This window comes from Staphylococcus pasteuri, assembly GCF_030547725.1.
Lineage (GTDB): Bacteria > Bacillota > Bacilli > Staphylococcales > Staphylococcaceae > Staphylococcus > Staphylococcus pasteuri.
In genome coordinates this window covers 173,015-230,685 of record NZ_JAUOQO010000005.1, presented here as the reverse complement: position 1 = coordinate 230,685, position 57,671 = coordinate 173,015, and the positions used below count along the sequence as shown (strand labels likewise).

Genomic DNA, 57,671 nt, shown 5'->3' with positions numbered 1-57,671 from the left:
GGAGCAAGCTAAAAAATTAGGATCAACACATATTGTTGTTGGTCGACCAATTACTCAAAGTGACAATCCAGTTGAAAGTTATCAAAAAATAAAAGAAAGTTGGTTAGGTTAAATGGCTAAAGAAATTGCAAAATCACTACTAGATATTGAAGCAGTATCATTATCACCAAATGATTTATTTACATGGAGTTCAGGTATTAAATCACCAATTTATTGCGATAACAGAGTAACATTAGGCTATCCAGAAGTACGAAATGCTATTAGAGATGGTTTAATCAAACTTATTAATGAAAAATTTGAAGACGTAGAAATTATTTCTGGTACTGCAACAGCAGGTATACCACATGCTGCGTATATTTCAGAAAAAATGGAGTTACCAATGAACTATGTTCGTTCGAAAAGTAAAAGCCATGGTAAACAAAATCAAATTGAAGGTGCCAAAAGTAAAGGCAAAAAAGTAGTGGTTGTTGAAGATTTAATTTCTACTGGTGGATCATCAGTAACAGCAGTAGATGCCCTTAAAGAAGCTGGCGCAGAAGTGTTAGGCGTTGTTGCCATATTTACTTATGGTCTAGCTAAAGCAGATGATACATTCAAACAAGCACAAATTCCTTTTTACACTTTAAGTAATTATAATGAATTGATTGAAGTAGCAAAAGAGCGTGGAGAAATTTCTGAAAATGACATTCAGACTTTAGTTGATTGGAGAGATAACTTATCATAAGATAGGTTTATAGGTGGGATGTAAAATGTTAAAGCAGAAACATGATAATCATCTGTACTCGTCATTAAAACACTGCAATGCATTTTTAAGTCGACGGGAAGATTTTAGAAATACAACTCAACTCGATGTCCAAGAAAATGAAAGTACAGTATCCAAATTTCAAAAAGAAATGAATTATAATGCTTTTGAACATACAAGTGATATTTTCAAAAAAGCAAAGGAAAACTTACGTACTAAAGGTGAATTGTAGTCCGAAATAATGATTTAAACTACATGATTATTAATTTAAAAGCAATGAATTAAAAAAACGGCGATTAGTCAATGTTTGTACTGAACCCTAAAGTTGTACTAAAAATCTAACTTTATAAGGGCACATCAGTTTAACAACACTCTAACGCCGTTTCTTTTTTATATTACTTTAACGAATAAATAATTTAGTTAATAGCCATCCAATTAGTAAAACAATTACTAATATCAATAGAGGAATAAGTAAATGTGTCATATTATGGCCTCCTTTTCACTTAATTTAATTTTAACCGTTCAAACATATAAGTCAAAATTAAAAAACTACATCTAACAAAAATATTATAAATAGCTAAAATCTTAAAAGTGGGTATAGTCAACAAAATTAAGACACGCATGTTAAACTATGGATAAGTATTGATAATAATTTAAACAACACTTATAGGGGGATTAAAATGGAAATACCAAAAATAACGACATTTTTAATGTTTAATGATCAAGCAGAAGAAGCAATTAATTTATATACAAGCTTATTTGAAGATAGTGAAATTATAACGATGGTTAAATATGATGAAGATGGACCTGGAACACCTGGAACTGTTCAACATTCGATATTCACACTAAATGGTCAAGTTTTTATGGCTATTGATGCAAACAATGGAGAAGAATTACCAATGAATCCTGCAATGTCACTTTATGTCACTGTTAAAGATACAATGGAAATGGAAAGACTTTTCAGTGGACTAAAAAAAGAAGGCGCTATTTTAATGCCTAAAACTGAAATGCCACCATATCGCGAATTTGCATGGGTACAAGATAAATTTGGTGTCAGTTTCCAACTTGCATTACCAGATAAGCACTAACAAAATATTTATATAATTAAAAAGGACTGGTTACGTGTCATATATTGTGCTGAAATCCATAAAGTTAGATTTTAAGTCTAACTTTTGGGGTGCACTTCATATATGCGTAATCAGTCCTCTTTATATTTAAATTAAGTTAAACTTTCAGATTTCATATGTTGAATATGATCATAATCTGGAGTTGCATATAAAGTTTTTTGCTTGTCATAAGTGACAAATCCTGGTTTTGCACCAGAAGGTTTATGGACATGTTTTATTTCGGTATAGTCAACAGGAATTTGACCTGAATTTCCAGCTTTAGAGAAGTAACCAGCGAGCATAGCCGCTTCTTTAATAGTTTCTTCTGAAGGTGAATCATTTAGAATAACAACATGCGAACCTGGGATGTCTTTCGTATGGAACCATATATGATTTTTCTGTGCTTTTTTATTAGTGAGATAATCATTTTGTTTATTATTTTTACCTACTAATATCGTATCTCCATCTGTTGAAAGATAAGATTGAAGCTGTATTTTAGCATTTTTCTTTTTCTTAACATTTTTACGCTGTTTCATAAATCCTTGATCTGCTAATTCGTCACGAATATCATCGATTTCATTTACCGTTATATGTTCTAATTGCTGTTCAATACCAGTGAAATAGTCAATGTTTTCTTTAGTTAACTGAATTTGACGTTGAAGTTCATGTTCACGCGTTTTCATACGATTGTATTGTCTATAATAATATTGTGCATTAACAGAAGGAGATTTCGTTGGATTCAAGGGAATTGTAATCTCTTCATTATTATAATAATTGAGTACTGTTACAGATTCGTCTCCTTGATTTATACGATAAATATTTGCTGTTATTAATTCCCCATACAATTGATAATTATCTTTATCTTTAGTTCCTTCATATTCATGCATGAGTTTGCTTAATTTGTTTTGATATTTATGAAGTTGTTGTTGGACAAAACGCACTAAATCATTAGCACGTTGTTTGACGCGCTCACGTTCTCCTCGTGCATCATAATAACGATCTAATAAATCATTTAAAGAGTCATAAGTTACTATATCATCATAAAATTGATTTAAAGTCATGAAGTAAAAATCTTCTTTACCAGATTGATGATTTTTATGAAATACAGGGGTAGGTGTTTCTAGTGTCTCAGCCATGACTTCATCATATGCTTCAGGTAAAGTCTCGGGCGTCATAAACTGACGACGATTAACGATTTCATTTGTAATTAACGGGCTAAAACCTTCGAAAGTATTTAACAGTTGTTTAGCAATTTTACCTGCATTGAAATCAATATGTTTTAATGCTTCAGAACCTGACACTTCATAAGGGTTTAACTTATGTTGAGTTGGAGGGGCTTCATATTGGAAACCAGGCATTACTGTACGATATTGGTTTGTATTAGGTGTAAGATGTTTAAATCCTTCGATGATTTTTCGATTTTCATCAACTAATATTAAATTACTATGTTTACCCATAATTTCTAATATAATCGTTCTATACATAGTATCGCCGATTTCATCTTTACTTTGTACATCAATTTCTACACGTCTATCATTACCAATTTGACGAATAGCTTTAATAATGCCACCTTCTAGATGTTTACGGAAGACACGAGCAAACATAGGTGGGTCGAATGGATTATCATATTTTTTATTCGTTAATTGCAACCTTGAAAAGCTTGGATGTATAGATAAAAGTAGTTGATGATTTTGACGGTTTTGGCGTACAACAATAATTATCGTATCATTTTCGGGTTGATTAACTTTATGGATGCGTCCTGTAACTAAATCTTGTAAGGAATCAACCATCTGTTTTGTAAATAGGCCATCATATGCCATTGATATCTGCCACCTTCTTATTATTCATTCTCATTATTGTAACATGCATCATTCGTACGGTCATGATTCTTGTTTAATTTAACTTATTATGAAAAATGTATAATGAGTCGCTAAAAGTATCTCTATACAATTTCAAGTGCAATATGATATCATATTTAAATAATAGAAGAATAGCTTAGAAAGGTCGTAAGGCATGGATAATGAAAAAGGATTGTTAATAGTTCTTTCAGGTCCTTCTGGTGTAGGTAAAGGAACTGTTAGAAAGAAAATATTTGAAGATCCCAATACTTCGTATAAGTATTCTATATCGATGACTACTCGTAGCATGCGCGAGGGTGAAATTGATGGTGTAGATTACTTCTTCAAAACAAAAGATGAATTTGAAGCATTAATTAAAGATGATCAATTTATTGAATATGCCGAGTATGTAGGTAATTACTATGGTACGCCTGTTCAATATGTTAGAGATACGATGGACCAAGGACATGATGTATTTCTAGAAATTGAAGTCGAAGGTGCAAAACAAGTTAGAAAGAAATTCCCTGAAGCATTATTTATTTTCTTAGCTCCACCAAGTCTAGATGATTTAAGAGATCGTTTAGTAGGTAGAGGGACAGAATCAGATGAGAAAATTCAAAGTCGTGTTAGCGAAGCACGAAAAGAAGTAGAAATGATGAATTTATATGATTATGTTGTGGTTAACGATGAAGTAGAGTTAGCCAAAAACAAAATTCAATCAATCGTCGAAGCTGAACACCTTAAACGTGAAAGAATAGAAGCTAAATATAGAAAAATGATACTGGAGGCAAAAAAATAATGTTAAATCCACCTTTAAACCAATTAACAGGTAAGATTACATCTAAATATCTTATCGCTACTACTGCTGCAAAAAGAGCTCGTGAATTAGATGAAAAACCAGAAACAGCTTTAGAAAGTAAATACATTTCAGCTAAACCTGTTGGTAAAGCACTAGAAGAAATTGCTGATGGTAAAGTTTCACCAGTTATTCCTAACGAATTTTTAGGATAATCACATTAAAATAAATGTACACACCTTTTTTGAGATATGTTATTACATGAGTTGTAATGAATATATCACTTATATAAGGTGTGTTTTTTTAATATCATTGATAATTTGTGTATAATTAATATAAATTTGAATAACATCTTGTTGAATAAACAAACGAGCAAAGTTCTAATCAGGGAAATAAATTGATTGAATTGAAAATGTATTTAAGGAGAACACAATAATGAAACATATTTTATTAGCGGTTACGGGCGGTATAGCTGCATATAAAGCTATAGATTTAACTAGTAAATTAACTCAAGCAGGTTATGAAGTACGTGTGATGTTATCAAATCATGCACAAGAATTTGTTACACCATTAGCCTTTCAATCTATTAGTAAAAATCCAGTTTATACAAATACTTTTAAAGAAGAAAATCCTCAAGAAATCCAACACGTTGCACTTGGCGATTGGGCAGATGTTATTATCGTAGCGCCAGCGACTGCAAATACAATTGCAAAGTTAAGTGTCGGTATTGCAGATGATATGATAACGTCAACTTTATTAGCAACAGAAACACAAACATTTATCGCTCCAGCTATGAATGTACACATGTACGAAAATAAACGAACACAACATAATATAGAGACTTTAAAATCTGATGGGTACCAATTTATAGAACCTGGGGACGGTTATTTAGCGTGCGGATATGTTGCTAAAGGACGTATGGAAGAACCTTTACAAATTGTGTCAGTCATTAATCAATACTTTAATCAACATGAGACACAAATTGAAAGTTCATTTAAAGGTAAAAATGCTCTTGTTACTGCAGGTCCTACAGTTGAAGTCATCGATCCAGTTAGATTTGTATCAAATCGTTCATCAGGAAAAATGGGATTCGCAATAGCAACTGCATTACAAAAACGTGGTGCTAATGTCACGCTAGTTAGTGGGCCAACCCAATTAGATGATCCTAAAGGTGTGAATGTTATTCGAGTTGAAAGTGCAAAAGAGATGTTTGAAGAAACATTACAATACTATGATACTCAAGATATCGTTATTAAAGCCGCAGCTGTATCTGATTACACTCCATCTGAAGTGTTAGATCATAAAATGAAAAAGCAAGATGGCGATTTAACTGTAAAATTTAAACGTACTCAGGATATTCTTAAGTATCTTGGTGAACATAAACAGGATCAGTATTTAGTTGGTTTTGCTGCAGAAACTCAAAATATTGAACAATATGCTCAAGATAAATTAAAAAGAAAAAATGCGGATGTGATTATTTCCAATAATGTTGGTGATAAATCAATTGGTTTTAATTCAGATGAAAATGAATTAACGATGCATTTTAAAAACCAAGATATGGTCAATATAAAGAAAGGCAAAAAAGTTGAAATTGCTAACGAAATTTTAGATGAATTAGAAACTAGGTGGCAATAATGATAGCAAAGGTTATTGTAGATATACCTTCTAAAAGTGTTGATTTTAAATTTGACTATATTATACCTGAACGATTGCAATCATTCGTTCAAATAGGGGTACGTGTGATAGTACCGTTTGGACCAAGAACAATTCAAGGGTATGTTATGAGTATTCAAGATCAACCTGACGAAGACATTGACTTCAGTAAACTTAAAGAAATCAAAGAGATTCAAGACATCAAACCAGAATTAACACCTGAATTAATTGAACTTAGTGAGTGGCTTAGTCATTATCATTTAACAAAACGTATTTCAGTTTTAGAAGTCATGTTGCCTAATGCAATTAAAGCTAAATATCAAAAAGCGTTCGAAATTGTAAAGGGTAATGACATATCAGAATCTATTTTAAAAAGATTTAATAAAGATGGATATTATTTTTATAAAGATGCACAAAAAAATAACGATTTAGGATATTTAGATGATTTATTAAAGCAACATGTCATTAAAGAAACTACTATCTTATCGCAAAATATTAAAAAGAAAACACAACGTGCTGTTAAAGTAACGGATATAGGTAATCCAGACGAAATTTTAAATAAATTAGAAAAATCAATTAAGCAATATGATTTATATGCTTACTTGTTAGATGAAAGACACCGAGATGTGTTTATCAAAGAATTAGATGAAATGGGATTCTCTAAATCAAGTTTAGATACATTAATTAAAAAAGGTTATTTAGAAAAGTATGACGCTGAAGTTGAAAGAGATCCTTTTGCAAATCGTATTTTTGAGAAAGAAAATAATCGTCAATTAACGAATGATCAACAAAATGCTTTCGATGCGATTAAAGCAAAAATAGATGCAAATGAAGAGAGAACATTTTTATTACATGGTGTCACAGGATCGGGGAAAACAGAAGTATACTTACAAACTATTGAAACAGCATTAAATCAAGGTAAACAAGCTATGATGCTCGTACCCGAAATTGCTTTAACACCACAAATGGTATTACGGGTTAAACGCCGATTTGGTGATGATGTTGCGGTGTTACATTCAGGTCTTTCAAATGGTGAAAGATATGATGAATGGCAAAAGATACGTGATGGTCGTGCACAAGTCAGTGTAGGTGCTCGCTCAAGTATATTTGCTCCATTTAAAAATTTAGGTCTAATTATTATAGACGAAGAACATGAATCTACATATAAGCAAGAAGATTATCCAAGATATCATGCGCGAGATATAGCACAATGGCGTAGTCGTTATCATCATTGTCCAGTCATACTAGGAAGTGCAACTCCAAGTTTGGAAACATATGCACGTGCAGAAAAAGACGTTTATCAATTATTAACATTACCTAATCGTGTTAATAATCAAGCGCTGCCTGCTATTAATATTGTGGATATGCGTGAGGAACTTGCAGAAGGGAACCGTTCAATGTTTTCTTCTACACTTAGACAAGCCATTCAACATTGTTTAGACCATAATGAACAAATCGTACTATTTTTAAATAGAAGAGGATATGCTTCATTTATGCTTTGCCGTGATTGTGGTCACGTACCACAGTGTCCAAACTGTGATATTTCATTAACGTATCACAAAACAACTGATCAATTGAAATGTCACTATTGTGGTTATCAAGAAACGCCACCTAATAAATGTCCTAATTGTGAAAGTGAACATATTAGACAAGTAGGGACTGGTACACAAAGAGTTGAAGAATTACTCCAGCAAGAATTCGAAGATGCAAAAATCATTCGTATGGACGTAGATACAACATCACGTAAAGGTGCTCATGAAAAATTACTTAATGATTTTGAAAATGGTAAAGGAGATATTCTTTTAGGCACACAAATGATAGCTAAAGGATTAGATTATCCTAATATCACATTAGTAGGTGTTCTAAATGCAGATACAATGTTAAATTTACCTGATTTTAGAGCTAGCGAACGCACATATCAACTATTAACACAAGTAGCTGGACGAGCAGGACGTCATGAAAAAGAAGGGCAAGTAATTATTCAAACATATAATCCTGAACATTACGCAATTGAAGATGTTAAGAAAAATGATTATTTAACTTTTTATCAACAAGAAATGAGTTATCGCAAATTAGGTAAGTATCCTCCTTATTACTTTTTAATTAATTTTACAATTTCACATAAAGAAATGAAAAAAGTAATGGAAGCTTCTAAACATATTCATAAAATATTGTTACAACATCTAACTGATCAAGCCCTTGTCCTCGGTCCTTCTCCTGCGGCTTTATCAAGAATTAACAACGAGTACCGCTTCCAAATTCTAGTTAAATATAAAAGAGAACCAGAATTGCACAAAGCATTAACATATTTAGATGATTATTATCATGACAAGTATGTTAAAGATAAATTAGCATTAAAAATAGATATCAACCCACAAATGATGATGTAGACATAAAAAAGCCATTGAGTATCATGACAACAAACACAGTTGTCAGCGCTCAATGGCTTAAAAATTTAATTTAATTACATTAATACATTACCATTTTCATCAGCTGGTCTGAATAATGTTAAGATAGCACTAATAATAGCTAAAATATGAGGTATTGCTGTCCAACAGAATAAAATGTGTAGAATGCCTTGCATATTTTTACCAGCATAGAATTTATGAATTCCAAAGCTACCTAAAAATACAGCTAATAAAATATAAATCACTTTGTTTACTTCCATTATTAATTCACCTCTTTTTTTACAATTTAAATTAATTGTCTTTATTAATCTTCCCTTTTTTTAAACATAGTACTCATTTATATTTTATAAAATATGGTATTAAAGTCAAAGAGATCGTTCTCATTCTTTAGTCTGAATAAGGGAGGTCGCAATTTTATACTATATAAGTTATAATGGTTTGATGAATTTTAATGAGGAGCGTTAAATATGTCAGTAAAAAAATTAGTTAAAGCGGAGCATCCAATATTTAACCAACCGGCACATCAAGTAGAACAATACGATAATCAATTAAAGCAAACACTAACAGATGTTGAAGATACTTTATATGCCTTGGAAGGATCTGCATTAAGCGCAAATCAAATCGGTATTAACCAACAAGTTGCCATCGTTGATATGGAAATGGAAGGCTTATTACAACTTATCAATCCTAAAATTATTAAACAATCAACTGAAACGATTACTGATTTAGAAGGATCAGTAAGTTTACCCGATGTATATGGCGAAGTTGAACGCAGTAAAATGATTGTTGTTGAAAGTAATGACGTTAACGGAAATTCAGTAGAATTAACAGCGTACGATGATGTAGCGAGAATGATTTTACATATGATTGATCAATTAAATGGCATATTTTTCACAGAAAAGGCTAAACGTATATTAAGTGATAGTGAAATGGAGGCATATTTCGAAAATGAGTAAAATAATTTTTATGGGAACACCAGATTTCTCAACTAAAGTATTAGAAATGCTTATTGCAGAGCATGAAGTTATTGCAGTAGTAACTCAACCAGACAGACCAGTAGGTAGAAAACGCGTTATGACACCACCGCCTGTAAAAAAAGTAGCGGTAGAACATAATATTCCAGTATATCAACCCGAAAAAATAAAAGGATCTGAGGAATTACAAACATTATTAAACATGGATTCAGACCTTATCGTAACGGCTGCATTTGGCCAAATTTTACCAGAACAATTATTAAATACACCTAAACTAGGGGCAATTAACGTACATGCTTCATTGTTACCTAAATATCGAGGTGGTGCACCAATACATCAAGCGATTATAGATGGTGAAAAAGAAACAGGTATAACGATTATGTATATGGTGAAAAAACTAGATGCAGGGAATATTATCTCACAACGAGCTATCGACATTGAACAAGATGATAATGTGGGTTCAATGCATGATAAATTAAGTTTTTTAGGTGCTGATTTATTAAAAGAAACATTACCTTCAATTTTAAATGGTACTAATGACAGTGTAGAACAAGATGATAGTCAAGCTTCATTTGCTTCAAATATTAGTCGTGAAGATGAAAAAATCGATTGGAATCGTAGTGCACAAGAGATACACAATCATATAAGAGGTCTATCACCATGGCCAGTTGCCTATACTATTATGGATGACAAAAATTTAAAAATTTATGGTGCACATATCGTATCAGATAAAAAAGGTGAACCAGGCACTATTGTAGATACGACTAAGAAAGCAATTATAGTTGCAACTGCCTCAGATGAATGTATTGCTTTAACTGATATTCAATTAGCCGGTAAAAAACGTATGCAAGTAGCAAATTATTTAAGTGGTGTTCAAGAATCACTAGTTGGGAAGAAATTAGTATGACAAATTCGATAAGAGGTCTCGCTTTTGAGACAATACAAGCAATATTAGATGAAGGTGCCTATAGTAACTTAGAAATTAATGAAGTACTATCAACATATGAAATTAGTGATTTAGATAAAGGATTATTCACTGAACTTGTATACGGTACAGTAAAACGTAAATATACTTTAGATTTTTATTTGAAACCATTTTTAAAAACAAAAATCAAAGGTTGGGTACGTGAATTACTTTGGATGAGTATTTATCAATATGTATACTTAGATAAAGTACCTGATCACGCAATCATTAATGAAGCGGTGGAAATTGCCAAAGAAGAAGGCGGTTATTATACCGGAAATGTGGTTAACGGTATACTACGTACAATTATGAGAAGTGAATTACCAGATATAAATGATATCCAAGATGATAAAAAAAGAATTGCTATTCAATATAGTTTACCTAAGTGGTTAGTTGACCATTGGGTAACACATTACGGCTTGGAACAAACAGAGACAATTGCACAATCATTTTTAGAACCAGTAGCTACTACTGTAAGAGCTAATATAACAAGAGGCTCGATTGATAACATTATAAGTGCGTTAGAAAAAGAAGAGTATACAGTAAAGAAAGATGACGTTTTACCTTTCTGTCTTCACATTTCTGGAAAACCAATTGTGAACTCAAGAGCTTTTAAAGATGGTTTAGTATCAATTCAAGATAAAAGTTCCATGTTTGTAGCGCATATCATGGATTTAGATAGAAATGATTCTGTATTAGATGCATGTAGTGCACCTGGGGGGAAAGCGTGTCACATTGCTGAAATATTATCTCCAGAAGGGCATGTTGATGCGACAGATATACATGATCATAAAATAAAACTCATTGATTTCAATATAAGAAAATTAAGACTTAAAAATATTAAAGCCTTTCAACACGATGCAACAGAACCCTATGAAAATCAATATGACAAAATTTTAGTGGATGCTCCATGTAGCGGTTTCGGTGTATTACGACATAAACCTGAAATTAAATATAGTCAGTCGAAAAATACAATTCAATCACTAGTTGAATTACAATTACAAATATTGGAGAATGTAAAACATAACTTAAAACCTGGAGGTTCAATTGTTTATTCAACATGTACAATAGAACAAATGGAAAATGAAAATGTAGTGTATACATTCTTAAAACAAAATGATGATTTTGAATTTGAACCATTCCAACACCCAACAACTGGTGAAATGGTTAAAACATTACAAGTCTTCCCCCAAGACTATCATTCAGATGGATTCTTTATCGCTAGAATTAAAAGAAAGGAAAGTTAATATGATTACTGAAAAAAAGAAAAAGAAAAATAAATTCCTTCCTGATTTTGAGAAGCAGTCTATTTACTCTTTAAGATACGATGAAATGCAAGACTGGTTAATTGAACACGGTCAACAGAAATTTAGAGCAAAACAAATTTTTGAATGGTTATATCAAAAACGTGTTGATAGCATTGATGAAATGACAAATCTTTCAAAAGATTTACGTCAACTATTAAAAGACAACTTTGCAATGACAACGTTAACGACTGTTGTTAAACAAGAAAGTAGAGACGGCACAATCAAATTCTTGTTCGAATTACAAGATGGCTATACAATTGAAACTGTATTAATGCGACATGAATATGGAAATTCAGTTTGCGTAACAACACAAGTTGGTTGCCGTATTGGTTGTACATTTTGTGCTTCAACATTAGGCGGATTAAAACGTAATTTAGAAGCAGGAGAGATTGTATCTCAAGTATTAACAGTACAAAAAGCACTAGACGAAACAGATGAACGTGTATCGCAAATTGTTATTATGGGTATTGGCGAACCATTCGAAAATTATGATGAAATGATGGACTTTTTACGTATTGTAAATGACGATAATAGTTTAAATATCGGTGCAAGACATATCACAGTATCTACTTCAGGAATTATTCCAAGAATTTATGACTTTGCTGATGAAGATATCCAAATTAATTTTGCAGTAAGTTTACATGGTGCAAAAGATGAAATTCGTTCAAGATTAATGCCTATAAACCGTGCCTATAATGTTGAAAAATTAATGGAAGCTATTGAATACTATCAAGAAAAAACAAATCGTCGTATTACATTTGAATATGGTTTGTTTGGCGGTGTAAATGATCAATTAGAACATGCTAGAGATTTAGCTCATCTTATTAAAGGATTAAATTGTCACGTCAATTTAATTCCAGTTAACCATGTTCCAGAAAGAAACTATGTCAAAATACCTAAAGATGATATTTTTAAATTTGAAAAAGAGTTAAAACGATTAGGTATCAATGCTACAATAAGACGTGAACAAGGATCAGATATTGATGCAGCATGTGGTCAATTAAGAGCGAAGGAACGACAAGTAGAAACGAGGTAAGAGCAATGCTAAATGCACAATTTTTCACTGATACTGGACAACATAGAGATAAGAACGAGGACGCAGGCGGTATATTTTATAACCAAACTAGTCAACAAATGTTAGTGTTGTGTGACGGTATGGGTGGTCATAGAGCTGGTGAAATTGCAAGTCAGTTTGTTACTTATGAACTACAAAAACGCTTTGAAGCGGAAAATTTAATCGAAGAACATCAAGCTGAAGAATGGTTGAGTACGAACATTAAAGCAATTAATTTTGATCTTTATAATTATGCTCAAGAAAACCCTGATTACCATGGTATGGGTACGACTTGTGTTTGTGCATTAGTATTCGATAAAGTAGTTGTTATTGCTAATGTTGGTGATTCTCGAGCTTACGTTATAAATAGTAGGCAAATTGATCAAATTACTAGTGACCATTCTTTTGTGAATCATTTAGTAATGACAGGTCAAATTACAGAAGAAGAGGCATACCATCATCCTCAAAGAAATATCATTACTAAAGTAATGGGAACAGATAAACGTGTGTCTCCAGATTTATTTATTAAGCGCTTAAACTTTTATGATTATTTATTACTTAATTCTGACGGACTAACAGATTATGTTAGAAATTATGAGATTCAAGAAGAATTAAAACAAGAAGCTTCTTTAGAAGATCATGGTGAGAGCCTTATGCGTTTAGCATTCGCCCACGAATCTAGAGATAATATAAGTTTTATATTATCTGCTATCGAGGGTGATAGAGTATGATAAATAAACTGATTAATGAGCGCTATAAAGTCATTGATAAGCTTGGTGGCGGTGGAATGAGCATTGTTTATCTAGCTGAAGATTTAATTCTGAAGCGTAAGGTTGCAATTAAAGCTATTTCAATCCCACCAAGGGAGAAAGAAGAGACATTACGTCGCTTTGAAAGAGAAGTTCATAATTCATCACAATTATCACATAAAAATATTGTTACCATTTTTGATGTCGCTGAAGAAGATGATTGTTACTTTTTAGTAATGGAGTATATTGAAGGGCCCACACTTGCTGAGTATATTGAGAACCATGGACCCTTAAGTTTAGAAACTGCAGTACAATTTACTCAACAAATTCTAGAAGGCATTAAACATGCACATGACAATAGAATCGTACATAGAGATATAAAACCACAAAATATTCTCATTGATAAAAATAAAACCTTGAAAATTTTTGATTTTGGTATAGCAAAAGCGATAAGTGAAACATCCTTAACTCAAACGAATCATGTACTTGGGACTGTGCAATATTTATCACCTGAACAAGCTAAAGGTGAATCTACCGATGAAGGTACTGATATATATTCTATAGGTATTGTGTTGTTTGAAATGTTAGTAGGAGAACCACCATTTAACGGTGAAACAGCTGTAAGTATTGCCATCAAACATATACAAGATTCCATTCCTAACATAACAACAGATAAACGCGAAGAAGTGCCACAAGCTTTAAGCAACGTTGTACTTAAAGCGACTGAGAAGGATAGAGCTAATAGATATACTACTATTCAACAAATGCGTGATGATTTAAGTAGTGCTCTACACGAAAATCGTTCTAACGAAGAAAGATATGCTTTAGATCAAACTAAGACTAAAACAATGTCTTTTTCTAAAGAAGAAATTTCCAGAAAGATTGACGACACACCAAAAGAGAAAAGTATTGGTCAAACAATGCAAATTCCAATAATGGATCACCAAGACAATCAACAACATCAAAATAGAGATACACATTTATATGAACCGCCACGCAAAAAAAGTTCTAAGAAAAAGAAATTTTTATACGCATTTATCTTTGCGTTATTACTTATCGGTCTTATTTCTTTTGTAAGTATGGCAGTGTTTGGCGATAAATTTGAAGAAATGCCAGATATCACTGGTAAAACACAATCCCAAGCTGAAACAATGTTGAAAAATCATAATCTAAAACTTGGTGACGTTTCAAAAGATTACAGTGATAAATATCCTGAAAATCAAATCATTAAATCTAAACCAGCTAAAGGTGAGCGCGTTGAGCGTGGAGATAAAATTGATATTGTAGTATCAAAAGGACCTGAAATGGTTAAAATGCCAAGTGTAATTGGTTTATCAAAAGATGACGCGCTCGATAAACTGCGTGAAGTAGGTCTTAAAGATGTAGGGGTTGAACAAACATATAGTTCAAGTACACCTAAAGGTTATATTGCTAATCAAAGTGTGTCAGCAAATAAAAAAGTGAAATTAAATGACAATAATATCAAAATTTATGAATCTTTAGGAGTTAGACAAGTATATGTAAGTGATTATGAAAACAAATCATATGATACTGCTAAGAAAGAATTAGAATTAAAAGGATTCAAATTAAAAGTTTCAAAATCCTATAGCGACAGTGTGAAAAAGAATGATATTATTTCACAATCACCAAAAGGTAAATCAGTAGATGAAGGCTCAACAATAACATTAGTTGTCTCTAAAGGCGAAGAATCCGACGATGATAAATCAGATGATGATTCAGATAAAGATGTTAAGAATTACAATGAATCAGTGAAAGTACCTTATTCTGGTAAAAAGGGAAAAAGCCAAAAAGTAGAAGTTTATGTTAGAGATAAAGATAATAGTGGTTCTAGCGCAGTTCAATCATTTGAAATTAAAGATGACAAATCAATTAATATTCCTATGAAAATTGAAAAAGGTAAAACTGCTGGTTACACTGTAAGAGTAGATAACAAAATTGTTGCAGATAAAGATGTGGATTATGATGACTAAATAATAATTCATTAAAATATGAAGTGCTATACGATGAGTCAATTACGAGACTCATCGTATTTTTTATAGTTATAAAGATATATAATTATTAATGAGTTTGATATACTATTATCAGTAAAATAATTATGAGAGGTGTCCTTTTGAAGACAGGTCGAATTGTAAAATTGATAAGCGGCGTTTATCAAGTAGATGTTAACGGTACACGCTATAATACGAAACCACGTGGCTTATTTAGAAAGAAGAAATTTTCACCCATTGTTGGAGATATTGTAGATTTTGATGTGCAAAATGAAACAGAAGGTTATATTCAACATGTTCATGAAAGAGATAATGAATTAAAAAGGCCACCTGTCAGTAATATTGATACATTAGTTATTGTAATGAGTGCTGTTGAGCCACAATTTTCAACGCAACTATTAGATAGATTTTTAGTGATTGCTCATTCATATGGGTTAAACACAAGAATCTTAGTCACTAAAAAAGATATGGCTGACGATAATCAAATTGAAAAAATTAATAATTATCTATCTATTTATGAAGAAATAGGTTATTCAACTCAATTTGTTAGTATTCATGATAACCAAACGACATTAGTTGAAGAATGGGGGAGAGGTTTAATTGTTTTAAGTGGACAGTCTGGAGTTGGGAAATCGACTTTCTTAAACCATTTTAAACCTGAACTTGAGCTTGAAACTAATGATATTTCAAAATCTCTTAATCGAGGTAAACATACTACTAGACATGTAGAACTACATGAAACGGTGAGTGGTTTTATCGCAGATACGCCAGGTTTTAGTGCACTTGACTTTGATCATATTGACAAAGATGAGATTAAAAACTACTTTATCGAAATTGCACAATACGGTGAGCAATGTAAATTCCGTAATTGTAATCATCTTAAAGAACCAAAATGTAATGTCAAAGAAGAATTAGATAAAGGAAACATCGCACAATTTAGATATGAACATTATTTACAATTATTTAATGAAATTTCAGAGAGAAAGGTTCGATATTAAATGACTAAAGTATTACCTTCACTACTATCAGTTGATTTTTTAAACTTAAAAGATGAAATAATAAAATTAGAAGATGCACAAGTTGATGGATTACACTTTGATGTTATGGATGGTCAATTTGTACCTAATATTTCTATTGGAATTCCAATTCTAGATGCAGTTCGTAAACAAACAGATTTACCGATAGATGTCCATTTAATGATTGAAAATCCTGAACAATATATTGAATTATTCGCAGACCATGGTGCAGATCTCATTTCTGTTCATTTAGAAGCTACTGCCCATATTCATAGAGCGCTAGAACAAATAAAGAACAAAGGTAAAAAAGCAGGCGTTGTCATTAATCCAGGAACACCAGTTAGTCAGCTACTACCTATTATCAATGTAGTAGATTATGTATTAATTATGACAGTTAACCCTGGTTTTGGTGGTCAATCATTTATTGAAGAATGTGTTGATAAAATACTAGAATTAAATACGTTAAAAAATGAAAAGCAACTTACATTTGATATTGAAGTTGATGGCGGTATCAATGCAGAAACAGCTGAAATTTGTGTGAAAAATGGAGCTACAATGTTAGTAACTGGCTCATATTTCTTTAAACAAAGTGATTATAAAGAAGTTACACAAAAACTAAAGGGCTGATGATTATGGAAATCAATTTAATGTGCTCTGATAGAAATCTTCCAAATGATTTATTTGATCAACACCGTGAAGATATTTGGGGCGGCATAGATAGAGGTGCCTTAATTCTCTTAAAGCATCAAATTATTCCTGAATTTTCGGTTGGTGATTTTGATTCAGTAAACGATGAAGAACGTCACATTTTATCCCAACAATTAAATATACATCCAGTGAAAGCAGAAAAGGATGATACTGATTTAGGCCTCGGTGTAGCACAAGCAGTCGCCGAAGGGTATAAAGAGATTAATATTTATGGCGCGACTGGTGGTCGTTTAGATCATTTTATGGGTGTTATTCAATTACTCTTAAAACCTGAATATATTAATAAAGGGGTCAAGTTTAAGATTATTGATACTCAAAATGAAATTACATTACTGACACCTGGTTGTTATACAGTAGATTTTAATTCAAATTATCCTTATATTTCATTTATACCTATGAGTGGTGAACCAGTTATTTCTTTAACTGGATTTAAATATGAATTACAACAAGAAAAATTAGAAGTGGGATCTACGTTAACAATTTCAAATGAAGTTAAACATGAGCGAGGCAATATTGAAATTAGTCATGGACATGTTTTACAAATGAGAAGCAAAGACAAAGATTACTAATAGAATAATAGGAAAGAGAAAGATATAATTATTTGGAAATAGTACCCTCTTATTTTATTACTTGTAAATATGATTGCATAAAAAAAGAACTTAAAGGAAGCTCCTTTAAGTTCTTTTAAAATAAATCCTCCACATAAGGACTATTTATAAGTGCATTATATTTATTAAACTCTAGTAACTTTACCAGATTTTAAAGCACGTGCAGAAACCCAAACTTTTTTAGGTTTTCCGTCAACAAGAATTCTAACTTTTTGAAGGTTAGCGTTCCATCTGCGTTTGTTCGCATTTAAAGCGTGTGAACGATTATTACCAGTCGAAGCTTTACGACCTGTTACGTAACATTGTTTACCCATGAAAGTACCTCCTTTAATAAATATAAATACACGTCACTACTTATATACTTTATTAAGATATCATAACTTAACGAAATTGGCAATAATTAGTTCTGCAAATTAAAATTTAATGGCGCAAACTGTTGATATTTTATGATATAATTGTAAGCTGTGGAGTAATATAGTATGATACTGTAAAGAAATATGAAATTTAAACATTAAAAATTCAAATGATTTACTAATATTAATTATTAAAATTTAGCAATGAGATTGCTTAATTATATGAGAATCGCAACATATAACTTTATTTTTCAGGAGGAATATTAATATGACATTAGAAATTTCAAATGATTACGGTAAAATTGATATTTCGAATGAAGTCATCGCCTCTGTTGTAGGCGGTAAAGCTGTTGAATGTTACGGCATAGTTGGTATGTCATCTAGACAACAAGTTAGAGATGGAATTGCTGAAATTTTAGGGCATGACAATTACGCACGCGGTATCAAAGTACGCGAAGAAAACGGAAATGTTGATATAGATATGTATATTATAGTAAGTTATGGTGTGAAAATTTCAGAAGTGGCTAACAATGTTCAGTCAACTGTTAAATATACATTAGAGTCAACACTTAATGTTAAAGTGAATTCAGTTAATATCTTTGTACAAGGTGTTAGATTAAACCAAACGGGCAAAAAGATTTAGGAGGACAACGTGAAATGATTAGCAAAATCAATGGTAAATTGTTTGCCGATATGATAATACAAGGGGCACAAAATTTATCTAATAATGCAGATTTAGTGGATTCGCTTAATGTATATCCAGTACCAGATGGAGATACAGGGACTAATATGAATCTTACAATCACTTCTGGTCGTGAAGAAGTTGAAAATAATTTATCACAAAACATTGGAGAACTAGGTAAAACATTCTCTAAAGGATTATTAATGGGTGCTAGAGGTAATTCTGGTGTTATTTTATCTCAATTATTTAGAGGATTCTGTAAAAATATCGAAACAGAAGCCGAAATTACTGCTCAACAATTAGCTGCTAGTTTGCAGGCTGGTGTTGAAACTGCGTATAAAGCTGTTATGAAACCAGTTGAAGGAACAATTTTAACGGTCGCTAAAGACGCAGCTCAAGCAGCAGTGGATAAAGCTGAAACATCAAATGATTGTATTGAAGTTATGGAATCAACTATTGAAGCAGCTGAAAAATCATTAAATAACACCCCTAATTTACTTGCCGTATTGAAAGAAGTCGGCGTTGTCGATAGTGGTGGTAAAGGTCTATTATCTGTATATGAAGGATTTTTAAAAGGATTAAATGGTGAAACTATAGAAGCATCTAAACCAAAACTAGATACTGATACTTTAGTAAATGATGAACACGATTTCCATGGTGTTATCAATACTGAAGATATTGTCTATGGTTATTGTACTGAAATGATGGTTCGTTTTGGTAAAGATAAGAAACCTTTTAAAGAAGAAGAATTCCGTCAAGATATGAGCGAATTTGGAGATTCCTTATTAGTAATTAATGACGATGAAATTGTTAAAGTTCACGTTCATACGGAATATCCAGGTCAAGTATTTAATTACGGACAACAATATGGTGAATTAATCAAACTTAAAGTTGAAAACATGAGAGAGCAACATCGTGAAGTGATTAGAAAAGAAGCAAACAATCATAAACACGAAACACCTCAAACAGTTGAAACAGCAATTATTACTATATCTATGGGTGACGGCATCTCAGAATTATTTAAATCGATGGGTGCAACTCATATCATTAGTGGTGGTCAAACAATGAACCCATCTACGGAAGATATTGTCAAAGTAATTGAACAGTCTGAATGTAAACGTGCTATTATTTTACCAAATAATAAAAATATCTTAATGGCCAGTGAACAAGCAGCTGAAATAGTTGATGCAGAAGCAGTAGTAATCCCTACAAAATCTGTACCACAAGGTATTGCAGCATTATTCCAGTTTGATGCAGATTCTTCATTAGAAGATAATAAAAGCCATATGGTCAATGCATTAGATGTTGTTAAATCAGGTTCTGTAACATTTGCTGTTAGAGATACAAAAATTGATGGCGTTGAAATCAAAAAAGATGAGTTTATGGGTCTTGCTGAAGATAAAATTATAACTTGTGACGCTGATCAATATACAGCTACTAAGCAATTGTTAGAAGCTATGTTAAGTGAAGATAGTGAAATTTTAACTATTATAGCTGGAGAAGATAGTAAGCAACAAATTACGGATCAATTAACTGAATGGGTTGAGTCTACTTATCCTGATGTTGAAATTGAAAACCATAATGGACAACAACCAATATATCAATATTTATTCGCGGTTGAATAAGAGTAATATAGGTAAACTATAAATGATAACGAGATTGAAGTTTTATGCAGAGATAGCTGTATACTTCATTCTCGTTTTATTTTTATATTTAGTAATAAATGATAATAATAAAGTCTAACATAAATATATTATGTAAACTTTAGTTTCGTAATGCGTTTCTATCAACGTTAAGCTGTGTAAATGGTAGAATGGGTTTAATAATCAAAACTCGTTTAATAGAGTAATTTAAATTAAGGTGATCGAATATGGCGAAAGTCAATTTAATAGAAAGTCCGTATCCTTTAAATCAAATAAAAGGCATTGGACCTAAACGTTTGGCTGTGTTACAAGAATTAAATATTAATACTGTGGAAGACCTCGTACTTTATTTACCTACACGTTACGAAGATAATACTGTTATAGATTTAAATGAAGCCGAAGATCAAAGTACAGTGACAGTTCAAGGGGAAGTCTATTCATCTCCAACTGTAGCATTCTTTGGAAGAAATAAGTCTAAATTAACGGTACATATTATGGTCAATCAGATTGCTGTTAAATGCGTCTTTTTTAATCAACCTTATTTAAAAAAGAAAATCGAATTAAATGGTATCGTAACTGTAAAAGGAAAATGGAATCGAGCTAAACAAGAAATTAATGGCAATCGAATGTTCTTTAATCAGCAAGATAATTCGAATGATACGCAACTAGAGCCGGTTTACCGTATTAAAGAAGGCATTAAACAAAAGCAACTTCGAGATAATATTCGTCAATCACTAGATGATGTGGTCATTCATGAATGGTTATCAGATGAATTAAGAACAAAATATAAATTAGAAACATTAGATTACACACTTAAAACGTTACATCATCCAAAAAGTAAACATGATTTGTTAAGAGCACGACGGACATATGCTTTTACAGAATTATTTATGTTTGAATTGCGTATGCAATGGTTGAATAGATTGGAAAAGACCTCAGATGATGCTATCGAAATAAAATATGATATTCAAAAAGTGAAATCTTTTATAGACTCACTTCCTTTTGAACTTACAGATGCTCAAAAAAGTAGTGTGAATGAAATCTTTAGAGATTTAAAAGCACCAATACGTATGCATAGATTATTACAAGGCGATGTAGGATCAGGTAAAACTGTCGTAGCAGCTATATGTATGTATGCTTTAAAAACGGCTGGATATCAATCAGCATTAATGGTACCAACAGAAATATTAGCTGAACAACATGCTGAAAGTTTAATTGATTTATTCGGAGAAACTATGAACGTAGCCTTGTTAACTGGATCTGTAAAAGGAAAAAAACGTCGTATTTTGCTTGAACAACTTGAAAATGGAACAATTGATTGTCTTATAGGTACTCATGCTTTAATACAAGATGATGTAACATTTGAAAATGTTGGTTTAGTTATAACAGATGAACAGCATCGTTTCGGTGTAAATCAACGACAACGTTTAAGAGAAAAAGGTGCTATGACAAATGTATTATTTATGACTGCAACCCCAATTCCAAGAACTTTAGCTATATCAGTATTTGGTGAAATGGACGTTTCATCTATTAAACAATTACCAAAAGGAAGAAAGCCGATTATCACGAGTTGGGCCAAGCATGAACAATATGAACAAGTATTAACTCAAATGACAAGCGAACTTAAAAAAGGAAGACAAGCATATGTGATATGTCCGCTTATAGAAAGCTCAGAACATTTAGAAGATGTACAAAATGTAGTTGAGTTATATGAATCATTACAACAATACTATGGGCAAAATAAAGTAGGGTTATTACATGGTAAATTGACTAATGAGGAAAAAGATGAAGTAATGCATCGATTCAGTCAACATGAGATTGATATTTTAGTTTCTACTACTGTTGTTGAAGTTGGTGTAAATGTACCTAACGCAACATTTATGATGATTTATGATGCAGATCGTTTCGGTTTATCTACACTACATCAATTACGAGGAAGAGTTGGTAGAAGTGAGCATCAAAGTTATTGTGTACTTATAGCTTCACCTAAAACAGAAACAGGTATTGAAAGAATGACTATCATGACACAAACAACGGATGGATTTGAATTAAGTGAACGCGATTTAGAAATGAGAGGTCCAGGAGATTTCTTTGGCGTTAAGCAAAGTGGATTGCCTGACTTCTTAGTTGCAAATATAGTAGAAGATTATAGAATGTTAGAAGTTGCTAGAGATGAAGCTGGTGAATTAATTCAATCAGGAGAATTTTTCAATTCAAATTATGATCATTTAAGACATTTCATTGAAGATAATTTATTAGATATGAGCTTTGATTAATTGTTGGAGTACTATTAAGACGCCATTTTCAATAATCTAAAAACTATTTTAAATATCTATTATAGTTTATTGTTGAGGGATTGAAATAGAAAGTGTTATGATATGTGAGGAATGTTTAAGACTTGGTACTAAAATGAGGGGTGAGATAGTGAAATTAAAGAAAAACGAGCGTAGACAAGCTATTCAACAAGCGATAGATAATAACCCCTTTATTACTGATAATGAACTTTGTGAAATGTTCCAAGTGAGTATACAAACAATTCGACTAGACCGTACACATCTTAATATTCCAGAATTAAGAAAACGTGTTAAGTTAGTGGCAGAACACAATTATGATCAAATTAAATCAATGGAAGCTAATGAAGTTATAGGTGATTTAGTACAGTTGAAACCGAATCATACTGCTACATCAATGATTGAAATTACAACAGATTCAGTTTTTTCGAAATCATCAATAGCTAGAGGTCATATTTTATTTGCACAAGCAAATTCACTGTGTGTAGCACTTATACATAACCCAACAGTTTTAACTCAAGAAAGTAATATTAAATTTCTGGATAAAGTTAAATTAAATGATACAGTGAAAGCTGAAGCAAAAGTAATAAAACAAACAGATAAACATTATTTTATAGAAGTAAACTCTTATGTAAAAGATAATCTAGTATTTAAAGGTAATTTTAAAATGTTCTATATAAGTGAGGATGAATTTAATGGTTAAAATTGCAGTAGACATGATGGGTGGAGACGACGCACCAGGAATCGTATTAGAAGCCGTAAAAAAAGCTGTAGATAATTTTAAAGATTTAGAAATTATTTTATTTGGTGATAAAGACCAATATACTTTAAATCATGGACGTATAGATTTTAGACATTGTTCTGAAAAAATCGAAATGGAAGATGAACCAGTTAGAGCAATTAAACGTAAAAAAGACAGTTCAATGGTTAAAATGGCTGAAGCAGTAAAATCTGGAGAGGCAGATGGTTGTGTATCAGCAGGAAATACAGGCGCATTGATGTCAGCAGGTTTGTTCATTGTTGGAAGAATTAAAGGCGTCTCAAGACCTGCGCTCGTTGTTACTTTACCAACTATTGATGGTAAGGGATTTGTATTTTTAGATGTTGGCGCTAATGCAGACGCTAAGCCTGAACATTTATTGCAATATGCACAATTAGGTAATATATATGCACAAAAAATTAGAGGAATCAAACAACCGTCAGTATCATTATTAAATATTGGTACAGAAGCGGCAAAAGGTAATACACTTACTAAGAAAACTTATGAATTAATGGAAGCGCAACAAGATTTTAACTTTACTGGTAATGTAGAAGCTAAAACATTAATGGACGGTAATGTTGATGTTGTTGTAACCGATGGATTTACAGGTAATATGGTACTTAAAAATTTAGAAGGTACAGCTAAATCAATTGGTAAAATGTTGAAAGAAACATTATTAAGTAGTTTCAAAAATAAATTGGCAGCAGTTGTTCTTAAAAAGGATTTAGATCAATTTGCTTCAAAAATGGATTACTCAGAATATGGTGGTTCTGTTTTATTAGGTTTAGATGGTACTGTTGTAAAAGCACATGGTAGTTCTAATGCTAAAGCATTCTATTCAGCAATTCGCCAAGCAAAAATTGCAGGAGAACAACAAATTGTACAAACTATGAGAGAAATGGTTGGTGATTCAAATGGGTAAAACAGCAATCGTATTCCCTGGACAAGGTGCACAAAAGGTCGGAATGGCTCAAGATTTATATAATGTAGATGACAAAGCTACGACAATTTTGAACCAAGCACAAGCAGCAGTTGATTTTGATTTACTAGAAACAATGTTTACAGATGAAGAAGGTAAATTAGGAGAAACAGAAAATACACAACCTGCATTATTAACACATAGTGTTGCATTATTAGAAACTTTAGAAAATGTAAATGCTGATTACACTATGGGTCATAGTTTAGGTGAATATTCTAGTTTAGTTGCGAGTGGTGTTCTATCTTTTGAAGATGCAGTAAAAATCGTCCGTAAACGTGGCGAATTAATGGCACAAGCATTTCCAAATGGTGTAGGTAGCATGGCAGCAGTATTAGGCTTGGATTATGATGACGTTGATAAAATTTGTAAAGAACTTTCAACAGATGATGAATTAATTGAGCCAGCTAATATTAATTCACCAGGTCAAATTGTAGTATCTGGACATAAATCCTTGATTGATGAGTTAGCTGAAAAAGGAAAGTCTTTAGGTGCTAAACGTGTATTACCATTAGCAGTTTCTGGCCCATTCCATTCTTCAATGATGAACGTAATTGAAGAAGATTTTGCAGCGTATATTAATCAATTCGAATGGCATGAAGCACAATTTCCAGTCGTTCAAAACTACAATGCTGAAGGAGAAACTGATCCAGAAGTAATTAAACATAATATGGTTAAACAACTTTATTCACCAGTTCAATTTATTAAATCAACAGAATGGTTAATAGATCAAGGTGTTGATCATTTTATCGAAATTGGTCCAGGAAAAGTTTTATCAGGTCTTATTAAGAAAATTAATAGAGATGTTAAAATAACTTCAATTCAAACGCTTGAAGATGTGAAAGGATGGAATGAATAATGACAAAAAGTGCATTAGTAACAGGTGCTTCAAGAGGTATTGGTCGTAGTATTGCAATTCAGTTAGCAGAAGAGGGCTACAATGTAGCTGTAAACTATGCTGGCAATCAAGAAAAAGCAGAAGCAGTCGTTTCAGAAATTAAAGCAAAAGGTGTCGAAAGTTTTGCAATTCAAGCTAATGTTGCAAATGGAGACGAAGTTAAGGCTATGATTAAGGAAGTCGTAAGTCAATTTGGTTCTATCGATGTATTAGTTAATAACGCAGGTATCACGCGTGACAATTTACTTATGCGTATGAAAGAACAAGAATGGGATGACGTTATCGACACAAACTTAAAAGGTGTCTTTAATTGCATTCAAAAAGTTACACCTCAAATGTTAAGACAACGCAGTGGTTCAATTATCAACTTATCAAGTGTTGTTGGAGCAGTTGGTAACCCTGGTCAAGCAAACTATGTAGCAACTAAAGCAGGAGTTGTAGGATTAACTAAATCAGCTGCACGTGAGCTAGCTTCAAGAGGTATTACAGTTAATGCAGTAGCACCTGGATTTATAGTTTCAGATATGACAGATGCTTTAAGTGATGACTTAAAAGAACAAATGTTAGGTCAAATTCCATTAGCTCGTTTTGGTGAAGATACTGATATCGCAAATACAGTTGCATTCTTAGCTTCAGATAAAGCTAAATACATTACTGGTCAAACTATTCATGTTAATGGTGGAATGTATATGTAACGATTATGCTCAAATTAGTTGACTTAGTTAAAATTATTGAACACATTAGTTAAAACTAATGTGTAAGTATCACTAAACTATTAAAATAGTAGTGATACTTTATAGTCAACCTTGCGGGTGCCGGGGCTCCAACACAGAGATTTTCGAAAAGAAAATCGCCGGACAACGCAAGTTGGGGCGATTAGTATTAAGGAACGCCTGAGCTAAAGCTCATGCATAAGAAACACTATACATGAAATGCAAGTGACGCAGTAGTTGTCTGACCAATCATTTCACAAAGTTCATGATTGATCTAGTCAACCTTGCGGGTGCAAGACAACGAAATCAGTAGAATTTCTGTCTTGCGACCAAATTCTACTTGTATTTTAGAATCTAAAATGGGAAAATATAATAGTCTATGGATAGACGCTTTTAAAGGAGGTGAATCGACGTGGAAAACTTCGATAAAGTAAAAGATATCATCGTTGACCGTTTAGGTGTAGATGCTGATAAAGTAACTGAAGATGCATCTTTCAAAGATGATTTAGGCGCTGACTCACTTGATATCGCTGAATTAGTAATGGAATTAGAAGATGAATTTGGTACTGAAATTCCTGATGAAGAAGCTGAAAAAATCAACACTGTTGGTGATGCTGTTAAATTCATCAATAGTCTTGAAAAATAATAAACCTATATCTGAGTCGTCTTTGTGTCGGCTCAGATTTTTTCTTTTGTTTTATTGCAATTTCACGTAAAATTATAGTTAACGCATCATTAATTGAGGAGGTAAGATTTATGACCAATCATAAAAAGACAGAGATGGTTAATCAATTTCGAAAACAATTTGCACAAAAGATGCAAGAGTTAGGTTTTGAATATCAAAATATAGATTTATATCAACAAGCATTTTCACATTCTAGTTTCATCAATGATTTTAATATGGATCGTTTAGCTCATAATGAACGTTTAGAATTTTTAGGTGATGCGGTATTAGAATTGACGGTTTCACGTTATTTATTTGATAAACACCCAGATTTACCAGAGGGTAATTTAACAAAAATGAGAGCGACTATCGTATGTGAGCCTTCACTTGTAATATTTGCAAATAAAATTAAATTAAATGAACTCATCTTGTTAGGAAAAGGTGAAGAAAAAACTGGAGGTAGAACTAGACCTTCCCTTATTTCTGATGCTTTTGAGGCATTTGTTGGTGCCTTATATTTGGATCAAGGGTTAGATACGGTGTGGAAATTCGCCGAAAAAATTATCTTCCCTTATGTAGAAGATGATGAACTAGATGGAGTTGTAGATTTCAAAACACAATTTCAAGAATTTGTTCATACACAAAACAAAGGTGACGTTACTTATCGTTTGATTAAAGAAGAAGGTCCAGCACATCACCGTTTATTCACTTCCGAAGTGATATTAGAAAAGCAAGCTGTTGCTGAAGGTAAGGGTAAAACTAAGAAAGAATCTGAACAAAAAGCAGCTGAACGTGCCTATAAATTGATGAAGAACAAATAATGTTACGACATACAAATACATCCAATAGAGATTAACGTTATGTGATTTGTATAAGTTGAATACTGATGCAATCAACATGAATATGCATCAAACAATAAGTTGATTTCGAAGTAAGAATCAACGTGGATTTGGATAAGGAGAATAGCATGGTTTATTTAAAATCAATAGATGCCGTAGGATTTAAGTCATTTGCAGACCATACTGATGTTCAGTTTGATAAAGGTGTTACAGCAATTGTTGGTCCAAATGGTAGCGGTAAAAGTAATATTACTGATGCGATTAAATGGGTTTTAGGTGAACAATCTGCAAAATCACTTCGTGGTTCTAAGATGGAAGATATTATTTTTTCTGGTGCAGAACATCGCAAACCCCAAAATTATGCAGAAGTTAAATTAAAATTAGATAATCATTCAAAAAAATTACAAATTGATGCTGAAGAAGTTGAAGTCACACGACGTTTATATCGTAGTGGTGAAAGTGAGTATTATTTAAATAATGATCGTGCGCGATTAAAAGATATTATTGATTTGTTCTTAGATTCTGGGTTAGGTAAAGAGGCATTTTCGATTATTTCTCAAGGTAGAGTTGATGAAATTTTAAATGCAAAGCCAATAGATCGAAGACAAATTATCGAAGAATCAGCAGGAGTTTTAAAATATAAAAAACGTAAAGCTGAATCCGTTCAAAAATTAGATCATACTGAAGATAATTTAACACGTGTTGAAGACATTCTATATGATTTAGAAGGACGCGTTGAACCTTTAAGAGAAGAAGCGGCTATAGCGAAAGAATACAAACAATTATCATCAGAAATGGAGAAAAGTGATGTAATTGTTACTGTCCATGATATTGATCAATATACAAAAGATAACGCTCAACTAGACGAACAACTTAATGATTTAAAAGGTAAACAAGTAAATAAAGAGGCTGAACAAAGTCAAATTAATCAATTATTGCAAAAGCATAAAGGTAAACGTCAAGAGTTAGACCAACAGATTGAACAATTAAACTATAACCTAGTTAAGGCAACTGAAGAGTTTGAAAAATATTCTGGTCAACTTAATGTATTGGAAGAACGTAAAAAGAATCAGTCAGAAACTAATGCAAGATTTGAAGAAGAACAAGACAACTTACAGACTCAATTAGAAAATGTTCAACAGGAAAAAGAAGAAGCAATTCATACATTAAATCAATTAAAACAGAAACAAAAAGAATTAAATAAAGAAGTACAGACACTTGAATCTAAATTATATGTTTCTGATGAACAACATGATGAAAAATTAGAAGAAATAAAGAACCAATATTATGAGTTGATGTCTAAACAGTCAGACGTGAATAATGATATTCGTTTTTTAGAGCATACTATTAATGAAAATGAAGCTAAAAAATCAAGGCTTGATTCTAGATTAGTTGAAGCTTTTAATCAATTGAAAGAAATACAAAATAACATTTCAAATACTGAAAAAGATTATAATCAAACTCTGAAAGAAATGAAAAAGACTGAACAACAAATCAAAGAAGTAGAGAAACAATTGACTCAATCGAAACAACACCAGTCTGAATTTGAAAATAAATTGTATCAAGCTTATCGTTATAACGAGAAATTAAAATCTCGTATTGATAGTTTAGCAACACAAGAAGAGGATTATACGTATTTCTTTAATGGCGTAAAACATATATTAAAAGCTAAAGGTAAAGAATTAAGTGGTATTCATGGTGCTGTAGCAGAAGTTATTGACGTTCCATCCCATTTAACACAGGCTATCGAAACAGCTTTAGGTACATCATTACAACACATTATAGTTGAAGATGAGAAAGATGGACGCCAAGCAATACAGTTTTTAAAACAGCGTAGTTTAGGGCGAGCAACATTTCTACCGTTAAATGTGATTCAACCACGTTATTTAGCTTCAGATATCAAATCAACAGCACAATCTTCAGAAGGATTTGTGAATATTGCTTCAGATGCTGTTAAGGTATCGTCTCAATATAAAAACATTGTCGAGAATTTATTGGGTAATACAATAATAGTTGAAGACTTAAAGAATGCTAATGACTTAGCGAGATCAATCCGCTATCGTACAAGAATTGTTACACTTGATGGAGATGTAGTTAACCCTGGTGGTTCTATGACAGGTGGTGGCGCTCGTAAAACAAAAAGCATCTTGTCTCAAAAAGATGAACTTACAACAATGCGCAAGCAATTAGCAGATTATCAACAACAGACTCAAGAATTTGAAAAACAATTTCAAGCCCATCAATCTCAGTCTGAAAAATTAAGTGAACAATATTTTGATATCAGTCAAAGTTATAATACTTTGAAAGAAAAAGCACATGGCTATGAATTAGAACTTGATCGTCTGAAGAAACAAGAAGCACATCTTAAAGATGAACATGAAGAATTTGAATTTGAAAAAAATGATGGTTATCAAAGTGATAAAAGCAAAGAAACACTCGAACAAAAGCAACAACATTTAGCTGAAATTAAAACAGAATTAAAACAACTTGAAGAAGATATCGAGCGTTATACAAAATTATCCAAAGAAGGTAAAGCATCTACTACACAAACACAACAACAACTGCATCAAAAACAATCAGATTTAGCAGTAGTCAAAGAGCGTATTAAAGCTCAACAACAAGACATCGAACGTTTAGATAAACAATTACAAAGTACAGAACAACAACTTGATACTATTAAAGAAAAAATAGAATTATTTAATTCAGATGAAATGATGGGTGAGCAAGCGTTTGATAAAATCCGAACACAAATTAAGGATAAAGAACGTGAAAGAACTGAATTAAATCAACAACTAGATCAAGTTAAACAACAACGAGTTGACTTAAATCAAATGATTGAAGACAATGATAATAAGCTTCAAGAATGCCACCAAGATTTATTGTCTATCGAAAATCATTACCAAGATATTAAAGCAAATCAATCTAAATTAGATGTATTAATCAATCATGCTATCGATCATCTTAATGATGAATATCAACTTACGGTAGAAAGAGCACGTACACTTTATGACAATGATGAAGAGATTGATTCTTTACGTAAAAAGGTTAAATTAACAAAAATGTCCATTGATGAATTAGGCCCAGTTAATTTAAATGCAATTGAACAATTTGAAGAATTAAATGAACGTTATACGTTCTTAAATGAACAACGAACAGATTTACGTGAAGCAAAATCTACTTTAGAACAAATTATTAATGAGATGGATAAAGAAGTAGAAGGACGATTTAAAGAGACGTTCCACGCTGTTCAAAATCATTTTAGTAATGTGTTTAAACAATTGTTCGGCGGTGGTAAGGCAGAGTTACAACTCACTGAAGATGACTATCTAGCAGCTGGCGTTGATATTATCGTGCAACCACCTGGCAAAAAATTACAACATTTATCATTATTAAGTGGTGGAGAGCGTGCATTAAGCGCAATAGCTTTATTATTCGCGATTTTAAAAGTAAGGTCAGCCCCATTTGTAATTTTAGATGAGGTCGAAGCGGCATTGGACGAAGCAAATGTAATCCGATATGCTCAATATCTCAACGAGTTATCTGATCAAACGCAATTCATTGTGATTACGCACCGTAAAGGAACGATGGAATTTTCAGATCGTTTGTATGGTGTTACTATGCAAGAATCAGGAGTATCTAAATTAGTAAGTGTTAACCTAAATACAATAGATGAGGTTATGAAGGAGGAAGAAGCATGAGCTTTTTTAAACGCTTAAAAGATAAATTTTCTGGATCGAGTGAAAAAGATATAGAAAAAGAATTATCCAATGAGGAAGAAATTGATGAGTCTTCGAAAGAGGCTGACGATTCACAGCAAGGGTTACAAAATGAAATTGAAGAAGAAAAACCTAAAAAGAAACCTAAAAAGTTAAGTGAAGCTGACTTTGATGAAGATGGATTAATTTCAATTGAAGATTTTGAAGAAATAGAAGCACAAAAAATCGGAGCGAAATTTAAAGCTGGATTAGAAAAATCTCGTGAAAATTTCCAAGAACAGTTAAATAACTTAATAGCGCGTTATAGAAAAGTTGATGAAGAATTCTTTGAAGCATTAGAAGAAATGTTAATTACAGCTGATGTTGGTTTTAATACGGTAATGCAACTTACTGAAGAGTTACGTGTTGAAGCACAACGTCGTAACATTCAAGAGACAGAAGATTTACGAGAAGTTATCGTAGAAAAAATTGTTGAAATTTATCACCAAGAAGATGATAAATCTGAAGTGATGAAATTAGAAGATGGACGTTTAAATGTTATTTTAATGGTTGGTGTTAATGGTGTAGGTAAAACAACAACAATCGGTAAATTAGCATATCGTTATAAAATGGAAGGTAAAAAAGTAATGCTTGCAGCAGGTGATACTTTTAGAGCGGGCGCTATTGAACAATTAAAAGTTTGGGGCGAACGTGTTGGTGTAGAAGTGATTAGCCAAAGTGAAGGTTCAGATCCTGCAGCTGTAATGTATGATGCAATTAATGCTGCTAAACATAAACAAGTAGACATTTTAATATGTGACACAGCAGGACGTTTACAAAATAAATCTAACCTAATGCAAGAACTTGAAAAAGTTAAACGTGTTATTGGTAGAGCCGTTCCAGACGCGCCACATGAAGCATTACTTTGTTTAGATGCCACAACTGGACAAAATGCATTATCACAAGCTCGTACATTTAAAGAGGTAACAGATGTTTCAGGTATCGTATTAACTAAATTAGATGGTACAGCTAAAGGTGGTATTGTGTTAGCTATTAGAAATGAACTTAAAATACCAGTTAAATATGTAGGTTTAGGTGAAAAATTAGACGACTTGCAACCATTTAATCCCGAAAGTTATGTTTATGGTTTATTTGCAGATATGATTGAACAAAATGAAGAAATTCCAGAAGAAAGTAGTGACGTTTCAGCTGATAATCATGAGGAAAATAATAATGAGCCAAAATGATTTAGTTAAAACGTTACGTATGAATTATCTCTTCGACTTTTATCAATCACTTTTGACTGATAAACAACGAAATTATCTAGAATTATTTTATTTACAAGATTATGCTTTAAGTGAAATTGCTGATACTTTTAAAGTGAGTAGACAGGCAGTTTATGATAATATAAGAAGAACTGGCGATTTAGTTGAAGATTATGAAGCTAAATTAGGATTATACAAAAGGTTTGAACAACGACGAGATATTTATAATCAAATGAAACAATCTCTTGATAAACCAGAATTATTAAAGCAATATATAGATCAATTAGAAGAATTAGAATAACGATGAGGAGGGAATAATTATGGCATTTGAAGGATTGTCGGATCGCTTACAAGCATCAATGCAAAGAATGCGTGGTAAAGGTAAAGTTACCGAAGCGGATATTAAAGCAATGATGCGAGAAGTGCGTCTTGCATTATTAGAAGCCGACGTTAACTTTAAAGTTGTTAAAGATTTCGTCAAAACTGTTTCAGAACGTGCTTTAGGTTCAGATGTAATGCAGTCATTAACACCTGGACAACAAGTCATTAAAATTGTTCAAGATGAATTGACTAATTTAATGGGTGGCGAAAATTCATCTATCAAAATGGCTAATAAACCACCAACTGTTGTCATGATGGTAGGTTTACAAGGTGCAGGTAAAACAACAACTGCTGGTAAATTAGCGCTTTTAATGCGTAAAAAATATAATAAAAAACCAATGTTAGTTGCTGGAGATATTTACAGACCAGCTGCCATTGACCAATTACAAACAGTAGGTAAACAATTGGATGTACCTGTTTATAGTGAAGGTGACCAAGTTAAACCTCAACAAATTGTTCAAAATGCATTGGCACACGCTAAAGAAGAACATTTAGATTTTGTTATTATTGATACGGCAGGTCGTTTACACATCGATGAAGCATTGATGAATGAACTTCAAGAAGTTAAAGAAATAGCGAAACCTAATGAAATTATGTTGGTTGTTGACGCTATGACTGGTCAAGATGCTGTTAATGTAGCTCAATCATTTGATGACCAATTAGATGTAACGGGTGTAACATTAACTAAGTTAGATGGTGACACTCGTGGTGGTGCTGCGTTATCAATTCGTTCTGTTACTCAAAAACCAATTAAATTTGTAGGTATGAGTGAAAAATTAGATGGTTTAGAACTATTCCATCCAGAACGTATGGCATCTCGTATTTTAGGTATGGGTGATGTACTAAGCTTAATTGAGAAAGCACAACAAGATGTTGATGAAACAAAAGCTAAAGATTTAGAGAAAAAAATGCGAGATTCATCATTTACATTGGATGACTTCTTAGAGCAACTTGATCAAGTTAAAAATCTTGGACCATTGGATGACATAATGAAAATGATTCCAGGTATGAATAAGATGAAAGGATTGGATCAACTTAATATGAGCGATAAACAAATCGACCATATTAAAGCGATTATCCAATCAATGACACCTAGTGAAAGAGAAAATCCAGCAATGTTAAATGTATCACGTAAAAAGCGTATCGCTAAAGGTTCAGGACGTTCATTACAAGAAGTGAATCGTTTAATGAAACAATTTAACGACATGAAGAAAATGATGAAACAATTTACTGGTGGCGGTAAAGGTAAAAAAGCAAAACGAAATCAAATGCAAAATATGCTAAAAGGCATGAATTTACCTTTCTAATATTTTATATATTCCAACAGATTTCAGTCTGTTGGAATTTTTTTATGTATTAGGAACGCCTTAGCTGAAGCTAATGCATATAAAGTCATATTTTTTGTGAAACGAAATAGTATGACTAACCTAATCGTATGTACGATTAGGAACCTATTTATGACAATTCATTTCATGAATTTAGAACAGATATGTTTGAAATATATTGATATAAAGGGATAAAATCTTATATTGGCAGTAGTTGTCTGTATAGAAAATGCGCTTTTTAAGCTTTTTTCTATACTAGTCAACCTTGCCGGGGTGGGACGACGTTAAAGTTGTAATTATTTAAAATTTAGTAAGCTGTTTAATACACATGATTTTGTTTATTGATGTCCCTTGTAAATTAAACTTTAACTGTCCCACTCCCATAACCAACACTAATTTTCTTTCAGAAAAAAGTAACGAAGAGGAACGCCTTAGCTAAAGCTAATGCATAACCAAATCTACAATTCATTTCATGAATTTAGATTTGGTAAAGAAAAATGTCTTTACAAAGTTTTATATACCTGTTATTATTTATTCTTGTAGAAAATAAAAATTGAAATGTTCAAAGGAGAGTTTTATAATGGCAGTTAAAATTCGTTTAACTCGTTTAGGTTCTAAAAGAAACCCATTCTATCGTATCGTAGTTGCAGATGCACGTTCACCACGTGATGGTCGTATCATCGAACAAATCGGTACTTACAACCCAGCACACGTTAATGCTCCAGAAGTGAAAATTGACGAAGAATTAGCATTAAAATGGTTAAAAGACGGTGCTAAACCAACAGATACAGTTCACAATATCTTATCAAGAGAAGGTATTTTGAAAAAATTTGATGACCAAAAACACACTAAATAATTCTAGTCATTATTGACTAATCTATAAATTTAGTTAGGGCGCCATTATTTGGTGCCTTTTTTATTTATATCAATGTCTTACTTATAACAAATCAATAACTAATAACTTTAATCAATGGTAAAGTGATATTATGAAATAAACTTGCAATATAAGGAGGTTAGTATTAATGGAAGTAGAAGTAGGACAAATCGTTAATACTCATGGAATTAAAGGAGAAGTGAAAGTAAAATCTAATTCTGATTTTACAGATACTCGTTTTCAACCAGGAGAAGTGTTAACAGCTAAATTAAATCAAACTGAAAAAGATTTAACTATAACATCATATCGTGTACATAAAGGATTTCATATGTTGAAATTTGAAGGCATTGATAATATCAATGATATCGAATATTTAAAAGGTGCTACGCTTTACCAAGAAAGAGACCATGAAGAAATAGAATTAGAAGAAAATGAATTTTATTATTCTGATATTATAGGTTGTACTGTCTTTGATGATAATGAACAACCTATTGGTAGAATTACAAGTATTTTTGAAACTGGAGCTAACGATGTCTGGGTTGTAAAAGGAGATAAAGAATATTTAATTCCTTATATTGCAGATGTAGTTAAAGAAGTAGATGTTGAAGGTAAAAAAGTGATTATCACGCCAATGGAAGGATTGTTAGATTAATGAAAATTGATTATTTAACACTTTTTCCAGAGATGTTTGATGGCGTGCTTAACCATTCGATACTAAAAAGAGCTCAAGACAAAAATATTATTGAAGTGAATACTATTAATTTTAGAGACTATTCTATCAATAAACACAATCAAGTTGATGATTATCCCTTTGGTGGTGGACAAGGTATGGTCTTAAAGCCTGAGCCAGTGTTTAATGCAATGGAAGACTTAAACAGAACAGATAATACTCGAGTTATTTTAATGTGTCCTCAAGGACGTCCATTTAGCCAAGCAATTGCACAAGAATTAAGTGAAGCAGAGCACGTTGTGTTTATCTGTGGCCACTATGAAGGCTATGATGAACGTATTAGGGAACATTTAGTCACTGATGAAATATCTATGGGTGATTATGTATTAACAGGTGGGGAATTACCTGCAATGACGATGACAGATGCCATTGTTAGACTCATTCCTGGTGTATTAGGTAATGAACAATCACATCAAGATGATTCATTCTCAGATGGTTTATTAGAATTTCCACAATATACAAGACCACGAGAATTTAAAGGTTTAAAAGTACCAGATGTGTTATTATCAGGTAATCACGCACATATTGATGAGTGGCGTCATGAACAGAAAATTATTCGTACATTAAATAAACGACCAGATTTATTAAAACAATATGATTTGACTGATAAAGATAAAAAAATCATACAAACATATAAAAACCAATTGAAAAACGACTAACGTTGTGCTAACATAATTTAAGTGTGAAAAAGCACTAAAAATCACTATGATCCGCTGCTATACATTTGTCTAGGCAAGAACATAGGTTGAAGGAGAGAATTTATAATGAGTAATCATAAGTTAATCGAAGCAGTAACTAAATCACAATTACGTACAGATTTACCTTCATTCCGTCCTGGTGACACTTTACGTGTACACGTTCGTATCATTGAAGGTTCACGTGAACGTATCCAAGTATTCGAAGGTGTTGTAATCAAACGCCGTGGTGGAGGAATTTCAGAAACTTTCACAGTTCGTAAAATTTCTTCAGGTGTAGGTGTGGAACGTACATTCCCATTACACACTCCAAAAATCGAAAAAATCGAAGTTAAACGTCGCGGTAAAGTACGTCGTGCTAAATTATACTACTTACGTCATTTACGTGGTAAAGCTGCTAGAATCCAAGAAATTCGTTAATCAGCATACTAATAACGTAGTTACGTATGAAGACTATACTTTAGAAAAGCCATTAAGTTATCTTAATATGATAGCTTAGTGGCTTTTTGTATGAATGGGTATATATTCGTTTGTGAATACAAATCCTTTAATGTTATTAAAAATCTATACAGAAAGTGTGAGTCCTATCAACTTAAACATTTGATAAGACTCACACTTTTTTAATTACTTTTATTTAATTTTTTAGTGAATATTATACTGCCTATGATACCAATAATTGAAATAATGATTAATAAGTAAAAATGAGGTGGTGTATAAGTTAGTTTAATCGTTTCTTGTCCTTTTTTAACAGGAATAGCTGTCATGATACCATTTGCTTTTTCAACTTTTTCTGTATGACCATCAATAGATGCCTTCATTCCTTTAGCATAAGGTATAGGCATAACTAAATAACCACTGTCATTTTTATCTTTTTTAATTGTATAACCATTTCGTTGTTTATCAATATGCACATGCTTTAATTGTTGCGTACTTTGTTTTAATATTTGATAATTTTCGCCATATATACCTTTAACTTTAATACGGTATTTGCCTTTAGATAATTTTATATTTAAATCATCTGATGATTTAATACGCATTGTGACTGGGCTTACGAATCGACGATATTTATAAGTGAGCTCATTACGGTTTTGACTGTAATCATTTACACCTACTGTATGTTTTTTATCTGGTGATAATAATTCAACATCCATTTCAACGTATAAATCTTTATATTGTTTAGAAATGAATTGAGGTAATTGAAGATGAATGCCTCCATTATTTTTAGTAACTTCAATATGATTATTATCAAGTCGTTTAGCATTAACTAATGTACGTTTAGTATGTGATAACAGATTTGGATTTGAACTGAAAGACGCGTTCGATTTATCGTCTTTCTGATTAAATACAACACCTTGAAGCATAGCTTGTTCTTGATCTAAAGGAGATTTTAAATCTTTAGCATCATATATTTTATTTGTAATATGTGCAGCTGGATAATGCATCATATTATGTGAATGAATCCATTGATCATCGCTGTCGTTAATTAACGCTTTCTTTTTAAATCCATAAGGCATATTTAAATCGTTAGGATGTCTAAGTCGATCTTCTACACCCCATAATGCCATTAAGTTTGCACGATTGCCTAGATAACGATAAGTACTATTTTTATCTACTGGCATATTGATTTGCATTGTCTTATCATAATATTTTAAAATGTCTCCATCAAAAATGCTTGAGTAGAAAGAAATCCCATTATAGTGATAAATGAATGGTGAATTTAATCCGTAAAAAGACATGTAATCGATTCTAGACAATGGATTGGACTGTGATTGTTTGATTTGTTTTATTTTATCGTTTAAAGTATGACCTCTATAGCTAGGATCATTGATATCCTTCATCGTTGATTGATAAGGCTCAATTGTCTTCTTAAAAGTCACATGTTCGATCGCTAATTGTTGTAGAAAAATGAGTAATATTAATAAAAGTTGGAGCCACCATTGATTAGCAAGCATAGGTTTTTTAATGATGAAACCTAATACGACAATAAGTATGATTGATACCGGAATCCAATAAATAGTATGACTTGCTTCCAAAAAGTAAATGATTCCATATAAACTAATAGGTATTGCAACTATTAAGTATTTTTTAAGTGATAATTCACTAATATGCTGTATTAATAATGCAACTAATGCGCTAGAAGATAACGTTAATGCATAAACCCAACGTCTTTGGGGCATTGAAAAACCATTAAATGCACTATCAAAGTATTGTGATAATGAGCCAATCAATAATATCCATGTCACTATGGCAAATAATCTAAAATAATAATGACGATATAATTTGAATGAAAATAAAGCAATAATTGTTATAAAAGTAATCGTTATATAAAATCCATCTGCAAAAATATTAAAATTACTGTTTGTAAGATCTGTCAATAAAGTGATTTCAAATTTAGAATTCTGTGCTCTATCATTGTTAAAAAATGAAGAAAGTCCTGTAAACAATCCAAATATACTGCTTAATACACTTAATATTACAGCAATTAGAAGCATATAGAATTTTTGCCATCTAGTCACAATATCTTTTGGATGCGTCATGATTATTCTATAAATAAAATAAAATCCTAATACGATTGCTTGATAATAACTAAAGTAAAAATTCATAAAAAGGGTCAAACCAATGGCAAATATAAAAAGTCCAATTTTCTTTTCTCTAAAGAAACGTTCCATAGAGAGTAAAGAAAGTGGTAATAGAATTAATAAATTACCATAAAAAGACCATGTAAAATTGTAGTAGATAACAACTGTAGAAATACAATACATTATTGTAGCTAAGATGACTGAAGTAGGTTTGAATTTTAAATATCTAAAGAAATAAAATGTACAAATAAATGTAAGAACGGTTCTAACATACGCCATTATTAATTGGTTTGCAGGCCAAAAATTGATATCGTGTGGGTGCGCTAATCCTATTTTTTCTAAAATCCAAATCCAACCAAAGTTAATCCACATAAGAGGTGACATTGAATAATAATAGGCAAGTCCTTTTACATAATCTCCACCTAAACCAAAGGATTCATCATAGAATCCTTTGAAAGTAGAGAAATGTTCATATAAATACATTTGAAATGGCATCATTTGTCTGAATCCATCTCCATTACCACTAAACACTGTTCCTTTAGTAATAAAAAGATAAATGAAAGGGAGATAAATGCATAGTGATAAAATAGCACTTGCAATGATAATTAATAATAGAAATGAATAAGGATTGGAAGTGATCTTTTTATACATTATGCTTTCTCTTCTTTCTCTTTATAGATTTTAAATATTTAATAAATATCAAACTTACAATCATACTAATTATTGATATAAAAATCATTGTATTCCATAAAGGTGGTTGATATTTAATGATGATCGTTTTGTCATTTTTATTTACTGGAACTCCTGTCATCATGCCATTAGCTTTATAGACTTCTGTTTTTTCACCATCTACGAAAGCTTTCATACCTTTTCTATAAGGAATATTGATGGTCGCAATACCTTTATTATGCTGATCTAAATTGACTTTCACACCATTTTTAATGTCCTGATAATTCATTTTAAAATTTGCATGTTGCTTTGCTTTTTTGAGCGTATCATAATTTTCACCATTTAGGTTTAATAATTGTAAGTTAAATGTACCTTTAGGAGATAATTGAATCGTGATATCGCCATTTTTATCTGGTTGAGCACGGTATAATTGGGTATCTACACCTGTGCGGTATACAGAATCGTTATATAGACGATTGTTATTATATTGATTTACGTTGACCGTATAATTGCTATCTGGAACACCTCTTTTGATCTTCATCGTTAAGTAAAAATCAGTATATTGAGTTCTTAATTTTTTAGGGATATGAAGTTTAATATGTCCTGTATTTTGAGTAACTTTAATATTATGATGCTTTAATTTAGAAATATTGTCGCTTGAAATTTTCACTCTGTTTAGTAAATTATCTGCTTTTTTATGATAGTTTTGTCCTTTTTTATTTAAAACAACACCATCTAACATGGCATGTTCACGGTCAATTGGTGTTTTTAAAGACTTTTCATTAAAAACGTTATCTGTAACTTTAACTGAAGGCAGATTTAGTGTGTTTTCATAAATTGAATATTGACCTGCTTTTTTAACCTTTTTAAAGTAACTTGGGACATTATCTTGATATTCTTTCAACATGAGATAACGAATTGAGAAAAGACTAGCTATATTTTGTCTACCATTTGTAGATTGATACCTACTTAATGATTCCTCTGCTAAGTTAATTTTTAAATCATCATAATAATCATCTAGAATATTATGATGAAAAATGCTTGAATATAGGCTCAATCCTTTGAAATTTTGATACATAGGTGTATTATCTTGCTCATTAACTCTCCAATCGATACGCTCATCCTCACGTTTAGATGATTTCATTTGATTAACTAGTGATCTTTGTAAATCTGAACTATACATATTTGAATTTAAGTAGAACGTATTAGCTCTATCCTTATGATCTTCAAAATAAATTTGATTTTTAATAAATACAAATGACACCATGATATTTAATAAAGCTATAGCAACAATATATAAATATGATAATTTAATACGGCTTGTTTTATCATTGAGTACTAAAATCAACAATCCTATAAGAGAAACTATAGGTACAAATATCATCCAAGCAACATAAGTATGATAGGCGAAGGCACTTATAAATATGACGCTTTGCGCAATAATATTTGTTAGAAGATAAGATTTAATTTTTACAGTTTTAAAATATTTAACATAAAGTCCTATTAACATAGCTGAATTAAATGCAATGATAAAATGCCATCTTTTTTGTGGGGCAGAGAATCCATTAAATAACTGGTCTATAAACGGTACAAAATTAAATAAAATAAATACAAAAGTTAGAATAGCAAATAAACGATAATAAAAATGTTTATATAATTTAAAGGATAAAATAGCTTGAATCGTAATAAATAAAATGACAATAAGATAATTATCAAAAAATAAATTTGTATTTGCATCTAGATGTTCAAAACGAGGCACTTTTCCTGTAAATGGAATACGTCGATTACCTAAATAACCTTGCACACTATGATAGAAAATAAATAAGCTATTCCCTAAAGATAAAATCTCACTGAGGATGAAAATCAAAAATGCCTGTTTACGTGAAACTTTATCATTGTCATGTTTAAACAAGATTCGAATGATAATATATCCTGCACCGATAATGAGTAAGTAATAAGCAAAGTAAAAATTATTAATTAATATCAATGTCATTGATGTTATGAATAAACCTATTTTTTTAGTTTTAAAAAATCGTTCAATCGAATATAACAATAATGGCAACCAAATAAACACATCACTGAAAAACGGCCAGTATACTGTAAATCTGAAATACAAAGGTGAAATTACAAATAAAAATGCCATTAACAAGCTAATGATGTGATTTTTTGTTAAGTGCTTTGCATATAAATATGTACAATAAAGCGCTAAACTTGCTTTGAAAATTGAAACGATAAGCGCATTGTTCATCCAAAATAATAATTGTGTAGTATCAATATGTATGAATAGCTTTAATAGCATAATTACTAAAACATTGATAATGAATATAATATTGGTTGAAAAGTAATAACTTAAATCTGTAAAGAAATCTCCACCTATTCCAAAGTCAGATGAATAAAACCAATTACCATGACTCCATTGATTAAATAAGTACATCTGGATAGGTACCATTTGTTCCATACCATCATTAGGGCCAGTAAATAGTATGCCGTCATGATAGAATTTATAAATAACATAACTATGACCAATTAATGATAGAAAGAAGAAAATAAGTGAGTATTTGAGAAATTTTTTCATGACTGACTCCTACTCCATATATTTATCTTGATTATAATTTTTTATGACTATTCCCAAATTGTAGGGGATAGTAATGACGATGAAAAGTATTTATACTTTAATTTAAACTATTTTACAGAATCTTAAAGTATAGAATCGCTAAAATATTTAAAAACAAGTTATTATAGTTCGCATGTTAAACTAAACCTAGTTTATGAGAAGATGTTAGAGTATAATTTATACAATGTAAAAGATGAAAAGTATTGATGAAAGGTGATGACAATGACAATACAATGGTATCCTGGCCACATGGCCAAAGCTAAAAGGGAAGTAAGCGAACAATTAAAGAAAGTAGACGTTGTATTTGAACTTGTAGATGCACGTATTCCTTATAGTTCAAGAAACCCAATGATTGATGAAGTAATAAAACAAAAACCAAGAGTAGTTATTTTAAATAAAAAAGACATGACTAACTTAAAGGAATTGGAAAAATGGGAACAATTCTTTGAAAATAAAGGTTACTATCCAGTAGCTGTCGACGCTAAACATGGTAAAAATTTAAAAGATGTTGAAAAAGCAGCAATACAAGCGACGAAAGAAAAGTTCGATCGAGAAAAAGCAAAAGGATTAAGACCTAGAGCAATACGTGCCATGATAGTTGGTATTCCTAATGTAGGTAAGTCAACGCTAATTAATAAACTAGCGAACCGAAGCATTGCTCAAACTGGTAATAAACCTGGAGTTACGAAACAACAACAATGGATTAAAGTAGGAAACTCGTTACAATTATTAGATACACCCGGAATTTTATGGCCAAAATTCGAAGATGAAGAAGTAGGGAAGAAACTAAGTCTAACTGGTGCAATTAAAGATAGCATCGTTCACTTAGATGAAGTAGCTATTTATGGACTTCAATTTATGATTAAAAAAGATTTAGTTGGTTTAAAATCACATTACAATATTGAAGTGGATGAAGATGCAGAAATATTAGAGTGGTTTGATGCAATTGGGCGTCGAAGAGGTTTATTACAAAAGGGTAATGAAGTGGATTATGAAGCGGTTATTGAGTTAATTATTTATGAAATTAGAAATGCTAAAATCGGCACATATTGCTTTGATATATTTAAAGAAATGAAGAGTGACATTGAACATGTCTAAAACGATTAAAGAAATGAAGCAGTTGCTTGAACAAATTGATACGATTGAAGAACTAGAACAACATGAAGCTAATTTGGATAATCGAAAAGGTGTACAGCAAGCAATTGCTAGTCGTAAAAAGCAATTAGAAAAAGAATTACAACTCATAGAACAATATCATGAGATGACTTTCTATGAAAATGAATTGTTAGCAAATAATGCCGACGAAGTTATTTGTGGCATCGATGAAGTGGGAAGGGGTCCACTTGCTGGACCAGTTGTAGCTTGTGCAGTGATTTTGAATAATGACCATAATTATCTAGGCCTTAATGACTCTAAAAAGGTATCTGCTAAAAATAGAGCAAAATTAAACCAACAATTAATAGATGGTGTTACTGAATACGCTTATGGTGTTGCAACAGCAGAAGAAATTGATCAATTCAATATATATAAAGCGACACAAATCGCCATGCAACGCGCAATAGACAATTTAAAATTAAAACCCACACATTTATTAATTGATGCGATGAAATTAGATAACGAAATTAACCAGACGTCTATTATTAAAGGTGATGCTAAAAGTGTATCAATTGCAGCAGCAAGTATTATGGCTAAAGAACATCGAGATAACTATATGAAAGAATTAGCTGAGCAATTTCCAGGATATGGATTTGAAAATAACGTTGGTTATGGTACTAAAGAACACCTTAAGGGTATAGAAGAATATGGCGTTATAAAAGAACATCGAAAAACGTTTGAACCTATTAAATCAATCAAATAATAGTTTGAATTTTAAATTAATTGCAAAAAAAGAGTGGTATCAGTTTACAATAACGCTTTCATTTTTTATAATTGAAAAGGAACTTAACCTAAGAAACAGGAGGATGGAAGATGAATATCCACGAGTATCAAGGTAAAGAAATATTTCGTTCAATGGGCGTAGCCGTTCCAGAAGGACGAGTAGCATTTACTGCTGAAGAAGCGGTGGAAAAAGCGAAAGAATTAGATTCAGATGTATACGTGGTTAAAGCACAAATACACGCTGGGGGTAGAGGTAAAGCAGGCGGTGTAAAAATTGCTAAATCACTATCTGAAGTTGAAACTTACGCTAATGAATTATTAGGTAAACAATTAGTTACACATCAAACAGGACCTGAAGGTAAAGAAGTTAAACGCTTATATATCGAACAAGGTTGCGACATTCAAAAAGAATATTATGTAGGATTTGTAATTGATCGTGCTACTGATAGTGTTACTTTAATGGCATCAGAAGAAGGCGGTACTGAAATTGAAGAAGTAGCTGCTAAAACTCCTGAAAAAATCTTTAAAGAAACAATTGATCCTGTTGTAGGATTATCACCTTATCAAGCACGTAGAATTGCTTTCAATATCAATATTCCTAAAGAATCAATTGGTAAAGCTGCTAAATTTTTAATGTCACTTTACAATGTATTTATTGAAAAAGATTGTTCAATCGTTGAAATTAACCCACTAGTAACAACTGGTGACGGTGAAGTTTTAGCATTAGATGCTAAATTAAACTTCGATGACAATGCTTTATTCAGACATAAAGACATTATGGAATTAAGAGATTTAGAAGAAGAAGATCCAAAAGAAATCGAAGCATCTAAATATGATTTATCATATATTGCATTAGATGGTGATATTGGTTGTATGGTTAATGGTGCAGGACTTGCCATGGCTACTATGGATACAATCAATCATTTTGGTGGAAATCCAGCTAACTTCTTAGACTGTGGTGGTGGCGCTACTAAAGAAAAAGTTACTGAAGCATTCAAAATCATTTTAGGTGACGAAAATGTTAAAGGTATTTTTGTAAATATCTTCGGTGGAATTATGAAATGTGATGTTATCGCTGAAGGTATCGTTGCAGCAGTTAAAGAAGTAGAGTTAACTTTACCACTTGTAGTACGATTAGAAGGTACTAACGTAGAACGCGGTAAAGAAATCTTAAATGATTCAGGTTTAGCAATTGAGCCGGCATCAACTATGGCTGACGGCGCTCAAAAAATTGTTAAACTTGTTAAAGAATCATAAGGAAAGGATGGGAACACTAAGATGAGTGTATTTATAGATAAAAATACAAAAGTAATGGTACAAGGTATTACAGGGTCTACTGCCCTTTTCCATACGAAACAAATGTTAGATTATGGAACACAAATTGTCGCAGGGGTAACACCTGGTAAAGGTGGACAAGTAGTAGAAGGTGTTCCAGTATTCAATACTGTTGAAGAAGCTAAACAAGAAACTGGAGCAAACGTATCAGTAGTATACGTTCCAGCACCATTTGCTGCAGATTCAATTTTAGAAGCAGCAGATGCTGATTTAGATATGGTGATTTGTATTACTGAACATATTCCTGTTGTAGACATGGTTAAAGTTAAACGTTATTTACAAGGTAGAAAAACACGTTTAGTAGGACCAAACTGTCCAGGAGTAATTACAGCGGATGAATGTAAAATTGGTATTATGCCAGGTTACATTCACAAAAAAGGTCACGTAGGTGTTGTATCTCGTTCAGGTACATTAACTTATGAAGCAGTTCACCAATTAACTGAAGAAGGTATTGGTCAAACAACTGCTGTAGGTATTGGCGGCGACCCAGTTAACGGTACTAACTTCATCGATGTTTTAAAAGCTTTCAATGAAGATCCTGAAACTAAAGCTGTAGTAATGATTGGTGAAATCGGTGGTACAGCTGAAGAAGAAGCAGCTCAATGGATTAAAGAAAATATGGATAAACCTGTAGTTGGATTCATTGGTGGTCAAACAGCACCTCCAGGAAAACGTATGGGCCATGCTGGTGCGATTATTTCTGGTGGTAAAGGTACTGCTGAAGAAAAAATTAAAACACTTAACAGCTGTGGTGTACACACTGCAGATACACCTTCAGAAATCGGTACAACTTTAATCGAAGCAGCAAAAGAAGCAGGCATTTACGAAGAATTATTAACTATTAAATAATTTTAATTGATTAACTAGCTTAGGTGCTTTAAAGGCATCTAAGCTTTTTATTTGTGTGTCGTTATTTATATAGAAATATACAGCCACAATATAGCTTGAAAATGAAATGTCACGTTATCATTTTACTTCTTAAAATTGAATTACATTTTCCATTTATATGTTTATGAACTGTAACACAAAAGCAAGTTGTTTCTGTGTATAATTTAATTAAAGGAGCAATGATTTTGAACAAACATTTTTTACTTAAATTATACTGGGCTCAGTTTACTACTTCACAAATACATCAACTCAACCAATATTATCCACAGCTCTTTCATGTTAATGATTATGAACAAGAATCGTTATTACATTGTTGGATTACTCAATACCAGCCACGATTATTGCCTAAGTTCCTTGACTACAAACAATTTCAATATAATGAAATTATGAAAGTTCTTCGACAATTAGATATCAACTATATCACCTATTTTGATAAAGATTATCCCTATTTATTAAAAGAAATATATGATTATCCTTTTGTCTTATTTTATAAGGGTAATAAAGACATTTTAAAAAACGATAAAACTTTAGCTATAGTTGGTGCTAGAAAGTGTACAAACTATACAAGCCAAGCACTTAATTATCTTTTTCCTTCATTTAAAAGGGCTCAACTTACAATTGTATCTGGTCTTGCTGCAGGAGCAGATAGTGAGGCACATCAACAAGCATTGAATGCCTATTTGCCTACAATTGCTGTATTAGGTTATGGACATACACATCATTATCCAAAATCTACTTTTTCACTTAGAAAGAAAATTGAAGAACAAGGTATTGTTATTAGCGAATATCCACCATTTTCTCCAATAGCGAAATATAAATTTCCTGCAAGGAACAGATTGATTAGTGGTTTATCAAAAGGTGTTTTATTAACAGAAGCTAATGAAAGAAGTGGAAGTCGTATTACTATAGATTGTGCACTTGAACAAAATCGAAATGTCTATGTATTACCAGGAAAAATATTTGATACCTCAACAAAAGGGAATTTATTATTGCATCAAGAAGGCGCAACGATTGTTGTGAATGAACATGATATCTTACAAGACTATTCAATTTAAGAATATAGTGTATATTAAGCAATTAGACTGTAATAAAATGGATTAAAATCATTAAAGAAAAAGACAAATAGTTAATTAAAAAATATAACAAAATGCGTCATAAAATATTAAAACATTGACAAAAACAAAATTGACCGTTTATCATTTATCTTTAGTAATTAGATTAGCAAGGGGGAAATCACTTTGGCAGATAATTTAGTCATAGTTGAATCGCCTGCAAAAGCTAAAACCATTGAAAAGTATTTAGGAAAAAGATATAAAGTTATCGCTTCAATGGGACACGTTCGTGATTTACCTAGAAGTCAAATGGGCGTGGACACTGAAGATAACTATGAACCCAAATATATAACAATACGTGGTAAAGGTCCCGTAGTTAAAGAATTAAAGAAACATGCTAAGAAAGCTAAAAAAGTTTTCCTGGCTAGTGACCCTGACCGCGAAGGTGAAGCAATTGCTTGGCATTTATCAAAAATATTAGAATTAGAAGATTCAAAAGAAAACAGAGTAGTATTTAATGAAATAACAAAAGATGCTGTAAAAGATAGTTTCAAACACCCAAGAGGTATTGAGATGGATCTAGTTGATGCGCAACAAGCACGTCGTATACTTGATAGATTAGTTGGTTATAATATTTCTCCTGTATTATGGAAGAAAGTTAAAAAAGGTCTATCTGCAGGACGTGTACAATCTGTAGCATTGAAACTTGTTATTGATAGAGAAAATGAAATTAGAAACTTCAAACCTGAAGAATATTGGACAATAGAAGGAGAATTTAGATATAAAAAATCTAAATTCACAGCTAAATTTCTTCATTATAAAAACAAACCTTATAAACTAAATAAAAAAGATGATGTTGAAAAAATCACTGCTGCATTAGATGGTGACGAATTTGAAATCACTAACGTGAATAAGAAAGAAAAAACACGTAATCCAGCTAATCCATTTACAACATCAACATTACAACAAGAGGCAGCGCGTAAACTCAATTTTAAAGCTCGTAAAACAATGATGGTTGCACAACAGCTTTATGAAGGTATTGATTTAAAGAAACAAGGTACAGTTGGTCTAATAACATATATGCGTACCGATTCAACTCGTATCTCAGACCAAGCAAAGTCTGAAGCTAAAAATTATATAATTGATAAATACGGAAACGAATATGTTTCTAAAAGAAAAGCAACTGGTAAACAAGGGGATCAAGATGCCCATGAAGCTATCAGACCATCAAGTACTTTAAGAACACCTGATGATATGAAACCATTCTTAACTCGTGATCAACATCGTTTATATAAATTGATTTGGGAACGTTTTGTTGCAAGTCAAATGGCTCCAGCAATTTTAGATACTATCGCTTTAGATGTAACACAAAATGACATTAAATTTAGAGCTAATGGTCAAACAATTAAGTTTAAAGGTTTCATGACATTATATGTTGAAACTAAAGATGACCAAGATAGTGAAAAAGAAAATAAATTACCTAAATTAGAACAGGGAGATAAAGTAACTGCCACTCAAATTGAACCTGCACAACACTTTACTCAACCACCACCAAGATTTACAGAGGCTAGACTAGTTAAAACATTAGAAGAATTAAAAATTGGTCGACCATCAACTTATGCACCAACAATTGACACAATTCAAAAACGTAATTACGTCAAATTAGATAGTAAACGATTCATGCCAACTGAATTAGGGGAAATTGTTTATGAACAAGTTAAAGAATACTTCCCTGAAATCATTGACGTTGAATTTACTGTAAATATGGAAACACTTCTTGATAAAATCGCTGAAGGCGACACAAATTGGAGAAAAGTAGTTGGAGATTTTTATAATAGTTTCAAACAGGACGTTGAACGTGCCGAAGAAGAAATGGAAAAAATAGAAATCAAAGACGAACCTGCAGGTGAAGATTGTGAAGTATGTGGCTCTCCGATGGTTATCAAAATGGGTCGCTACGGTAAATTTATGGCTTGCTCTAATTTTCCAGATTGTCGTAATACGAAAGCCATCGTTAAAACAATTGGCGTGAAATGCCCAACTTGTAAAGATGGCGATGTTGTAGAACGTAAATCTAAGAAGAACAGAATTTTCTATGGTTGTTCAAATTATCCAGAATGCGAATTTATTTCATGGGATAAACCAATCGGTAGAGACTGTCCAAAATGTAATCATTACTTAGTTGAAAAGAAAAAAGGCAGAAGCAGCCAAGTAACTTGTTCAAATTGTGATTATAAAGAAGAAGTACAAAAATAGATATCTATATAAAAATAGCTACGCATTACATTGCGAGAGCTATTTTTATAGTTTTATTAATAAAATTACTCGTTAGAATTTTATATAAATGAGAATAGCAGGAGGCAATAACATGACAGAAACAGTCAATGTAGTTGGTGCAGGTTTAGCTGGTTCTGAAGCTGCCTACCAATTAGCAGAAAGAGGAATTAAAGTAAATTTAATAGAAATGCGTCCAGTTAAGCAGACACCTGCACATCACACTGACAAATTTGCTGAACTTGTATGTTCAAACTCGTTAAGAGGTAATGCACTTACAAATGCTGTAGGTGTTTTAAAAGAAGAAATGCGACGCTTGGATTCACTTATTATTCAAGCAGCAGATAAAGCAAGAGTTCCAGCTGGTGGTGCACTTGCAGTAGATAGACATGATTTTGCAGGTTATATTACAGATACACTTAGAAATCATCCTAATGTAACAGTGCTAAATCAAGAAGTGCATAGTATTCCAGAGGGTTATACAATAATAGCTACTGGACCACTTACAACTGAAAACTTAGCTAAAGAAATCGTAGACATTACTGGTAAAGACCAACTATATTTCTATGATGCTGCAGCACCTATCATTGAAAAAGATAGTATAGATATGGATAAAGTATATTTAAAATCAAGATATGACAAAGGTGAGGCTGCTTATCTAAATTGTCCTATGACTGAAGAAGAGTTTGATCGTTTTTATAACGCTGTTTTAGAAGCGGAAGTAGCTCCTGTAAATGAATTTGAAAAAGAAAAATACTTTGAAGGTTGTATGCCATTTGAAGTTATGGCAGAACGTGGTCGTAAAACGTTGTTATTTGGACCAATGAAACCTGTTGGATTAGAAGATCCTAAAACAGGAAAAAGACCGTTCGCAGTAGTGCAATTAAGACAAGATGATGCTGCTGGCACACTTTACAATATTGTTGGATTCCAAACACATTTAAAATGGGGAGCACAAAAAGAAGTTATTAAGTTAATTCCTGGTTTAGAAAACGTAGATATCGTTAGATACGGTGTGATGCACAGAAACACATTTATCAACTCTCCAGATGTTTTAAATGAAAAATATGAATTAATTGGACATGACAACATTTACTTTGCTGGTCAAATGACAGGTGTAGAAGGATATGTTGAAAGTGCTGCAAGTGGTTTAGTCTCAGGTATTAACTTGGCACATAAATTATTAAATAAAGGTGAAGTCATTTTCCCAAGAGAAACAATGATTGGTAGTATGGCATATTACATTTCTCATGCCAAGAATGAAAAGAACTTCCAACCGATGAACGCTAATTTTGGATTATTACCATCATTAGAAAAACGTATTAAAGATAAAAAAGAAAGATATGAAACTCAAGCGAATCGTGCTTTAGAATATCTTGAGAATTATAAAAAAACTTTATAATTTTCAAGTACATGAACTAGGTGGCAAATGCTATCTAGTTTTTTGTTGGTTACTGCTTATAAAGATATAGTGTTACAATTCTCGAAAGATTTTGAATTGAATATCAAATCACTGTAAGCCCTACCATGAATATGCTACAATTCAATATGATGGAGGCGAAATTTATTGAATGATATTCAAAAAGCGTTTCTCTATATGTTAAAAGTTGAACGGAATTTTTCAGATCATACACTAAAGTCTTATCATGACGATATAGTGCAATTTAATCACTTTTTAGATCAAGAGTGTTTAGATTTAAATGATTTTGAATATAAAGATGCAAGAAATTATTTAAGTTTTTTATATTCGAAAAATTTGAAAAGAACTACAGTTTCACGTAAAATTTCTACGTTACGTACTTTTTATGAATATTGGATGACGCAAGATGAGACGGTCGTTAATCCTTTTGTTCAACTTGTTCATCCCAAGAAAGAACAATATCTTCCTCAATTTTTTTATGAAGAAGAGATGGAAGCATTATTTAAAACAGTTGATACTGACAATAAAAAGGGCATGAGAGATAAACTCATACTTGAATTACTATATGCCACGGGAATTCGCGTTTCTGAGTTAGTGAATATAAAAAGAAATGACTTAGATATGAATTTACCTGGTGTCAAAGTATTAGGTAAAGGTAATAAAGAAAGATTTATACCTTTTGGAGAATTTTGTAAACAAAGTATCGAACGGTATTTAGAGGAATTCAAACCTTTAAAAAATGTTGATCATGATTATTTAATCGTTAATATGCAGGGTCAGCCTATTACAGAAAGAGGCGTAAGATATGTACTTAATGATGTGGTCAAACGTACGTCAGGTGTTACAAATATTCATCCGCATAAGTTAAGACACACGTTTGCAACTCATCTACTTAATCAAGGCGCTGATTTAAGAACAGTACAATCTTTATTAGGTCACGTTAATTTATCAACAACTGGTAAATATACGCACGTATCGAATCAACAATTGAGAAAAGTTTATCTCAATGCACACCCTCGAGCAAAAAAAGGAGAATGATTTATGGATAATTCATTACATGCAACAACGATATATGCTGTTAGACATAATGGCGGTGCTGCAATGGCAGGAGATGGACAGGTCACATTAGGCCAACAAGTCATTATGAAACAAACAGCTAGAAAAGTGAGACGTTTATATGATGGTAAAGTGCTTGCAGGCTTTGCAGGTAGTGTTGCCGATGCATTTACACTTTTTGAAAAATTCGAAACTAAATTACAACAATTTAGCGGAAATCTTGAAAGAGCTGCTGTTGAACTTGCGCAAGAATGGCGAGGAGATAAACAACTACGTCAACTTGAGGCAATGCTAATTGTTATGGATAAAGATGCTATTTTAGTTGTAAGTGGTACAGGAGAAGTTATAGCACCTGATGATGATTTAATCGCCATTGGTTCAGGTGGGAATTACGCATTAAGTGCAGGTAGAGCACTTAAGAGACATGCAACTCATATGTCTGCTGAAGAAATGGCATATGAAAGTTTGAAGGTTGCATCTGACATTTGTGTATTCACAAATGATAATATTATAGTTGAAACATTATAAATATATTTAATCATTCGAGCAAATTGATTTGTATATAAATTAAATAACACTAATTTCAAGTAATTTATGATATATGGAGGTAAAGCATTTATGGATACAAATGGTATTAAATTAACACCGAAAGATATTGTATCTCGATTAAATGAATATATTGTCGGGCAAGATGATGCAAAGAGAAAAGTAGCCATTGCTCTACGAAATAGATACAGAAGAAGTTTATTAGATGAAGAATCTAAACAAGAAATTGCACCTAAAAATATTTTAATGATTGGACCAACAGGTGTTGGTAAAACTGAAATAGCTCGTAGAATGGCTAAAATAGTTGGTGCGCCATTCATTAAAGTAGAGGCAACTAAATTTACTGAAGTAGGTTATGTAGGACGAGACGTAGAAAGCATGGTAAGAGACTTAGTAGATGTATCCGTTCGTTTAGTCAAAGATGAAAAGAAAGAATTGGTTAAAGATGAAGCAACTCAAAAAGCCAATGACAAACTAGTTAAATTGTTAGTTCCAAGTATGAAGAAAAAAGCTTCTCAAGGAAACAATCCGTTAGAATCACTTTTTGGTGGTGCTATTCCTAATTTTAATCAGAACAATGAAGAAGAGGAAGAACCACCAACAGAAGAGATTAAAACAAAACGTTCTGAAATCAAACAACAACTTCAAGAAGGTAAGTTAGAAGAAGAAAAAGTACGTATTAAAGTTGAACAAGATCCTGGTGCATTAGGCATGTTAGGAACGAATCAAAATCAACAAATGCAAGATATGATGAATCAACTTATGCCTAAGAAGAAAGTTGAACGTGAAGTACCAGTTAAAACAGCACGTAAAATATTAGCAGATGATTTTGCTGATGAGTTAATTGATCAAGAAACTGCAAACCAAGAAGCATTAGAATTAGCAGAACAAATGGGTATTATCTTTATTGATGAAATTGATAAAGTGGCAACAAATAATCAAAATAGCGGACAAGATGTTTCAAGACAAGGTGTCCAAAGAGATATCTTACCAATCCTTGAAGGTAGCATGATTCAAACTAAATATGGTACTGTAAATACTGAACACATGCTATTTATTGGCGCTGGTGCATTCCATGTTTCTAAGCCTAGTGATTTAATTCCAGAACTTCAAGGTAGATTCCCAATTAGAGTAGAACTTGATAGTCTATCAGTCGAAGACTTCGTAAGAATTCTTAAAGAACCTAAATTATCACTAGTTAAACAATATGAAGCATTACTTGAAACAGAAGAAGTAACTGTTAATTTCTCTGACGAAGCTATTACTCGATTAGCTGAAATCGCATATCAAGTTAACCAAGATACAGATAATATTGGTGCTCGTAGATTACACACAATATTAGAAAAAATGTTAGAGGATTTATCATTTGAGGCACCAAGCATGCCAAATGCTGTAGTTGATATTACACCGCAATATGTAGACGATAAATTAAAATCAATCTCAACAAATAAAGATTTAAGTGCATTTATTCTATAAATATACAAAGAAGGAGAAAAATTATGAGCTTATTATCTAAAACAAGAGAGTTAAACACTTTATTACAGAAACACAAAGGCATCGCAGTAGATTTTAAGGACGTAGCCCAAACAATTAGTAGCGTTACAGTTACAAATGTATTCATCGTGTCGAGAAGAGGTAAAATTTTAGGATCAAGTTTAAACGAATTACTTAAAAGTGATCGTATCATTCACATGCTTGAAGATAGACACATCCCTGCAGAATACACTGATCAATTAATGGACGTAAAAGAAACACAATCAAATATTGATATTGATAATGTTTTAACTGTATTCCCTCCAGAAAATAGAGAAGTATTTATTAATAGTAAAACAACTATTTTCCCTATACTAGGTGGAGGAGAAAGATTAGGTACCTTAGTTTTAGGAAGAGTACAAGACGATTTCAACGAAAACGATTTAGTTTTAGGTGAATATGCAGCTACTGTTATCGGAATGGAAATTTTACGTGAAAAACACAATGAAGTAGAAAAAGAAGCACGCGATAAAGCTTCAATTACTATGGCGATTAATTCATTATCATATTCTGAAAAAGAAGCTATTGAACACATCTTTGATGAATTAGGTGGTAACGAAGGATTACTAATCGCATCTAAAGTAGCTGATAGAGTTGGTATTACTCGTTCAGTAATTGTTAATGCTTTACGTAAACTTGAAAGTGCTGGTGTTATTGAGTCACGTTCACTAGGTATGAAGGGTACATTTATAAAAGTTAAAAAAGAAAAATTCTTAGACGAATTAGAGCGAAATAAATAATAAATCAATTTAGGTTTGGGTAGTGTACTTTTATACCTGAACCTTTTTTATGTTATCTACTCAGTTGTTTTTTGATTGTGATTTTAACATTAATTAAGAGATTAAAAGTTGCTCAATTACATTCAACTAATCAGTAGAAAGCCATTGCATTAAACATCAAATTATGATATATTTATTTTCGGCTATGAAGCCAATACGCACATAATAAATGTAAATATAGAGGGTGCAATATTTAATTATTGTCTTTATATGAGTTTGTTATGGAGGTAATTAACCAATAGGAGGAATTTATAATGGCAGTTATATCAATGAAACAATTGTTAGAAGCTGGTGTTCACTTCGGCCACCAAACACGTCGTTGGAACCCAAAAATGAAAAAATATATCTTCACTGAAAGAAATGGTATTTATATCATTGACTTACAAAAAACAGTGAAAAAAGTTGAAGAAGCATACAACTTTATTAAACAAGTATCTGAAGATGGCGGTAAAGTCTTATTAGTAGGTACTAAAAAACAAGCACAAGAATCAGTTAAAGCTGAAGCAGAACGTGCTGGACAATTCTACGTTAACCAAAGATGGTTAGGTGGAATCTTAACTAACTACAAAACAATCTCAAAACGAATCAAACGTATTTCTGAAATTGAAAAAATGGAAGAAGACGGATTATTCGAAGTATTACCTAAAAAAGAAGTTGTTGAACTTAAAAAAGAATACGACCGTTTAATTAAATTCTTAGGCGGTATTCGTGATATGAAAACTATGCCTCAAGCATTATTCGTAGTTGATCCTCGTAAAGAGCGCAACGCAATTGCTGAAGCACGTAAATTAAATATTCCAATCGTGGGTATTGTTGACACTAACTGTGACCCAGATGAAATTGATTATGTAATCCCAGCAAACGACGATGCTATCCGTGCCGTTAAATTATTAACTGGTAAAATGGCAGACGCTGTTTTAGAAGGTCAACAAGGTGTATCAAACGAAGAAGTAGCTGCAGAACAAAACATCAATTTAGATGATAAAGAAGAATCTGACAAAGCAGAAACAACTGAAGAAAACACTTCTGTTGAATCAAACTAAGTTATAGTTTAAATGGGTGATAAGATACTAATGCTTATCACCTTTTTTTAAAAAATAAAAATAAAGTATAGAGTATTGGAAATTTTACTAACAATAATGGTAGAATTTAGATATATCTATAATAGAATTATATATACTGGAGGAATAATTAATGGCAATTTCAGCTAAACTTGTAAAAGAATTACGTGAAAAAACTGGCGCTGGTATGATGGACTGTAAAAAAGCGCTAACTGAAACTGATGGTGATATGGATAAAGCGATCGACTACTTACGTGAAAAAGGTATTGCTAAAGCAGCTAAAAAAGCTGATCGTATCGCTGCAGAAGGTCTTGTACATGTTGAAATCAATGGTAACGAAGCAGCTATCGTTGAAATCAACTCAGAAACAGACTTCGTTGCTCGTAACGAAGGTTTCCAAAATTTAGTTAAAGAAATTGCTAACCAAGTTCTTGCTACTAAAGCAGAATCAGTTGATGCATTAATGGAAACTAAATTTGAAGACGGTAAAACTGTTGACGAAAAAATGAAAGAAGCTATTTCTACAATTGGAGAAAAATTAAGTATCCGTCGTTTCTCAGTTAGAACTAAAACTGATAACGATGCTTTTGGTGCTTATTTACACATGGGTGGACGTATCGGTGTATTAACAGTTGTTGAAGGTACTACTGACGAAGAAGCAGCTAAAGATGTTGCTATGCATATCGCTGCAATCAACCCTAAATACGTTTCATCTGATCAAGTAAGCGAAGATGAAATTAGCCATGAAAAAGAAGTACTTAAACAACAAGCATTAAACGAAGGTAAACCAGAAAACATCGTTGAAAAAATGGTTGAAGGTCGTTTACGTAAATATTTACAAGAAATTTGTGCTGTTGACCAAAACTTCGTTAAAAACCCAGACGAAACAGTTGAAGCTTTCTTAAAATCTAAAGGTGGTAAACTTGTTGACTTCGTACGTTATGAAGTAGGCGAAGGTATGGAAAAACGTGAAGAAAACTTCGCAGATGAAGTTAAAGGACAAATGAAATAATTAGTCATATTGTTAACAAGAAAGAAGACACCTGAAAGGTTTTCTCAAAGTGAAGTAGATACTTTGCTTTAGAGAAGACATCCGTGTCTTCTTTACTTATATACTTTTACATATTTCTACTATAGAGAGGATAAGAAAATGGCTCAAACTTCAAAATATAAACGTGTAGTCTTAAAACTTAGTGGTGAAGCACTTGCAGGTGACAAAGGTTTTGGTATAAATCCAATGATCATTAAAAGTGTAGCTAAACAAGTTGCTG

At 31.9% G+C, this 57,671-nt stretch carries 53 protein-coding genes (2 of these 53 running past the window's edge); 48 read left to right on the top strand and 5 right to left on the bottom strand.

Features of this window, described 5'->3' with window-relative positions; translation table 11 throughout:
- From pyrF to Q4528_RS07450, 4 genes are all read left to right on the top strand, one after another.
- On the top strand, nt 1-112 hold the 3' portion of the coding sequence (gene pyrF, locus Q4528_RS07465; RefSeq protein WP_017637151.1) for an orotidine-5'-phosphate decarboxylase. 581 nt of this gene lie to the left of the window's left edge; the window shows 112 of its 693 coding nt (coding positions 582-693); its start codon lies beyond the left edge, outside the window; it ends in the stop codon at nt 110-112.
- Complete coding sequence (gene pyrE, locus Q4528_RS07460) at nt 113-724, top strand: orotate phosphoribosyltransferase (RefSeq protein ID WP_017637150.1); 612 nt, start codon at nt 113-115, stop codon at nt 722-724.
- Between the two features lie 25 nt (nt 725-749).
- Nucleotides 750-974: a hypothetical protein gene (locus Q4528_RS07455; protein WP_017637149.1), complete on the top strand. Its 225-nt coding sequence runs from the start codon at nt 750-752 to the stop codon at nt 972-974.
- Between the two features lie 448 nt (nt 975-1,422).
- The gene (locus Q4528_RS07450; protein ID WP_017637148.1) at nt 1,423-1,830 is read left to right on the top strand and encodes a VOC family protein; all 408 of its coding nucleotides are present in this window, start codon (nt 1,423-1,425) and stop codon (nt 1,828-1,830) included.
- A gap of 131 nt (nt 1,831-1,961) precedes the next feature.
- Here the strand turns inward: Q4528_RS07450 and Q4528_RS07445 are convergent, their stop codons facing one another.
- A complete protein-coding gene (locus Q4528_RS07445; protein WP_046466595.1) occupies nt 1,962-3,668 on the bottom strand; it encodes an Rqc2 family fibronectin-binding protein in 1,707 nt (568 codons plus the stop codon).
- Between the two features lie 193 nt (nt 3,669-3,861).
- Here Q4528_RS07445 and gmk point away from each other — a divergent pair, with 193 nt between their 5' ends.
- From gmk to priA, 4 genes are all read left to right on the top strand, one after another.
- A complete protein-coding gene (gmk, locus tag Q4528_RS07440) occupies nt 3,862-4,485 on the top strand; it encodes a guanylate kinase (RefSeq protein ID WP_017637146.1) in 624 nt (207 codons plus the stop codon).
- Complete coding sequence (gene rpoZ / locus Q4528_RS07435) at nt 4,485-4,697, top strand: DNA-directed RNA polymerase subunit omega (RefSeq protein ID WP_017637145.1); 213 nt, start codon at nt 4,485-4,487, stop codon at nt 4,695-4,697. Before gmk ends, rpoZ begins: the two co-directional genes overlap by 1 nt.
- 220 nt (nt 4,698-4,917) lie before the next feature.
- Complete coding sequence (gene coaBC, locus Q4528_RS07430) at nt 4,918-6,117, top strand: bifunctional phosphopantothenoylcysteine decarboxylase/phosphopantothenate--cysteine ligase CoaBC (RefSeq protein ID WP_107999693.1); 1,200 nt, start codon at nt 4,918-4,920, stop codon at nt 6,115-6,117.
- Nucleotides 6,117-8,525, top strand: a complete 2,409-nt coding sequence (gene priA / locus Q4528_RS07425; protein ID WP_046466597.1) for a primosomal protein N' — start codon at nt 6,117-6,119, stop codon at nt 8,523-8,525. Before coaBC ends, priA begins: the two co-directional genes overlap by 1 nt.
- Before the next feature lie 74 nt (nt 8,526-8,599).
- Here priA and Q4528_RS07420 read toward each other — a convergent pair whose 3' ends face one another.
- Nucleotides 8,600-8,803 carry a TM2 domain-containing protein gene (locus Q4528_RS07420; RefSeq protein ID WP_029055468.1) on the bottom strand — a complete coding sequence of 68 codons (204 nt, stop codon included), beginning with the start codon at nt 8,801-8,803 and terminating at the stop codon, nt 8,600-8,602.
- A 207-nt stretch (nt 8,804-9,010) separates the two neighbouring features.
- Here Q4528_RS07420 and Q4528_RS07415 point away from each other — a divergent pair, with 207 nt between their 5' ends.
- The 9 genes from Q4528_RS07415 to Q4528_RS07375 all read left to right on the top strand — a co-directional run bounded on the left by Q4528_RS07415 (nt 9,011) and on the right by Q4528_RS07375 (nt 17,893).
- The gene (locus Q4528_RS07415) at nt 9,011-9,499 is read left to right on the top strand and encodes a peptide deformylase (protein ID WP_029055467.1); all 489 of its coding nucleotides are present in this window, start codon (nt 9,011-9,013) and stop codon (nt 9,497-9,499) included.
- Nucleotides 9,492-10,424 carry a methionyl-tRNA formyltransferase gene (gene fmt, locus Q4528_RS07410; protein ID WP_046466598.1) on the top strand — a complete coding sequence of 311 codons (933 nt, stop codon included), beginning with the start codon at nt 9,492-9,494 and terminating at the stop codon, nt 10,422-10,424. The genes Q4528_RS07415 and fmt overlap by 8 nt, the downstream gene beginning before the upstream one ends.
- Entirely contained in the window at nt 10,421-11,728 is a 1,308-nt protein-coding gene (rsmB, locus tag Q4528_RS07405; RefSeq protein ID WP_303521098.1) for a 16S rRNA (cytosine(967)-C(5))-methyltransferase RsmB, read from the top strand. The genes fmt and rsmB overlap by 4 nt, the downstream gene beginning before the upstream one ends.
- A gap of 1 nt (nt 11,729) precedes the next feature.
- Nucleotides 11,730-12,824 (top strand): dual-specificity RNA methyltransferase RlmN, encoded by a 1,095-nt coding sequence (gene rlmN / locus Q4528_RS07400; protein WP_303521135.1) that lies wholly within the window; start codon nt 11,730-11,732, stop codon nt 12,822-12,824.
- Between the two features lie 5 nt (nt 12,825-12,829).
- Complete coding sequence (locus Q4528_RS07395) at nt 12,830-13,573, top strand: Stp1/IreP family PP2C-type Ser/Thr phosphatase (RefSeq protein WP_017637137.1); 744 nt, start codon at nt 12,830-12,832, stop codon at nt 13,571-13,573.
- The gene (gene pknB, locus Q4528_RS07390; protein WP_072291805.1) at nt 13,570-15,582 is read left to right on the top strand and encodes a Stk1 family PASTA domain-containing Ser/Thr kinase; all 2,013 of its coding nucleotides are present in this window, start codon (nt 13,570-13,572) and stop codon (nt 15,580-15,582) included. The genes Q4528_RS07395 and pknB overlap by 4 nt, the downstream gene beginning before the upstream one ends.
- Before the next feature lie 140 nt (nt 15,583-15,722).
- Entirely contained in the window at nt 15,723-16,598 is an 876-nt protein-coding gene (rsgA, locus tag Q4528_RS07385) for a ribosome small subunit-dependent GTPase A (protein ID WP_046466600.1), read from the top strand.
- Nucleotides 16,599-17,243: a ribulose-phosphate 3-epimerase gene (rpe, locus tag Q4528_RS07380; protein ID WP_017637134.1), complete on the top strand. Its 645-nt coding sequence runs from the start codon at nt 16,599-16,601 to the stop codon at nt 17,241-17,243.
- A 5-nt stretch (nt 17,244-17,248) separates the two neighbouring features.
- Nucleotides 17,249-17,893, top strand: a complete 645-nt coding sequence (locus Q4528_RS07375; RefSeq protein WP_029055459.1) for a thiamine diphosphokinase — start codon at nt 17,249-17,251, stop codon at nt 17,891-17,893.
- Nucleotides 17,894-18,057: 164 nt separating this feature from the next.
- Here the strand turns inward: Q4528_RS07375 and rpmB are convergent, their stop codons facing one another.
- Nucleotides 18,058-18,246 carry a 50S ribosomal protein L28 gene (gene rpmB, locus Q4528_RS07370; protein ID WP_002435210.1) on the bottom strand — a complete coding sequence of 63 codons (189 nt, stop codon included), beginning with the start codon at nt 18,244-18,246 and terminating at the stop codon, nt 18,058-18,060.
- Between the two features lie 307 nt (nt 18,247-18,553).
- Between rpmB and Q4528_RS07365 the strand changes: the two genes are divergently transcribed.
- The 17 genes from Q4528_RS07365 (at nt 18,554) to rplS (ending at nt 37,136) form a co-directional block, all read left to right on the top strand.
- Nucleotides 18,554-18,928 (top strand): Asp23/Gls24 family envelope stress response protein, encoded by a 375-nt coding sequence (locus Q4528_RS07365; protein WP_017637132.1) that lies wholly within the window; start codon nt 18,554-18,556, stop codon nt 18,926-18,928.
- A 14-nt stretch (nt 18,929-18,942) separates the two neighbouring features.
- On the top strand, nt 18,943-20,592 hold the full coding sequence (gene fakA / locus Q4528_RS07360; RefSeq protein ID WP_017637131.1) for a fatty acid kinase catalytic subunit FakA: 1,650 nt from the start codon (nt 18,943-18,945) through the stop codon (nt 20,590-20,592).
- A gap of 245 nt (nt 20,593-20,837) precedes the next feature.
- On the top strand, nt 20,838-22,886 hold the full coding sequence (gene recG / locus Q4528_RS07355) for an ATP-dependent DNA helicase RecG (RefSeq protein WP_017637130.1): 2,049 nt from the start codon (nt 20,838-20,840) through the stop codon (nt 22,884-22,886).
- Nucleotides 22,887-23,034: 148 nt separating this feature from the next.
- On the top strand, nt 23,035-23,604 hold the full coding sequence (fapR, locus tag Q4528_RS07350; RefSeq protein WP_017637129.1) for a transcription factor FapR: 570 nt from the start codon (nt 23,035-23,037) through the stop codon (nt 23,602-23,604).
- A complete protein-coding gene (plsX, locus tag Q4528_RS07345) occupies nt 23,597-24,583 on the top strand; it encodes a phosphate acyltransferase PlsX (RefSeq protein WP_070451366.1) in 987 nt (328 codons plus the stop codon). Before fapR ends, plsX begins: the two co-directional genes overlap by 8 nt.
- A complete protein-coding gene (gene fabD, locus Q4528_RS07340; RefSeq protein ID WP_046466602.1) occupies nt 24,576-25,496 on the top strand; it encodes an ACP S-malonyltransferase in 921 nt (306 codons plus the stop codon). Before plsX ends, fabD begins: the two co-directional genes overlap by 8 nt.
- The gene (fabG, locus tag Q4528_RS07335) at nt 25,496-26,230 is read left to right on the top strand and encodes a 3-oxoacyl-[acyl-carrier-protein] reductase (protein ID WP_017637126.1); all 735 of its coding nucleotides are present in this window, start codon (nt 25,496-25,498) and stop codon (nt 26,228-26,230) included. Before fabD ends, fabG begins: the two co-directional genes overlap by 1 nt.
- A 430-nt stretch (nt 26,231-26,660) precedes the next feature.
- On the top strand, nt 26,661-26,894 hold the full coding sequence (locus tag Q4528_RS07330) for an acyl carrier protein (protein WP_000426914.1): 234 nt from the start codon (nt 26,661-26,663) through the stop codon (nt 26,892-26,894).
- Nucleotides 26,895-27,004: 110 nt separating this feature from the next.
- Nucleotides 27,005-27,733 (top strand): ribonuclease III, encoded by a 729-nt coding sequence (rnc, locus tag Q4528_RS07325; protein ID WP_046466603.1) that lies wholly within the window; start codon nt 27,005-27,007, stop codon nt 27,731-27,733.
- A 146-nt stretch (nt 27,734-27,879) separates the two neighbouring features.
- Entirely contained in the window at nt 27,880-31,449 is a 3,570-nt protein-coding gene (gene smc / locus Q4528_RS07320) for a chromosome segregation protein SMC (protein ID WP_046466604.1), read from the top strand.
- Nucleotides 31,446-32,693 carry a signal recognition particle-docking protein FtsY gene (gene ftsY, locus Q4528_RS07315; protein ID WP_046466605.1) on the top strand — a complete coding sequence of 416 codons (1,248 nt, stop codon included), beginning with the start codon at nt 31,446-31,448 and terminating at the stop codon, nt 32,691-32,693. The genes smc and ftsY overlap by 4 nt, the downstream gene beginning before the upstream one ends.
- On the top strand, nt 32,680-33,012 hold the full coding sequence (locus tag Q4528_RS07310; protein WP_046466606.1) for a putative DNA-binding protein: 333 nt from the start codon (nt 32,680-32,682) through the stop codon (nt 33,010-33,012). The genes ftsY and Q4528_RS07310 overlap by 14 nt, the downstream gene beginning before the upstream one ends.
- 19 nt (nt 33,013-33,031) lie before the next feature.
- Nucleotides 33,032-34,399: a signal recognition particle protein gene (gene ffh / locus Q4528_RS07305; protein ID WP_029055452.1), complete on the top strand. Its 1,368-nt coding sequence runs from the start codon at nt 33,032-33,034 to the stop codon at nt 34,397-34,399.
- Between the two features lie 598 nt (nt 34,400-34,997).
- Nucleotides 34,998-35,273 (top strand): 30S ribosomal protein S16, encoded by a 276-nt coding sequence (gene rpsP, locus Q4528_RS07300; RefSeq protein WP_017637120.1) that lies wholly within the window; start codon nt 34,998-35,000, stop codon nt 35,271-35,273.
- 166 nt (nt 35,274-35,439) lie between these two features.
- Nucleotides 35,440-35,943, top strand: a complete 504-nt coding sequence (gene rimM / locus Q4528_RS07295) for a ribosome maturation factor RimM (protein WP_017637119.1) — start codon at nt 35,440-35,442, stop codon at nt 35,941-35,943.
- Nucleotides 35,943-36,680, top strand: coding sequence for a tRNA (guanosine(37)-N1)-methyltransferase TrmD (gene trmD, locus Q4528_RS07290; RefSeq protein ID WP_017637118.1), 738 nt, complete (start codon nt 35,943-35,945; stop codon nt 36,678-36,680). Before rimM ends, trmD begins: the two co-directional genes overlap by 1 nt.
- A gap of 105 nt (nt 36,681-36,785) precedes the next feature.
- Nucleotides 36,786-37,136: a 50S ribosomal protein L19 gene (rplS, locus tag Q4528_RS07285; protein ID WP_017637117.1), complete on the top strand. Its 351-nt coding sequence runs from the start codon at nt 36,786-36,788 to the stop codon at nt 37,134-37,136.
- A gap of 200 nt (nt 37,137-37,336) precedes the next feature.
- Here the strand turns inward: rplS and Q4528_RS07280 are convergent, their stop codons facing one another.
- Nucleotides 37,337-39,946: a YfhO family protein gene (locus tag Q4528_RS07280; protein ID WP_046466607.1), complete on the bottom strand. Its 2,610-nt coding sequence runs from the start codon at nt 39,944-39,946 to the stop codon at nt 37,337-37,339.
- Entirely contained in the window at nt 39,939-42,539 is a 2,601-nt protein-coding gene (locus Q4528_RS07275) for a YfhO family protein (protein WP_046466608.1), read from the bottom strand. Before Q4528_RS07275 ends, Q4528_RS07280 begins: the two co-directional genes overlap by 8 nt.
- 261 nt (nt 42,540-42,800) lie before the next feature.
- Here Q4528_RS07275 and ylqF point away from each other — a divergent pair, with 261 nt between their 5' ends.
- The 14 genes from ylqF to pyrH all read left to right on the top strand — a co-directional run.
- Nucleotides 42,801-43,676, top strand: coding sequence for a ribosome biogenesis GTPase YlqF (gene ylqF, locus Q4528_RS07270; RefSeq protein WP_029055448.1), 876 nt, complete (start codon nt 42,801-42,803; stop codon nt 43,674-43,676).
- Nucleotides 43,669-44,436: a ribonuclease HII gene (rnhB, locus tag Q4528_RS07265; RefSeq protein ID WP_017638389.1), complete on the top strand. Its 768-nt coding sequence runs from the start codon at nt 43,669-43,671 to the stop codon at nt 44,434-44,436. Before ylqF ends, rnhB begins: the two co-directional genes overlap by 8 nt.
- A 110-nt stretch (nt 44,437-44,546) precedes the next feature.
- On the top strand, nt 44,547-45,713 hold the full coding sequence (gene sucC / locus Q4528_RS07260; protein WP_017638388.1) for an ADP-forming succinate--CoA ligase subunit beta: 1,167 nt from the start codon (nt 44,547-44,549) through the stop codon (nt 45,711-45,713).
- Nucleotides 45,714-45,734: 21 nt separating this feature from the next.
- Nucleotides 45,735-46,640, top strand: a complete 906-nt coding sequence (gene sucD / locus Q4528_RS07255) for a succinate--CoA ligase subunit alpha (protein ID WP_017638387.1) — start codon at nt 45,735-45,737, stop codon at nt 46,638-46,640.
- Nucleotides 46,641-46,864: 224 nt separating this feature from the next.
- Nucleotides 46,865-47,734 (top strand): DNA-processing protein DprA, encoded by an 870-nt coding sequence (gene dprA, locus Q4528_RS07250; protein ID WP_017638386.1) that lies wholly within the window; start codon nt 46,865-46,867, stop codon nt 47,732-47,734.
- A 177-nt stretch (nt 47,735-47,911) separates the two neighbouring features.
- Nucleotides 47,912-49,987, top strand: a complete 2,076-nt coding sequence (topA, locus tag Q4528_RS07245) for a type I DNA topoisomerase (RefSeq protein WP_026083538.1) — start codon at nt 47,912-47,914, stop codon at nt 49,985-49,987.
- 112 nt (nt 49,988-50,099) lie between these two features.
- The gene (trmFO, locus tag Q4528_RS07240; RefSeq protein WP_124760185.1) at nt 50,100-51,407 is read left to right on the top strand and encodes an FADH(2)-oxidizing methylenetetrahydrofolate--tRNA-(uracil(54)-C(5))-methyltransferase TrmFO; all 1,308 of its coding nucleotides are present in this window, start codon (nt 50,100-50,102) and stop codon (nt 51,405-51,407) included.
- 165 nt (nt 51,408-51,572) lie between these two features.
- A complete protein-coding gene (gene xerC, locus Q4528_RS07235; protein ID WP_017638383.1) occupies nt 51,573-52,463 on the top strand; it encodes a tyrosine recombinase XerC in 891 nt (296 codons plus the stop codon).
- Between the two features lie 3 nt (nt 52,464-52,466).
- Nucleotides 52,467-53,009 carry an ATP-dependent protease subunit HslV gene (hslV, locus tag Q4528_RS07230; RefSeq protein ID WP_017638382.1) on the top strand — a complete coding sequence of 181 codons (543 nt, stop codon included), beginning with the start codon at nt 52,467-52,469 and terminating at the stop codon, nt 53,007-53,009.
- A gap of 90 nt (nt 53,010-53,099) precedes the next feature.
- The gene (gene hslU, locus Q4528_RS07225) at nt 53,100-54,503 is read left to right on the top strand and encodes an ATP-dependent protease ATPase subunit HslU (protein ID WP_017638381.1); all 1,404 of its coding nucleotides are present in this window, start codon (nt 53,100-53,102) and stop codon (nt 54,501-54,503) included.
- 23 nt (nt 54,504-54,526) lie between these two features.
- Nucleotides 54,527-55,300, top strand: coding sequence for a GTP-sensing pleiotropic transcriptional regulator CodY (codY, locus tag Q4528_RS07220; protein WP_017638380.1), 774 nt, complete (start codon nt 54,527-54,529; stop codon nt 55,298-55,300).
- Between the two features lie 293 nt (nt 55,301-55,593).
- Nucleotides 55,594-56,382, top strand: a complete 789-nt coding sequence (gene rpsB / locus Q4528_RS07215) for a 30S ribosomal protein S2 (RefSeq protein WP_303521075.1) — start codon at nt 55,594-55,596, stop codon at nt 56,380-56,382.
- Between the two features lie 151 nt (nt 56,383-56,533).
- Nucleotides 56,534-57,412, top strand: a complete 879-nt coding sequence (gene tsf, locus Q4528_RS07210; protein ID WP_017638378.1) for a translation elongation factor Ts — start codon at nt 56,534-56,536, stop codon at nt 57,410-57,412.
- A gap of 138 nt (nt 57,413-57,550) precedes the next feature.
- Nucleotides 57,551-57,671 carry the 5' end (the start) of a UMP kinase gene (gene pyrH, locus Q4528_RS07205; protein WP_017638377.1) on the top strand. 602 nt of this gene lie beyond the right edge of the window, so 121 of the gene's 723 nt are visible here — the first part of the coding sequence; the start codon lies at nt 57,551-57,553; its stop codon lies beyond the right edge, outside the window.

Coding starts and splice junctions, on each gene's coding strand:
- rnc (WP_046466603.1), top strand. CDS start 27,005: ATGACCAATCATAAAAAGACAGAGATGGTTAATCAATTTCGAAAACAA.
- rpsP (WP_017637120.1), top strand. CDS start 34,998: ATGGCAGTTAAAATTCGTTTAACTCGTTTAGGTTCTAAAAGAAACCCA.
- rplS (WP_017637117.1), top strand. CDS start 36,786: ATGAGTAATCATAAGTTAATCGAAGCAGTAACTAAATCACAATTACGT.
- rpoZ (WP_017637145.1), top strand. CDS start 4,485: ATGTTAAATCCACCTTTAAACCAATTAACAGGTAAGATTACATCTAAA.
- rimM (WP_017637119.1), top strand. CDS start 35,440: ATGGAAGTAGAAGTAGGACAAATCGTTAATACTCATGGAATTAAAGGA.
- Q4528_RS07310 (WP_046466606.1), top strand. CDS start 32,680: ATGAGCCAAAATGATTTAGTTAAAACGTTACGTATGAATTATCTCTTC.
- fabD (WP_046466602.1), top strand. CDS start 24,576: ATGGGTAAAACAGCAATCGTATTCCCTGGACAAGGTGCACAAAAGGTC.
- fabG (WP_017637126.1), top strand. CDS start 25,496: ATGACAAAAAGTGCATTAGTAACAGGTGCTTCAAGAGGTATTGGTCGT.
- Q4528_RS07455 (WP_017637149.1), top strand. CDS start 750: ATGTTAAAGCAGAAACATGATAATCATCTGTACTCGTCATTAAAACAC.
- rsmB (WP_303521098.1), top strand. CDS start 10,421: ATGACAAATTCGATAAGAGGTCTCGCTTTTGAGACAATACAAGCAATA.
- recG (WP_017637130.1), top strand. CDS start 20,838: ATGGCGAAAGTCAATTTAATAGAAAGTCCGTATCCTTTAAATCAAATA.
- plsX (WP_070451366.1), top strand. CDS start 23,597: ATGGTTAAAATTGCAGTAGACATGATGGGTGGAGACGACGCACCAGGA.
- Q4528_RS07445 (WP_046466595.1), bottom strand. CDS start 3,668: ATGGCATATGATGGCCTATTTACAAAACAGATGGTTGATTCCTTACAA.
- tsf (WP_017638378.1), top strand. CDS start 56,534: ATGGCAATTTCAGCTAAACTTGTAAAAGAATTACGTGAAAAAACTGGC.
- Q4528_RS07395 (WP_017637137.1), top strand. CDS start 12,830: ATGCTAAATGCACAATTTTTCACTGATACTGGACAACATAGAGATAAG.
- sucC (WP_017638388.1), top strand. CDS start 44,547: ATGAATATCCACGAGTATCAAGGTAAAGAAATATTTCGTTCAATGGGC.
- coaBC (WP_107999693.1), top strand. CDS start 4,918: ATGAAACATATTTTATTAGCGGTTACGGGCGGTATAGCTGCATATAAA.
- ffh (WP_029055452.1), top strand. CDS start 33,032: ATGGCATTTGAAGGATTGTCGGATCGCTTACAAGCATCAATGCAAAGA.
- gmk (WP_017637146.1), top strand. CDS start 3,862: ATGGATAATGAAAAAGGATTGTTAATAGTTCTTTCAGGTCCTTCTGGT.
- hslU (WP_017638381.1), top strand. CDS start 53,100: ATGGATACAAATGGTATTAAATTAACACCGAAAGATATTGTATCTCGA.
- fakA (WP_017637131.1), top strand. CDS start 18,943: ATGATTAGCAAAATCAATGGTAAATTGTTTGCCGATATGATAATACAA.
- hslV (WP_017638382.1), top strand. CDS start 52,467: ATGGATAATTCATTACATGCAACAACGATATATGCTGTTAGACATAAT.
- Q4528_RS07275 (WP_046466608.1), bottom strand. CDS start 42,539: ATGAAAAAATTTCTCAAATACTCACTTATTTTCTTCTTTCTATCATTA.
- codY (WP_017638380.1), top strand. CDS start 54,527: ATGAGCTTATTATCTAAAACAAGAGAGTTAAACACTTTATTACAGAAA.
- pknB (WP_072291805.1), top strand. CDS start 13,570: ATGATAAATAAACTGATTAATGAGCGCTATAAAGTCATTGATAAGCTT.
- rpe (WP_017637134.1), top strand. CDS start 16,599: ATGACTAAAGTATTACCTTCACTACTATCAGTTGATTTTTTAAACTTA.
- Q4528_RS07280 (WP_046466607.1), bottom strand. CDS start 39,946: ATGTATAAAAAGATCACTTCCAATCCTTATTCATTTCTATTATTAATT.
- sucD (WP_017638387.1), top strand. CDS start 45,735: ATGAGTGTATTTATAGATAAAAATACAAAAGTAATGGTACAAGGTATT.
- smc (WP_046466604.1), top strand. CDS start 27,880: ATGGTTTATTTAAAATCAATAGATGCCGTAGGATTTAAGTCATTTGCA.
- priA (WP_046466597.1), top strand. CDS start 6,117: ATGATAGCAAAGGTTATTGTAGATATACCTTCTAAAAGTGTTGATTTT.
- Q4528_RS07450 (WP_017637148.1), top strand. CDS start 1,423: ATGGAAATACCAAAAATAACGACATTTTTAATGTTTAATGATCAAGCA.
- rpmB (WP_002435210.1), bottom strand. CDS start 18,246: ATGGGTAAACAATGTTACGTAACAGGTCGTAAAGCTTCGACTGGTAAT.
- rnhB (WP_017638389.1), top strand. CDS start 43,669: ATGTCTAAAACGATTAAAGAAATGAAGCAGTTGCTTGAACAAATTGAT.
- trmD (WP_017637118.1), top strand. CDS start 35,943: ATGAAAATTGATTATTTAACACTTTTTCCAGAGATGTTTGATGGCGTG.
- ftsY (WP_046466605.1), top strand. CDS start 31,446: ATGAGCTTTTTTAAACGCTTAAAAGATAAATTTTCTGGATCGAGTGAA.
- fmt (WP_046466598.1), top strand. CDS start 9,492: ATGAGTAAAATAATTTTTATGGGAACACCAGATTTCTCAACTAAAGTA.
- pyrE (WP_017637150.1), top strand. CDS start 113: ATGGCTAAAGAAATTGCAAAATCACTACTAGATATTGAAGCAGTATCA.
- Q4528_RS07365 (WP_017637132.1), top strand. CDS start 18,554: ATGACATTAGAAATTTCAAATGATTACGGTAAAATTGATATTTCGAAT.
- rlmN (WP_303521135.1), top strand. CDS start 11,730: ATGATTACTGAAAAAAAGAAAAAGAAAAATAAATTCCTTCCTGATTTT.
- Q4528_RS07415 (WP_029055467.1), top strand. CDS start 9,011: ATGTCAGTAAAAAAATTAGTTAAAGCGGAGCATCCAATATTTAACCAA.
- rpsB (WP_303521075.1), top strand. CDS start 55,594: ATGGCAGTTATATCAATGAAACAATTGTTAGAAGCTGGTGTTCACTTC.
- trmFO (WP_124760185.1), top strand. CDS start 50,100: ATGACAGAAACAGTCAATGTAGTTGGTGCAGGTTTAGCTGGTTCTGAA.
- ylqF (WP_029055448.1), top strand. CDS start 42,801: ATGACAATACAATGGTATCCTGGCCACATGGCCAAAGCTAAAAGGGAA.
- Q4528_RS07375 (WP_029055459.1), top strand. CDS start 17,249: ATGGAAATCAATTTAATGTGCTCTGATAGAAATCTTCCAAATGATTTA.
- Q4528_RS07420 (WP_029055468.1), bottom strand. CDS start 8,803: ATGGAAGTAAACAAAGTGATTTATATTTTATTAGCTGTATTTTTAGGT.